The sequence below is a fragment of the Leptothoe spongobia TAU-MAC 1115 genome (assembly GCF_018739885.1).
GTDB classification, from domain to species: domain Bacteria; phylum Cyanobacteriota; class Cyanobacteriia; order Phormidesmidales; family Phormidesmidaceae; genus Leptothoe; species Leptothoe spongobia.
The window spans coordinates 1-57,391 of the sequence record NZ_JADOES010000035.1; the positions used below are offsets into that span (position 1 = coordinate 1).

43 protein-coding genes are annotated in these 57,391 nt (G+C 47.9%); 23 read left to right on the forward strand and 20 right to left on the reverse strand.

Annotation, left to right across the window (positions count from 1 at the left end; genetic code table 11):
* Positions 1-229: hypothetical protein (locus IXB50_RS15820; protein WP_215609958.1), on the reverse strand; the 229-nt coding region annotated here is incomplete at its 3' end.
* Between the two features lie 241 nt (positions 230-470).
* Between IXB50_RS15820 and IXB50_RS15825 the strand changes: the two genes are divergently transcribed.
* Complete coding sequence (locus tag IXB50_RS15825; RefSeq protein WP_215609959.1) at positions 471-908, forward strand: hypothetical protein; 438 nt, start codon at positions 471-473, stop codon at positions 906-908.
* Positions 909-967: 59 nt separating this feature from the next.
* The gene (locus IXB50_RS15830) at positions 968-1,294 is read left to right on the forward strand and encodes a hypothetical protein (RefSeq protein WP_215609960.1); all 327 of its coding nucleotides are present in this window, start codon (positions 968-970) and stop codon (positions 1,292-1,294) included.
* A 193-nt stretch (positions 1,295-1,487) separates the two neighbouring features.
* Here IXB50_RS15830 and lanM read toward each other — a convergent pair whose 3' ends face one another.
* The 7 genes from lanM to IXB50_RS15865 all read right to left on the reverse strand — a co-directional run bounded on the left by lanM (position 1,488) and on the right by IXB50_RS15865 (position 7,626).
* Positions 1,488-3,521 (reverse strand): type 2 lanthipeptide synthetase LanM, encoded by a 2,034-nt coding sequence (gene lanM / locus IXB50_RS15835; RefSeq protein WP_215609961.1) that lies wholly within the window; start codon positions 3,519-3,521, stop codon positions 1,488-1,490.
* A 112-nt stretch (positions 3,522-3,633) separates the two neighbouring features.
* Complete coding sequence (locus IXB50_RS15840; RefSeq protein WP_215609962.1) at positions 3,634-4,770, reverse strand: 2OG-Fe(II) oxygenase; 1,137 nt, start codon at positions 4,768-4,770, stop codon at positions 3,634-3,636.
* 45 nt (positions 4,771-4,815) lie between these two features.
* On the reverse strand, positions 4,816-5,409 hold the full coding sequence (locus IXB50_RS15845; protein WP_215609963.1) for a hypothetical protein: 594 nt from the start codon (positions 5,407-5,409) through the stop codon (positions 4,816-4,818).
* A 109-nt stretch (positions 5,410-5,518) separates the two neighbouring features.
* Positions 5,519-5,701 (reverse strand): hypothetical protein, encoded by a 183-nt coding sequence (locus IXB50_RS15850; protein WP_215609964.1) that lies wholly within the window; start codon positions 5,699-5,701, stop codon positions 5,519-5,521.
* 81 nt (positions 5,702-5,782) lie between these two features.
* Positions 5,783-5,968 (reverse strand): hypothetical protein, encoded by a 186-nt coding sequence (locus IXB50_RS15855; protein ID WP_215609965.1) that lies wholly within the window; start codon positions 5,966-5,968, stop codon positions 5,783-5,785.
* A gap of 38 nt (positions 5,969-6,006) precedes the next feature.
* A complete protein-coding gene (locus tag IXB50_RS15860; RefSeq protein WP_215609966.1) occupies positions 6,007-6,195 on the reverse strand; it encodes a hypothetical protein in 189 nt (62 codons plus the stop codon).
* Between the two features lie 168 nt (positions 6,196-6,363).
* A complete protein-coding gene (locus IXB50_RS15865; RefSeq protein ID WP_215609967.1) occupies positions 6,364-7,626 on the reverse strand; it encodes a hypothetical protein in 1,263 nt (420 codons plus the stop codon).
* Positions 7,627-8,252: 626 nt separating this feature from the next.
* Here IXB50_RS15865 and IXB50_RS15870 point away from each other — a divergent pair.
* From IXB50_RS15870 to IXB50_RS15885, 4 genes are all read left to right on the forward strand, one after another.
* Positions 8,253-9,197 (forward strand): hypothetical protein, encoded by a 945-nt coding sequence (locus tag IXB50_RS15870; RefSeq protein ID WP_215609968.1) that lies wholly within the window; start codon positions 8,253-8,255, stop codon positions 9,195-9,197.
* Between the two features lie 72 nt (positions 9,198-9,269).
* Complete coding sequence (locus IXB50_RS15875; protein WP_246564576.1) at positions 9,270-10,613, forward strand: AAA-like domain-containing protein; 1,344 nt, start codon at positions 9,270-9,272, stop codon at positions 10,611-10,613.
* Complete coding sequence (locus IXB50_RS15880; protein ID WP_215609969.1) at positions 10,613-12,988, forward strand: CHASE2 domain-containing protein; 2,376 nt, start codon at positions 10,613-10,615, stop codon at positions 12,986-12,988. The genes IXB50_RS15875 and IXB50_RS15880 overlap by 1 nt, the downstream gene beginning before the upstream one ends.
* A 94-nt stretch (positions 12,989-13,082) precedes the next feature.
* Positions 13,083-13,895 (forward strand): DUF928 domain-containing protein, encoded by an 813-nt coding sequence (locus IXB50_RS15885; protein ID WP_215609970.1) that lies wholly within the window; start codon positions 13,083-13,085, stop codon positions 13,893-13,895.
* A gap of 128 nt (positions 13,896-14,023) precedes the next feature.
* Here the strand turns inward: IXB50_RS15885 and IXB50_RS15890 are convergent, their stop codons facing one another.
* Positions 14,024-15,841, reverse strand: coding sequence for a pentapeptide repeat-containing protein (locus tag IXB50_RS15890; RefSeq protein ID WP_215609971.1), 1,818 nt, complete (start codon positions 15,839-15,841; stop codon positions 14,024-14,026).
* Positions 15,842-16,112: 271 nt separating this feature from the next.
* On the opposite strand from IXB50_RS15890, the gene IXB50_RS15895 reads away from it, so the two are divergent.
* From IXB50_RS15895 to IXB50_RS15915, 5 genes are all read left to right on the forward strand, one after another.
* On the forward strand, positions 16,113-18,548 hold the full coding sequence (locus IXB50_RS15895) for a CHASE2 domain-containing protein (RefSeq protein WP_215609972.1): 2,436 nt from the start codon (positions 16,113-16,115) through the stop codon (positions 18,546-18,548).
* A gap of 180 nt (positions 18,549-18,728) precedes the next feature.
* Complete coding sequence (locus IXB50_RS15900) at positions 18,729-19,631, forward strand: DUF928 domain-containing protein (RefSeq protein ID WP_215609973.1); 903 nt, start codon at positions 18,729-18,731, stop codon at positions 19,629-19,631.
* A gap of 99 nt (positions 19,632-19,730) precedes the next feature.
* Complete coding sequence (locus IXB50_RS15905; RefSeq protein WP_215609974.1) at positions 19,731-24,509, forward strand: CHAT domain-containing protein; 4,779 nt, start codon at positions 19,731-19,733, stop codon at positions 24,507-24,509.
* A gap of 328 nt (positions 24,510-24,837) precedes the next feature.
* A complete protein-coding gene (locus IXB50_RS15910; RefSeq protein ID WP_215609975.1) occupies positions 24,838-26,415 on the forward strand; it encodes a S8 family serine peptidase in 1,578 nt (525 codons plus the stop codon).
* A gap of 262 nt (positions 26,416-26,677) precedes the next feature.
* Positions 26,678-27,142: a hypothetical protein gene (locus tag IXB50_RS15915; RefSeq protein ID WP_215609976.1), complete on the forward strand. Its 465-nt coding sequence runs from the start codon at positions 26,678-26,680 to the stop codon at positions 27,140-27,142.
* A gap of 31 nt (positions 27,143-27,173) precedes the next feature.
* On the opposite strand, the gene IXB50_RS15920 is transcribed toward IXB50_RS15915, so the two are convergent.
* Positions 27,174-28,157: a methylenetetrahydrofolate reductase gene (locus IXB50_RS15920; RefSeq protein WP_215609977.1), complete on the reverse strand. Its 984-nt coding sequence runs from the start codon at positions 28,155-28,157 to the stop codon at positions 27,174-27,176.
* 133 nt (positions 28,158-28,290) lie between these two features.
* Entirely contained in the window at positions 28,291-29,301 is a 1,011-nt protein-coding gene (gene trpS, locus IXB50_RS15925; protein ID WP_215610000.1) for a tryptophan--tRNA ligase, read from the reverse strand.
* A 210-nt stretch (positions 29,302-29,511) separates the two neighbouring features.
* On the opposite strand from trpS, the gene IXB50_RS15930 reads away from it, so the two are divergent.
* The 7 genes from IXB50_RS15930 (at position 29,512) to IXB50_RS15960 (ending at position 34,421) form a co-directional block, all read left to right on the forward strand.
* Positions 29,512-29,904, forward strand: coding sequence for a 6-pyruvoyl trahydropterin synthase family protein (locus IXB50_RS15930; protein WP_215609978.1), 393 nt, complete (start codon positions 29,512-29,514; stop codon positions 29,902-29,904).
* Complete coding sequence (locus tag IXB50_RS15935) at positions 29,901-30,569, forward strand: 7-carboxy-7-deazaguanine synthase QueE (protein ID WP_215609979.1); 669 nt, start codon at positions 29,901-29,903, stop codon at positions 30,567-30,569. Before IXB50_RS15930 ends, IXB50_RS15935 begins: the two co-directional genes overlap by 4 nt.
* Positions 30,570-30,576: 7 nt before the next feature.
* Positions 30,577-31,245, forward strand: a complete 669-nt coding sequence (gene queC, locus IXB50_RS15940; RefSeq protein ID WP_215609980.1) for a 7-cyano-7-deazaguanine synthase QueC — start codon at positions 30,577-30,579, stop codon at positions 31,243-31,245.
* Positions 31,246-31,326: 81 nt separating this feature from the next.
* Positions 31,327-31,566 carry a putative dsRNA-binding protein gene (locus IXB50_RS15945; protein ID WP_215609981.1) on the forward strand — a complete coding sequence of 80 codons (240 nt, stop codon included), beginning with the start codon at positions 31,327-31,329 and terminating at the stop codon, positions 31,564-31,566.
* A gap of 27 nt (positions 31,567-31,593) precedes the next feature.
* A complete protein-coding gene (locus tag IXB50_RS15950; protein WP_215609982.1) occupies positions 31,594-31,989 on the forward strand; it encodes a hypothetical protein in 396 nt (131 codons plus the stop codon).
* Between the two features lie 81 nt (positions 31,990-32,070).
* Positions 32,071-33,465 carry an FADH(2)-oxidizing methylenetetrahydrofolate--tRNA-(uracil(54)-C(5))-methyltransferase TrmFO gene (gene trmFO, locus IXB50_RS15955; RefSeq protein WP_215609983.1) on the forward strand — a complete coding sequence of 465 codons (1,395 nt, stop codon included), beginning with the start codon at positions 32,071-32,073 and terminating at the stop codon, positions 33,463-33,465.
* A gap of 26 nt (positions 33,466-33,491) precedes the next feature.
* Positions 33,492-34,421, forward strand: a complete 930-nt coding sequence (locus IXB50_RS15960; protein WP_215609984.1) for an alkaline phosphatase family protein — start codon at positions 33,492-33,494, stop codon at positions 34,419-34,421.
* On the opposite strand, the gene IXB50_RS15965 is transcribed toward IXB50_RS15960, so the two are convergent.
* The 5 genes from IXB50_RS15965 to IXB50_RS15985 form a co-directional block, all read right to left on the reverse strand.
* Positions 34,402-36,966: a DAHL domain-containing protein gene (locus IXB50_RS15965; protein WP_215609985.1), complete on the reverse strand. Its 2,565-nt coding sequence runs from the start codon at positions 36,964-36,966 to the stop codon at positions 34,402-34,404. The genes IXB50_RS15960 and IXB50_RS15965 overlap by 20 nt on opposite strands.
* A gap of 494 nt (positions 36,967-37,460) precedes the next feature.
* The gene (locus IXB50_RS15970) at positions 37,461-39,290 is read right to left on the reverse strand and encodes a hypothetical protein (RefSeq protein WP_215609986.1); all 1,830 of its coding nucleotides are present in this window, start codon (positions 39,288-39,290) and stop codon (positions 37,461-37,463) included.
* A gap of 11 nt (positions 39,291-39,301) precedes the next feature.
* The gene (locus IXB50_RS15975) at positions 39,302-39,913 is read right to left on the reverse strand and encodes an SCO family protein (protein ID WP_215609987.1); all 612 of its coding nucleotides are present in this window, start codon (positions 39,911-39,913) and stop codon (positions 39,302-39,304) included.
* Positions 39,914-40,007: 94 nt separating this feature from the next.
* Positions 40,008-41,909 carry a multicopper oxidase family protein gene (locus IXB50_RS15980; protein WP_215609988.1) on the reverse strand — a complete coding sequence of 634 codons (1,902 nt, stop codon included), beginning with the start codon at positions 41,907-41,909 and terminating at the stop codon, positions 40,008-40,010.
* 533 nt (positions 41,910-42,442) lie between these two features.
* Positions 42,443-43,291 carry an alpha/beta fold hydrolase gene (locus IXB50_RS15985; protein ID WP_215609989.1) on the reverse strand — a complete coding sequence of 283 codons (849 nt, stop codon included), beginning with the start codon at positions 43,289-43,291 and terminating at the stop codon, positions 42,443-42,445.
* A 487-nt stretch (positions 43,292-43,778) separates the two neighbouring features.
* Here IXB50_RS15985 and IXB50_RS15990 point away from each other — a divergent pair, with 487 nt between their 5' ends.
* Positions 43,779-47,270 carry a GAF domain-containing protein gene (locus IXB50_RS15990; protein ID WP_215609990.1) on the forward strand — a complete coding sequence of 1,164 codons (3,492 nt, stop codon included), beginning with the start codon at positions 43,779-43,781 and terminating at the stop codon, positions 47,268-47,270.
* 8 nt (positions 47,271-47,278) lie between these two features.
* On the opposite strand, the gene IXB50_RS15995 is transcribed toward IXB50_RS15990, so the two are convergent.
* The 3 genes from IXB50_RS15995 to IXB50_RS16005 all read right to left on the reverse strand — a co-directional run bounded on the left by IXB50_RS15995 (position 47,279) and on the right by IXB50_RS16005 (position 51,844).
* Positions 47,279-49,936: a cation-translocating P-type ATPase gene (locus IXB50_RS15995; protein ID WP_215609991.1), complete on the reverse strand. Its 2,658-nt coding sequence runs from the start codon at positions 49,934-49,936 to the stop codon at positions 47,279-47,281.
* Between the two features lie 268 nt (positions 49,937-50,204).
* A complete protein-coding gene (locus tag IXB50_RS16000) occupies positions 50,205-50,774 on the reverse strand; it encodes a hypothetical protein (RefSeq protein WP_215609992.1) in 570 nt (189 codons plus the stop codon).
* A 413-nt stretch (positions 50,775-51,187) separates the two neighbouring features.
* Complete coding sequence (locus IXB50_RS16005; RefSeq protein WP_215609993.1) at positions 51,188-51,844, reverse strand: rhomboid family intramembrane serine protease; 657 nt, start codon at positions 51,842-51,844, stop codon at positions 51,188-51,190.
* Between the two features lie 564 nt (positions 51,845-52,408).
* Here IXB50_RS16005 and IXB50_RS16010 point away from each other — a divergent pair.
* The 3 genes from IXB50_RS16010 (at position 52,409) to alaS (ending at position 56,478) form a co-directional block, all read left to right on the forward strand.
* On the forward strand, positions 52,409-52,978 hold the full coding sequence (locus IXB50_RS16010; RefSeq protein WP_215609994.1) for a pentapeptide repeat-containing protein: 570 nt from the start codon (positions 52,409-52,411) through the stop codon (positions 52,976-52,978).
* Between the two features lie 29 nt (positions 52,979-53,007).
* Positions 53,008-53,700: an ATP-dependent Zn protease gene (locus tag IXB50_RS16015; protein WP_215609995.1), complete on the forward strand. Its 693-nt coding sequence runs from the start codon at positions 53,008-53,010 to the stop codon at positions 53,698-53,700.
* 138 nt (positions 53,701-53,838) lie between these two features.
* Positions 53,839-56,478 (forward strand): alanine--tRNA ligase, encoded by a 2,640-nt coding sequence (gene alaS / locus IXB50_RS16020; RefSeq protein WP_215609996.1) that lies wholly within the window; start codon positions 53,839-53,841, stop codon positions 56,476-56,478.
* Between the two features lie 77 nt (positions 56,479-56,555).
* Here the strand turns inward: alaS and IXB50_RS16025 are convergent, their stop codons facing one another.
* A complete protein-coding gene (locus IXB50_RS16025) occupies positions 56,556-56,756 on the reverse strand; it encodes a hypothetical protein (RefSeq protein ID WP_215609997.1) in 201 nt (66 codons plus the stop codon).
* Between the two features lie 18 nt (positions 56,757-56,774).
* Between IXB50_RS16025 and IXB50_RS16030 the strand changes: the two genes are divergently transcribed.
* A complete protein-coding gene (locus IXB50_RS16030) occupies positions 56,775-57,257 on the forward strand; it encodes a hypothetical protein (RefSeq protein WP_215609998.1) in 483 nt (160 codons plus the stop codon).
* The last annotated feature ends 134 nt before the right edge of the window (positions 57,258-57,391 follow it).

Genomic DNA, 57,391 nt, shown 5'->3' on the forward strand with positions numbered 1-57,391 from the left:
CTCTATTATCCCTAACGGGGAAGAATCTGAACTCTACACTAAATGTAGGGGGCTCCACGGGAATTCCGGAAGAGCCGGTAATTTTTTGGGAGACGTCATCCCAAAAACCTTCGATGGGCTGTGAAAAGACTGTTCCAGTCAATACACCTTTGGCATCAACAGATTTAATATTTAATGTGCCTTCAAATCCATTGCCATTAATAGTCCATTTTCCAATTGGTAAAGACATAATATTTTGTTCCTTTTGTTGTTGTGCAAATGAGAGTGTGTTCATTAGCCACTTTATTCAGCGAGAGAGAAGTTGTCGTTACAGAAAATGTCTGGTGTTATGACAGGGCTAAAAACAGACATTTTCTGTAACGACAACCATAAACTCTCTTGGCTACATTGAGAACTATCAAACAAGGATAAACGTTTGATGCTACATAACCACAACACACACACTTGAACCTACAAGGAGGATAGTTGACATGGACGAAGAACACGGTAATGATCCTGAAGCATTATTTCTAGGTGATGATCACACTGGCAAACCTTTAATGCCTAACGAGAATGATAATCCTAATTCCGGTATTGACATGGACGAAGAACAAGGTACTGATCCTGATTCACTGTTTCCAGTTGATGATCTCACTGGAAACCTTTTAATGTCTGAAAAAAATGCTAATCCTAATGCTGACTTAACTCCAAGTGATCTTGAGTTGAGCAAGGGTAGCCTTGCTGACAATGCCCTAAATGGTAGTGTTTCCAACTATGACTACTTGGAACTTATGCCCAGTTTGGGGGCTAGTTACTTGGGGGATACACCCTCTAGTTTCGATGTCTTACCTGGACTAGATAGCGTAGCCAACAATGGCTGGGTAGCTACAACACACTTTGCCGTGGCTGCACCAAATTTCACTGTTTAAATCTGACAGTAACTTGTTTTTATGGCAGTCGTAAATATTACTTAAGGAGGATGATTAAAATGGAAGAAGAACACGGTAGTGATCCCGAAGCATTATTTCTAGGTGATGATCCCACTGGCAAACCTTTATTGCCTGATGAGATCATTAATCCTAATGCTGGTATAGATTCAGGTAATCTTGAGCTAGGTGAGGCTGTCCTCGCTGACAATACCCTAAATGGTAACCTCTTTAACTATGATTACTTTGATCCTAAGCTGAGTTTAGGAGCTAGCCGAGGAGATACATCCTCTAGTTTCCAAGTCCTACCTGGACTAGACAACGTGGCTAACAGTTCCTGGGTGGCAACAACAGATTTTGCCATAGCTGCATCAAATTCCAATAGTTGATCTGACGGTCACTCGTTTCTATCGCAAAAGCTAAAAGCCAGGAGGACTTAGCATCCCCCTGGCTTCCTGTAGAGTTGATTCTTTAACCAAAGGCGCGGCCCACAGCCCCACTGCTGCTAGCCAAGGGTAATCCTAAGGAAGCTGGTTAAGCTTGTCGTTACAGCAAATGTCAGGCATTTTGGTAAACTTGTTGTTAGATAATCTCTGGTTCTGTGCTGTCATTTTGTAGTGCTGCTCGGATTAACTGACATTGCTTATTTAAGTCAGCTTTAGTGAGGTTTTGTAGACGATTTTGAACACAGCTAAAGCCTGATTGACTGAAAAAATCTTTGATAATATGTCCCTGACTTGTCCTTAAATCTCGCGAGTGGAGATCGGTGGTAAAAATAGGAATATCATTCCGTAACAGATCATCTCGTTCTGCCGCTAACACCTGTGCCAAAATAGGTGCTTTAGCTATCCCTACGGCAAGGTTATCCAACCAGAGATCGCGATCAAGGGCATCTTCTAACAGGTCAGGATGGAAACTTTCCCACCATAGCCGGGCGTAGAGTTGTGTTGGACGTAAAATAATGCGAGTTTCAGCTGATCTCAGTTGATGTAATGGGCTATCGTTACCCAGTAACGTTTCCTGATGGTTTAACAATCGTTGATAGACATGGGTAAATCCAGATTTAATTGCTTCAATATAGTCCTCCACGTTTACCGATTGGCCTGCCAGGGTAGGTCTGTTTTGATCCCCATCCAGGGTGACGTACTCACGTACTAATCGCATTGTATCTGTACCCTGGTCATGCCATTGGGGCATTGGCCGTGCACTTTTCTGGCCCGCACATCCAACGAGGCCACTATTCTCTACTAGAGAAGCGATTGTTTTATCTGTTTGGTGTTGAGGAAGCAGCCCAATAGAGAGTATTGATTCGCTATTCATTTGCTCTGTTAGGGCCGATGTTGGCATTGCAGATGCTTCTAATGTTGGTTGAAAGAGGGTTTCTGCATCGATCAGCATCGGATGTTCTCCTGCTGCAATCAGGTTGCCGGCATGAAAATCTGCTCCCTTAAGTACATAGAGTAATGCGAGATAGCTGCCCTGGCGTTGGTAAAAACGATGCACTTCTGCTTCCGTAGTGCAGGGTGTGGCAGGAATATACTCAGCCCAGCCATAGTGGTTGCGATCGCACACCTTAAATGTCCGAAACGATGGGTTTACTCCATGCTCATTAAGCCAACACAACCAGGTTTGGAGATGGGCTTCTAAGGCTAAAGATCGAGGTTTATAAACTAATTGAAAACCGTTGCTAAAGGTTGCGATACAGACTGATTGACCATTACGGTGGTAATCACCCATACCACTTTCCAATCGCACTAATTGTCCTGGTGCTTTTCCAGGACTTAGCTCTGTGCAAATTAGTGACCAGTCGGCGCAAAGACGCTGTAAAAAAAGAAGAGAGTTGTCCACCCATTGATCCAGAGTCTGTATAATCTGTCGGGACAGGACAGGATATTTCTTTAAAGTATTCCACGCAATATCAGGCTGTTTCAGCTGTTGGATAAAGCTACGGAAACGGGCCTCAGGTGTTTCTCCTGCTAAATTCCCTTGCCGCCGAGCCAGGTGCAGTTCCAGCACCATTGTTCGATTGAGCATCTCCATTAATCGTACGGGTAAGCCTGTCAACAAAACTGGCTCAATGGATGCTGGATCAAAGGGTAAATGGGTAGATGTTTTGGAGGCTGTTACAGCTAAGATCTGAATCTTTTGGTGTAAACGTGCCAGGTATTTAGCAAGAATTGGAGCAATCCCATACAGAAAGCTTGCTAGTTCGTCTCTCTCAAGGTTCAGTGTTTGAATTACGCTGGCAGGAAGTGTTTCCCGATTTGAAAAGGCTTGTATGAGTTCAATCAACCAGTCTGGCGAAGAATGGCAATTTTCCTGTACGGCTATAATAGATTTTCCCAATACTCGGTTTCGCTCTGATGGGCTGATACCCTCATGGGCTAGACGTGCTGAGAAGGGCTCATCTGCTTTAAAGAAAGGGCGCGTTCTCAACTTGCTTAAACGGACCTTGGCCTGTTTTTGTTCAGTTTTACTCACATTTTCTCGTATAGGTGAGAGTATCTGCAGGCGTTCTGTAAAGCTGAGTGCCTGGTACCATTGGGCATCAGGAGTCGCTTGCTTGCCAACGACGGCAATATCTAAGATTGAACATGGTGTAGTTGAGCTACGCATTGTAGAACTCTCCTATGAAGCCTGAGATCAACTGTTGGTGTAGAAAAAAAACTGGACGTATTTATGCGGCGTTCGCATTTATGCGGCGATTGCATTTATGCGGCGTTCGCATTTATGCGGCGATTGCTGACCGTAATGGTTTGTTGTTTTGTTTCGTGGAGTTCACCCACACTTTGTCGCGCAGCCAAAGCGTGGCAATCGTTTTTGTCCCTTCAAGTACTGGTAAACCGGCATGTATAGAATCTGGATCAATTTGCCCCTCAGCATCAACATTGTGAAAGACGACGGCCCGACCTATTTGGGGCTCAACCTGTACATCTAGTTTAGGAAAATGGGTCTGACCACCTACAAAATGATCATTCAAATATAATAAGATCGTTGAGACCCGCTGACCATAACTTTCAATCTCGTTCTGGGAGTTCTCATCCAGTGCATCGTAGTGATGTCGAAACTCTTGATTAGTCTGATACGTGGCACACTGTAGTGTTTCAAAGTACTCTGGCTGAGTGTTAAGCAATGTCGCACCGCGCTGATAAAGGCTGCTGACAAACCCATTATCTCTCAACAAATCGGCAGAAAAACTAGTGCGTTTATTGCTGAGGTGTGTTTCTCCCTTTCGCATAACGAGACTCCGTTTGTATAGAGGCTCAGCCATTGCCATCAACCGCTGGCATTCTTCGGGGGTGAGGAAATTATCATGGATCGTCACCTTAGTCTGAACGGGTCTATTTTTCTGATATAAAATTTCAGCCTGTCGCTTTTGCTCATAATCTGGTTCAATGCTGTTGGCTCCTGGTTTTACCAACAGTGTTTTTCCACTCCATGTATCCAAAAAACTAGTGATAGGCACTACTTGCCAGCCTTGGCCTGGATGCAAATAGTATATTTGTTTAGCTTGGCAGCCAACTAATAAAACAAATTGACCATCATTATCATCCTCAGCATCATCTTCATAAATAAATGTCAGGGCTGGATATGTTAGATCCATCAGTTGTTCTGGTGTTAGCTTGAGGCCTAACGTTGTAAAATCCCATGATTCAAGAAAACGCTTGATGGCTCCAAGAGAAGGATATCCCACCATTTTAGGAAGCTGAGTCTCGATGGTGGTGTCGGTGATTTTTATATGATGCACACGAAATAGGTTTTTAACCACAGCCAGTGGGTTATCTCCCGTATATGATTGAGGAATCCACTGCAGTGACTCTGACGTGCAATCTGATATAACATCTAATAAGCTATCTTCTAGCATAGGGAAAGCTCCATGATGGAAATAATTTATGTAGGCCAATAATAATCAAACAGTCTGGGCTATTGTGTTATGTATCAAAGGGGTCCCCAGTTTATCTCTGCTGTCATATCTCAGGTGGGCGTTAGGCCCCTGTTGGTCTACGTAATGAAGAAAAGCCTGAACTTGACGCTGGCCCTGATAGGCTTCTCGCCAATGGGGCAAGAGAGTGCCCCGAAAGATCAGATAGTCTCCAAGGGCCAGATGAATCCCTTTTGGAGTCCCAGTTTTTGTCTGTAAATAGATGGGCCACGGCGATTGTTCATCTAGTTTTAGGGGAACCGTTACACTAACTTCGCAAGCAGCTCGGTCAGTATGTTTTGGCAAGACTGCCCCTTTTAGATAAATACGAGAATAGGAATAGGTTGGATAGAGGGCGAGACCAGTATATGTCTCAATGTCTGGCAACATTAACTCCAGCAAAGATTCTGTAAATATATTGCCATAGGAATAAAGGGCTTCCTGGCATTGACTATCACCCTGAGGTAAACGTGATGCTAGAGCATTATAAAAAGGTTCGGCACAAGGAACAATGTCAGACCGTAATCGATTACGAATGACAACAAAACCTTGGTTGTTAAATTTTGAGGCTAAGCAATTCATGGGGCATTTCTTTAATGAAGTAGCCCCTAAGCATAATCATAGGGGCTAAAATAAAAAGCTGAAAGAGACTTCTTCCTCTTATCGTTAGGATAACCTTAGTATGTCAAGATTATCTTGGTATGTCAGGACAACCTTGATCGGATGTGCCTGCCACTTGCTCTAACTCCTTCTCAGATAGCTCGATATAGCCGACGGGATGGGGAATCAATAGAGGTTTATTTGAGGATTCTAGATTTTCGTGATTCTGTTTTTCTTTCAACGTGTGGTTAGTCTGTTTTTGAGATATTGACATGTTTTCTCCTTTGAGAATTGGATGTTTTTAACTTCGTCCTATGAAGCCCTCTGCAAGTCAAAGAAACTAGAGGCGGTTTTGTCAGCTTCGATTCGGATGTGGACAATCTTGATCTGAAGTCCCTGCTACCTGATCCAACTCATCCTCAGACAGTTCGATATAACCGGCAGGATGGGGGATCAATAAAGGTTTATTCAAGGATTCAAGATTTTCGTGATTTTGTTTTTCTGTCAAAATTTGGTTAGTCTGTTCTTGAGATACTGACACAATTTTCTCCTTAGTCAATAAGATTCTCTGGACTGCATTTAATTATTGTTGCTCTTTGGTGGACAGTCACGATTTGACATGCCTGCTACCTGATCTAACTCCTCCTCAGATAGTTCGATGTAACCGACGGGATGGGGAATCAATAGAGGTTTATCTGAAGATTCAAGATTTTCGTGAGTATGAGTTTCTTTCAACGTGTGGTTGGCTTGTTCTTGAGATTTTGACATGGATTACTCCTTTGAGAGTTTGATGTTTTCAACTTCATCCTATAAAGTCTTTTATAAGTTGTCGTTACAGAAAATGTCTGAAGTTGTCTGGTGCAGTCGTCTTTATCTGGCAAAGAATCGTCTGAAAATGTCAGCAGCCCAAAGTCTAAACTGCTTGGACTGCCGTGGCTATCGGTAAAAACTGTGATATATAACCTGAAAAATTACTCGGGCCTGATGCCCCTCATCTTGACCTTGCACCACGATGTCGGTACCTTCCTGATAAACATTGAGATCAGGGCTGGTTACCTGACCAGTCATAGCGTTGTAAAACAGGTTTAAATCTTTTACGCCTTGGCGTGGGTTAATATCTGCCTGGTCATCGTTACCCTCATCAGCATCGTAAATACTTAGGGTGATGGGTATTTGTGTTTTATTGAGGTCAACCTTTTCTGAGACCTTGTAATAGGTAGCAACATTATCCGTATTGAGAACAGTCTCTTGCTCGTAGCTCACACCATCAATGGTTACCCGTGGATAGAAGTCTGCCTGGCTTTGATCGGCACTGTCAAAATCATCCATTGCATGAATGTGCTTGACCATCACCATCAGCTCAGCCTGGGTCACCGGGTCCGCAGAGAGGTCTATCCTGTAGTTAGGTTCATAGCTATCGCTGATTTTGCCACGGGTTTGGGTGACTTTGATATAGTAAGTGCCCGGTGCTAGACAGTCACTGTACATAAATTGAGCATCATCCTGGGGTTGTGCTTGCAACAACATCTCGCCCTCAGACGAGAGCAGTGACAACTCTACCTCACAGTTAAAATCTCTGGATGATGCCGTAAAGTAGCTAGTATTTTTTAGTTGAAATCGAACAAAATGTATCGGTTGCTCAGCATCGTTTCCATAAAAATCACCCTGTAGCGCGCGATAGCCATTGAGCCATACACGGCCATCATTATCGAGTTGATTAGCCGTTATCAGGGAGTTGGCTCCAATGTAAAAAAACTTTTCACCCTGTGCAACCCCTATTTTGAACTCATAGTTGGTTTGCCCTGGTTCAACCTGCTCAATACGTAGCAGATAGTTACCACGACCTAGCCCAGGCAGTTCTAAATAATGGGCTTTGCCGAAATTTCCTAAATCAGCCAGCTGTGATTCTGCAATCATGTCAGCCTCAGTTACGACACCATTACGGCTACTGTTTCTGAATAAGGTGAATTTTACGCGGTTGTCAGTATTTTTTAGACTGGGACGTTCTCTCAATGAAATGAGCAACCCTCCTCTTTTGTGAGTGGAAAATGAATATTGGTTAACTTCAGTCACCAAATCTTCACCTAAATATTCGTCATGGATAACCCCTAAATCAACAGTACTGATGGTTTGAGGTGTACTGAGAGGTTGTACGTTAGTTTGAGGAGATGTTTCAATACCACTGCTGGTTACAATCATGATCAAGTTTCCTAAAGAGCGAAGTGTTTTATGAAGCCTGTTAGCATTTGCCTCAGATCTCTCATTAAATCTAGGCGATAAATCTGTTGTTGTCGTTACAGGAAATGTCTGAAGAGTTCAAAAACATGTCAGGGGAGATATAAAAAAGAAGAGCTTTTACAAGAAAAAGGCATGACCAGTAGCCATGCCTTGTCAGGAGCCATATTTGATATACGATCTTAACGAGTCAGCCACTTACAAATTAGACGATTGTTTTCCATGACCCAAGTTGCGACAAGCAGAGGTTCAGGTTGAGCTGTAAACATAGATCGTTGAGAAAGAGAAGTAATAGTCTCAGTAGGTGACTCTTGAACAGTTGACAACATGATGTATTTCTCCTTATAAGTAATAGGATTTCATAGAAAACTGTTTTGAATGTGTTTTCTGTTTACGCTTACAATGTTATGCAGTCCGTTAGAACTTGTCGTTACAGAAAATGTCTGGGCTGATCAAGTTATGTTGGCTGTTTCTACAGGTTCTGTTGTTCAATGTCAGGTTCAATTCCAGACATTTCCTGTAATGTCAGAGGCCTCAACCTGACCTAAGCTATAGCCAACTAAACCCTGCTGCTGATTTCGAACAGAACGATGGCGATAGCAACCTATACTTACGAGTCCACCTGGCGAGAGTCTCGAAAAGTTAATTGGTGTGTGGATGATCTGATCGGTCCTGATAAATCCATGGACTTTAGTCGTCTATTTTTACCAGATAGCCTTGTCCGCGCAGCGGATAGCGGTTATCTCGATCTAGAGCAACAGCTCATTCTGAATCATATTCGGGCGAATAGCTATTTACATCTATTTATTTTGGTGGAGGCGTTTATCATCCCCATGGTGGTGGATCAGGTCAAGCAGATGGGCTATGGCAATATATTTGCCACCCAGGCGTTACTCGGGTTTGCGGAGGAGGAGGGTAAGCATATTTACCTGTTTCAGCAGTTTATGGCTGCCCTTGAACGGGGATTTCACCACCACTGCCACTGTGTAGGGCCGGTGGAAGACATCGCTCGGGAAATAGGGGCCTATCCACCGCTCAGTGTATTGTTGCTCACCCTCCAGTTTGAGTGGACTACCCAAATTCACTATTTAGAAAGCATTCGCCATCGTCAGGATCATCTCGATCCGTGTTTTTGTGACTTGCTAAAGTATCACTGGCTCGAAGAAGCGCAGCATACTAAGCTCGATACCCTGATGGCCTATGGATTGGTGGAGCGAATGTCAGCTGATGATGTCGATGCGGGCCTTGAGGGCTATTTTGAGCTCGTTCATAAGCTAGAACAAACCCTGATGGCCCAGGCTAAGTTAGATGTCCTTACTTTGACTGAAGTGCTGGCGAGTGCATCGACCCCAGCATCCTGCCAAATCTTGAGTAAAGATCAGCAGCAACGCCTCTATGCATCCCAGGCTCAGGCCTATCGCTGGGCCTTTCTATGTACAGGTGTGGGGCATCCCAACTTTCTGCAAGTGCTGGAGCATATTAGTCCTAATGCTAAGGAGCGGGCTATAGGGCTAACTAAGGCACTGTCATATTAAAGTTAGAAAACTTCTGCTAAGGTCAGTTCACCGAGCAGATGCCCGACGGTATAGTTAGGTTTTCAAGTCAACATGATGGATATGGAACGTGCGATCGCAGCTGCTAATCACGCCATGGTTCGTCACCTCGGACGCCACCTGAGCGACGTCGAAACCGAAATTCTTAAAGGGTCTTGGCAGGGACAAACCTATGACCAAATCGCGTCAGCATCGGGCTATTCTGACAGCTATTTGCGGCGGGATGTGGGCACTAAATTTTGGAAAGCCCTGGGCCTGGCCCTGGAGGAAACGGTCAGTAAAAACAACTTTAAAGAAGCCCTGCGTCGCTATGCAAACCAGGTGCTGCCGCCAGAGCCTGCCATTCCAGTTCCTGCCATGAGCTCTGATGCAGAAGACCTATCTGTTGCCGGTACAGTTGCCAACGATTCATACATTGAGCGGACGCCCCTAGAAACCCTCTGCCATAACACCCTTTGCCAGCCCGGTTCCCTTGTGCGGGTCAAAGCCCCCTCCTTGATGGGTAAAACTCTGCTGATGGATCGGGTCCTGACTCAGCTAGAAGCTAGGGGATTACGCACCGTGCGTCTGAGTCTAGAGCTAGCTGATCGCCAGGTACATTTTTCCAGCCTCAATCGGTTTTTGCGATGGTTGTGTATCAACATTACCCGTTCCCTCGCTCTGCCCAACGAGCTAGATGACTACTGGGATGAAGAAGGTATGGGTAGTAAGGTGAGCTGTTCTACCTATGTAGAAGAGTATTTACTCGCTAGCGGTGATGCGCCGCTGGTGCTTTGCTTAGACGATATTGATCTGTTGTTTCCTTACCCTAAAATTTACGAAGACTTTTTTAGTCTGCTACGGTCGTGGTACGAAATGGCCCGCACCCGCAGTCGTCCCCTCTGGAAACAACTACGTCTTGCCATTGTTCATTCCACAGATGTATATATCCAGCTCAATATTAATCAATCACCGTTTAATGTAGGGGTGCCCATTGAGCTTACGGAGTTTACCCCAGAGCAAACCCGGCGTTTTGCCCAACTCCATGGACTCTCTCCCTCGTTGGAACTGGCACCGCTGATGGCCATGGTGGGTGGGCATCCCTATCTGCTAGAACAGGCATTTGACTATCTTAACGCCCACCCCCATTGCTCCCTGGATGCGCTGTTGGCTGAAGCCCCGACCGAAACGGGTATCTATGCCAACCACTTGCGAGAGCATTGGATTAACCTGCGCGACAATCCTGTTCTCACGGACACCCTGCGCCAGGTGGTGAAAACCTCAAAGTCCACAACCTTAGAGTCAGTTCAGGCTCATCAGCTCCATAGTATGGGGGTGATTAGACTCACCGGCAATATTGCTGAACCCCGTTGTCAACTCTATCGGCAATATTTTCAAACCCAATTGGGAGTTGGGTAATGGACTATGGCATGGATGACGGCATGGGTGACGGCTATATTTATCAACCGGGAGGGAGTTTACCACCCAATGCCCCCAGCTATATCCCTCGGCAGGCGGATGATGACCTGTTTAAGGCTCTGTTGGCAGGTACCTATTGCTATGTTTTAACCTCTCGCCAAATGGGGAAATCTTCCCTGCGGGTGCGGACCGTGGAGCGGTTGTATGAGGCGGGGGTACGCTGTGCTGAAGTAGAACTGTTGGGCATTGGTAGCCAGGAGATTACGGCCAACCAGTGGTATGGCGGTATTATTCAAGTGCTGATTTCTAGCCTGGGGCTACGGATCAACCGTCGTCAGTGGTTGCGGGACCATGGCGATCTCTCTCCGGTACAGCGTCTGGGCACGTTTATAGAACAGGTTGTTTTGCCCCAAACCCATCAGCCGCTGGTCCTCTTTTTTGATGAAATTGACAGCGTGTTGGGGCTGAATTTCCCCACCGATGATTTTTTTGGTTTACTGCGCAACTGGCATGAGCAGCGGGCCAATCAGCCTGCCTATGACCGGCTGACGGTGGTGATGCTAGGGGTGGCCACCCCGTCAGATCTGATGCAGAATAGCCATGCCACTCCGTTTAACATCGGTCGGGCCATTGAGCTCCAGGCGTTTAGCTTAGCGGATGCTCAGCCGCTGCTCCAGGGGCTGGCGACGGTGACGGCTAAACCCAACGGGGTTCTACGGGAAATTTTGGACTGGACGGGGGGACAACCGTTTTTGACCCAAAAGGTCTGTCAGCTGTATGTGCAGGAGGCCACCCCCAGAAGTCAGGAGTCGGGGGTCAGGAGCCAGGTATTCCCATCTGTTCGCACCTTGATTCAAACTCGGATCCTTGATAACTGGCAGGTTCAGGACGAGCCCGAACATCTGCGCACGATTCAAAGTCGGCTGTTGCGCAATGTGCGATCGCCCCAGCGGTCGCTGCGTCTTTATCGACAGATTCTCAAGCGGGGGGCGATACCTGCTGATAACTCGTTTGAACAAAGGGAGCTGCGGTTGACGGGGTTAGTGACCCGGCGACAGGGGCAATTGCAGGTCTTTAATCGAATTTATGGCACGGTGTTTGATCGCGCCTGGATTGCCAGGCAACTGGCTGGGCTTGCTCCGCCGGTGTCTAACCCCCCGTGGCAGTTGCCCTGGATGGGACTGGGGGCCACAATACTGGTGCTGCTGGTGCGATCGCTAGGGCTACTGCAGCCGCTGGAGCTGGTGGCATTTGATCAGTTATTGAGATCGCAACCCCCTGAACCCGCAGACGATCGATTTTTAATCATCACCGTCAGCGAGGCCGACATGCAGTATCAAGATCGCCTGGGGATGAAGCGCCAGGGGTCCCTATCGGATGACGCCCTGCTCCAGGTATGGCAAAAAATTAAGCCCCATGATCCACGGGTGTTTGGTTTAGACCTGTACCACGATTTTCCCTTCTCTCCCGCCTTAGCCGCCCAGCTACCTCCAGATGATCGATTTATCGGCGTCTGCGAAATTGGTCAAACGGTTGAGGTGGATACCCCCGTCAGTATTCCGTCACCTCCCAACGTATCCGCCGACCAGCTAGGCTTTACCGACTTTGCCATCGATCCTGACTATCGTATTCGGCGTCAGCTATTGGGCGTCAAACGTACGGATGTTTGTGATACCGATATGGCATTTAGTTTGCAACTGACGCTGCGCTACTTAGTTTCAGAGGGGATTACCCTAGATTTTCTCTCCTCCGATTTGATTCAGTTAGGGGATCTTTTGGTCCCTAAAATTTCGCCGACAGCTGGGGGCTATCGGCTGGATCCAGAGGAGCAGGCGGGCTATCAGATCTTGGTGAACTATCGTAGCCAGAGCCCTCGCCAGGTGACCCTTAGGGAGCTACTAGAAGGGCAATTGGATGATCAGTTGGCGGAGTGGAGTCGCGATCGCATTGTTTTAATTGGTCTGGCTGAGCCCAAAGACGCTCAATTTACACCAAAACAATCAAAGCGTATGCTGGGTGTTACTATCCACGCTCAACAGGCTAGCCAGTTAATTAGTGCCACATTAGACGATCGCCCGTTGATATGGTGGTTACCTGAATGGGGGGAGGGGCTGTGGATTTTGGTGTGGACCGTGGGTAGTAATAGTGTGGTTTGGGGCATCTACTATCTATTTCGTAACAGTTCTTTGCGTAGTCGTTTTTTGCGTAATTACTCCCTGGTATGTGTTGTAGTACTAGCGGGTATGACCATGAGCTTGTTAGTTGTATGTTACCTAATGCTATTAATAGGCGGCTGGTTACCTTTAGTGCCACCCCTGTTAGCAACTGCACTTTCCCTCGGTGGCTCTAGCAATCTGACTCGTCCAAAACCTTAGTATTTCGAAGTTTGGTCTACTCTCAAGTCAATAATGCTTATTTCCTTATAGTTTTATTTAAATGTGAACCCTCTTTAAGAAAACAGAACATATCATGAGCCAAAAACTACGAGCCTTTGGATTAGTAGCTTTGCACTGTGGTTGCTTAAGTTTCTTTGCTAGCCCGGTGTCAGCGCAGCTCTTCTCTTCACCAGAGATGACGAAGCAGGCATCCGCTTTGCCTCTAGAATTTAACAACGATAATGCTCCCAGTGGATTTGATGGTCAGGGACGGCCCCGCAGTCGCACATCGGGAGGATCTCGGGGGGGCTGTGGTGATTTGTTAGTGGCCCTGTTGCCTGGCAGTGACGTGGTACAAACTACTGATGCGACAACAGCGTGTAATTTAGCTTCGGCATCAGACTTGGCGGCTACTTTAGAGAGCAATCCTACCTTATGGTTTCATGTTCCAGCTCAGGTCCAGTCAGACGTTGTCGCTGAATTGGTGTTGTTAGACAACAATGAGCAAGTTCTCTCCAGTGATATGGTTGCCTTGCCTATCGCAGGAGGCGTAATTGGCCTACAGCTGAGTCACGACCTAGAAACCAATCAGGTTTATCACTGGATCTTTTCTATTCTCAATCAGCCGAATAGCCCCTCCCAAAACCCAACCGTCGAAGGAAGTTTGCAAAGAACAATAGCTGTCCCCTCTCTGTTAGCGGCGTTGAACACTGCCCAAGGGGCACCCTCTCGGATCCAGGCATTGGCTCAATACGGTATCTGGCACGATGCGCTCCATGGGTTAGCCTTATTATATCAAGCTGAACCCAACAATATTGCGATACAAGACGACTGGGCTAGCCTGCTTAGTTCTGTTGGTCTAGAGGAGATCGCAGAAGAGAAACCGGTAGATTGTTGTTTGAACTAAGGTTGCGCTAAGAGAGTTGTGTTATACCAAACCCGAATTTATCAAACCCAATTAAAAATGGACAATCCTGTAGGGGCACTCCCTTGTGGATGCCCTTCAATACCGGGTGCTATTAGCAGGATTTCATATTAGTGGGCAACCAGGGTTGACGGTTGCCGTGGCTGAAAAATTTGGCCAGCGCTAATGGATATGAGCACACAGACGATGCGTTCAAGCTCTATTCTTTCCAGGGTTTTACTAAAATCTGTGGGAAATTTTTCGAGTAACCAGTTGAGGGTCACCAGGCGATGGTTGGGAGCCACCTGTTGATTCGTTATCAGGACTGCTGCTGCATCGGTCACTTTAATCATCAGGGTCAATAGCTTCTGACAATAGGCATCCCAGAAAGTGACGCGAAACGCTGGCTGTCTTTTTTGGCGAAATATCTGTTTGGGATCAACCATCAGAGCAGCGCCGATTTCCTTGGGCGTCATGCCAAATAAAAGCAGATGAATAATCTCACTTTGGCGGACGGATACATTGGGTGTGCCTTGATCGTCGAGGAGGATGGAAAATTGCTTGATCCAGCAATGCACTAACCATAGGCGATATTTTGGCGTTAACTCTGTATCGTTAGCCCAACTAATGAGGGTGGTGATAGATAGTCTGATTAGGTCCAACAGTTTGTTAAAGAATGTGCGCCAATAGATGGTGCGAAAACTGGACTGATGTTGATATTGATTGATCAACCCTGGTTCAATGTGCATGAGTCTGGTAATTGTTGAAGATGGGATACCAGAGAGCAACATGTCAATGATTTTGGTCTGAATGGGGTCTACATTTTTGTCCGTGACTCTTTTTGAGTTGCGGTGATGAATGGCATTGCCCAACTCGTGAGAGTTCTCTGTTTTGAATAACGCTTGGCCGGATGTGGGTATTCGATATCTGGGTCCTTGTTGCCCCTGGGCCATAGTGGTTAAGATGCCCATTAGGGTAGCTTTGTCTCGTCGTTCTCGGTCAATGTGAAGTTGGGCAATTTCAAAGGAATGCCCTTGCGATCGCAACTGTCGTTTATATTGTGTATTTAATGCTTGCAGCTTAATGGCATAGAGTTCTTTTACCTGTCGTTTAATCTCAGTAGTATCCGCATCGGGAGACATTTCCATGCGCACAACAAAAGCCCCACCCCGTCTTTTTTCAATTGCCTCGATGGCGAGAAAGAGATCTGCACATTGTTGCCGCAGTGTTTGGAACGTTTGCAGGAGAGCTTGCCAGTCAATGCTGTCTTTAAAGTTAAGGTTGACTATCCCCATAGTCTGCTGAAAGATTCTGGCAAATTCACCAGACTTGAATGTGCCAGTTTTGGGGCGACGGTCTTTTTGAAAGCCTTTGAGATAGACATACTCACAAATGATCCCAGTCAAGATCGTGGCGTTGCTGGGGTGCCATCCCTTGATACAAGCGCCAGTAAACATGGCCTTTGAAAAGATGGTGCCAATCACTTGGGTGTTAACCAGCCAGCTATCACTCAAATTAGCTCCAGTCAGGTTGGCATCATTTAAGTTAGCCCCACTGAGGTTAGCTTCACTTAAATTGGCCCCACTGAGGTTAGCTTCACTGAGTTCTGAGTCGGGCAAGTTGGCTCTGCTCAAGTTAGCTCCACTGAGTTCGGTCCGTCTGAGTCGGATACCGCGCAGCCTGGCTTTACGTAGGTTTACCCCGCTGAGGTCAGCATCAGGTAAGTGGGCTCCACTAAGATCCGCTTTATACAAATTGGCCCCCCGCAGATCTGCTTTGTCCAATCTGACTTTACGTAACTTAGCCCCACTTAAATTCACACCACTCAGCTGGGCCGCAAAAAGTGCGGCTCCATTTAACTCGGGTCTGATCTTAGGATGCCTTAATCTCCATTGGTTCCAGCTCTGTACACCCTGCTGTAGCCGCTTTAAATGCTCTACATTAGCCACGACGTTGCCCCCAACTTTTAAAGAACTCCGTAAGCTTATTGTCCTTACCAGAGGGGGGCTCTTGCAATATAACTGTTATTAAGAGTAATAAGCCTGCAATCTGTTTAAGGGAATGTCTTTAGACTTGAACGTTTGGTTTTGAACAGATAGAGCTATGTCAAAGCTAAGGGATTTAGTTTGCAGATTTCTTTAGACGCTCAGCAGGTCACCGAACAGTTTAAGGTTTAAACCCACTTAGGGGTTACCCCCACCCCTGCTTTGAGGATTGCTTATGGAACCACTTGTTATTTTGAATCTAGGCCAGGGAGACTGTCGTGCCGGTTTACCCAACATTACGGCTCAATTGTGGTTAACCGGTACGACGGGGGCGATTAAATGTGTTGGATGGCTGCCTCCAGCGCCCACCTTGCCTGACATATATCAACGCTGGCAACGGCTCTATCAAGCTCTGCACCATCGCCTATCATGGCAAAATAGTTCATCGACACGGGCCTTACAATTTGATCTGACCACTCCTATCCATGTATCATCCGTCGACTTTGACCAGCTCTGTCAACAACTGCAATCAACTCTGAATCAGTGGCTCAATTCTGAAGGATTTCAAAGCATTGATCGACAGTTGCGCACCAAATTATCCACTGCGGAACCGGTTCGAATCATTGTGGAAACCGATGATCCGTTCCTGCAGAGCCTACCGTGGCATCTTTGGTCATTTTGTGACGACTATCCAGCCACTGAGGTGGCCATTGGCACCCAAGAATATAACTATGCTACTGGTCCTCAGTCCGCCTCGGCGCAAAAATCCATGGCATCTGTTAGAGTGCTTGCTGTCCTGGGCCATGGGGAGGGCATTGATGTCCAGAGAGATATCGCCATTTTGCAACAACTCCCAGGAGCAACAATACAGCTTTTGTCGGAGCCTAGTCGTCCAGAACTTGATCAGTGGCTGTGGGATACCGACAGTTGGGATATTCTCTTTTTTGCTGGTCACAGCACCAGTAAGTCAGCAGACCAGCAAGGTCGATTGTTTATCAATCCCACAGAATCTGTATCCATTGCCCATTTGTGCAATGCCCTAAAAACAGCAATTTCTCGTAGATTAAAATTAGCTATCTTTAATTCTTGTGATGGTATGTCCCTGGGACGTGCCTTGGTGGCTCTTAACATTCCTCAGCTGATTGTAATGAGGGAACCTGTTCCAGATCGGGTGGCCCATCTATTTGTAAAAAATTTCTTGCAAATTTTGGCAGAGGGTACCCCCCTCTACTCATCGGTACGTATCGCTAGAGAACAGCTGCAAGGGCTAGAGGGACAATTTCCCTGCGCCAGCTGGCTACCGGTCATTTTTCAAAACCCTGCTGAAACGCCATTTCAATGGCCTCGGCCTAAAAATGTGCTCACCTCTGATGCCCCTGGACCCTTATGGGTAAGACTGTTCAAGGGAGCACAGCCGCCACCCTCTAGAGCCGTAAACTGGCAGCGGGTAATGGCTACTAGCCTTTTAATCACATCCCTGATTATGGGGCTCAGGTTGGTAGGACGATTAGAAACTATAGAACTGCGTGCCTATGATCAATTAATGCGATCGCGCCCGCCACAGCCACCAGACGATCGGCTTCTCCTGGTGACCATTGATGAGACAGATATTAGACAGCAATCTCCCGACGAACGGCGCGGAGCTTCCATTACCGACGCTAAACTAGACGAGTTGCTGACAACATTAGCCGCCCATGAACCTCGGGTAATTGCCCTGGATCTGTTTCGAGACTTTGCTGCCGATGCCAAGTATCCCAATCTCGTCAACAGCTTACGCACCAATGACCGCTTAATCACTATCTGCAGTTTTGGTGAAACCAGTGTAGGGGCAGGCATTGCCCCTCCTCCTGAACTACCCCAGGCAACCATAAAGCAGCGTGTTGGTTTCAGCAGCAGTATTCCGGATCGCGATGACACAATTCGGCGAGCTGTCCTGATGGAAACATCACCAGCAGATTCTAGCTGTCCTGCAGGGTTGTCCCTGGGGTTTTTAGCTGTTTTACGATACTTAAAGGATGACAATATTTATCTTAGCTGGACTGATGAGAACCGACCAAAACTGCAGATTAACCAGGTGATCCTAACGCCGCTAGACAATCATACCGGCGGATACCACACCATAGATGACTATGGTCACCAAATTATGATCAATTTTCGCCCACAGGCCCAGTCCGCCAAAGGGATCCAGGTGGCCCAACAGATTTCACTCGAAGAATTACTCAACAACCCCGTTGATCCCCGATTGATCAAAGACCGAATAGTTATTATTGGTAACATTGATGCCAGCTTTAAAGATTTTCACCGAACTCCCTACACCCAAAGTCATCGTGAAAAAACGTCCGGTGTAGAAATTCATGCCCATATAGCTAGTCATATCCTCAGCGCTGTTTTAGATAACCAGCCCTTGGTATGGACCTGGTCCCAATGGGGGGATGGGCTGTGGGTGTTAGGCTGGGCATTTGGTGGTGGTGTGCTTGTGGGACAGTTGAGGTTTTGGTTTCGAGGGGTATTGGTCACAGGTAGCCTGGTTATACTGTTATATGGTTCATGCTACATCGTGCTACTTCTAGGGGGATGGCTTCCCTGGATCCCGGCTTTAATGGCCCTAATGGGTACTGTCGCTGTGGGTGAGTTGCCGCTAAAATTGACAACTGCACATGTTAAAGAATGATGTCTTTTTTTATACTAACTATCCGGATTCGTTGATTAGAACTAAGGAAACTGTCTGTATGTATTGCTATATCCTAATCGCGATCAATTAGAAAAATGTTTAGCTGAATGCTTGGAACCTTCAATTTGTCCTAGTACCTTCAGGGTCTTGAAAATGTTATGCAACAACTAGGGGGAAGTCATGTTCAAACAGTTTTTGTCTAGCGGTAATCACCCCCCACGGATTAGAGCGAAAGGGATCATTGGTTTATGGATTGCAGTCTTTATCAGCTGTGGTATTGCTCCCGTCGAGGCCCAGGTTTATGGGCGAGATAACCTGGCTAATCAGGTCATTTCTTTTAAGCATGATCCCATTCAGTTTATTCCCCAAACACCCTCTGGAGGGGAACGCGGTAGTACCGGTCGGAAAGTTGATTTGGGTACCCGTGGTCCATGCTTATCTGCCCTCAGCCCTGAGCATGGTTACCTGACCGCATTGATTCCTAAGGGCGAGGTGGATTTTACAGTTTCAGAAAAACCAACGGTTTGGGTGTATGTTCCTGATACTGCCGAGGATATTAGTCGGATGGTATTAACCCTTAAAAATAGACGCACCTGGCAGGTACATAGTTTTGACCTGGAGGTGAGTTCGTTCTCTCCAGGAGTGATTCATATCCCCTGGCCAAGCACCATGGTACCTCTTGCGGTTGGAGATACCTATGATTGGGCGTTAAGCATTTTCGACGGTTGTGAAAGTGTCAATGGTCCATTAGAACGATTTGTCGAGGGGAGGATTCAACGTCAGTCCCTCAGTCCAGCCCTGGAGCAACAGCTGAGTCAGGCCTTGTCCCAGCGGGATCAGGCAGTAGCCTATGCCCAGCATGGCATTTGGTATGACGCCCTTAAGCATTTGGGAGAAGCGTATCGGGCAGATGCTCACAACTCTCAGCTGGCATTGGATTGGCAGAGTTTACTCACAGCCTTAGATCTGGATTTAACTGATTACGGTATTCCCGTTGATGCCTTTAACTCTACAGTGTTAGGGGTTCAACCTTTACTGGATTGCTGTCGAGAGAGCCCTGCTCTGATTAATTCAGAGCCCTAACGGCCAACTGTCTTACGCCAAAATTATTTCTAATACCTACTCTTCCATGTCAAGTGTTCAATACTCAACGCCTACTATGCAGCTCCCAATGGTTCGATCATGCTTGCAGCTACTATTGCCCTACTGGATGCCTCCGTGGCAGCCTTACCCAACTCTATTGTTACCCCCCCTGTTTTAACTGACCAGCTGGAGGTAGAAAGTTTAGAGGATGTCTCTTATCTTATAGAAAAAACAACATTAGGCCCGACGGATCCTGCTGCTCCGCTCTTCTCATCGAGGCAAGCCGAGTCTTTTATGGTGGCTCAGGCGATTACCCCTGCTCTGGATGGGACGGGTACTCAGGTTAACCAGCAGGGTAATCAAATTGATATCACTGCAGGGACAGCGGTTGATCAGAATCTTTTCCATAGTTTTGATCAATTTGAACTGGATGCAGGGCAATGGGCCACGTTTTTTTCAAGTGCTGATATTCAAAATATTTTGGCTCGGGTCGTCGGTGGCGATCTTGCTGTCATTAATGGCGCACTTGGGATAACGGGTAGCGAAGCCAATCTTTATTTAATCAATCCCGCAGGAATTATTTTTGGACAAAATGCAATCCTAAACCTGCCAGCGTCTTTGATGGCAACCTCTGCTGATGGGATTGGCTTTGGTGGCAGTTGGTTTAATGCCTTAGCGGACAATGATTATGCATTACTAACGGGTGAACCTGATGCTTTGTTATTTAGTAATGAACAATCTGGACCACTGATCAATACAGCAAACCTGGCCGTTAATCCAGGAGAAACCCTGGCTCTTGTTGGTGGAAGTGTGGTGAGTACGGGCAGTTTATCTGCGGACAATGGTCAGGTTGTTGTTCAGTCTGTAACGGGTGAAAAGATAATTCAGCTGCGGCGAGATGATGGGTTACTCACCTTAGAAGTTGAGCCACTAAGTGAGGGGCCAACAGACAATGCAACTGGAGGTTTAACTCTACTTTCTTTGCCAGAGCTATTGACAGGAGGGAATGATGCTTCTGCGATAGGCATTACCGTTGCTGCAGATGGGGCAGTAAACCTGATCGGTAGCAATCAGCCACTGTTGAATGGAGATATTGTCGCTGATAGGGTAGAAGCCGGTACGACAACGCTGACGTCTGCAAACAATGCCTATATTGGTGATGTCACTACCCAAACATCTGCGGGGGGTGGCCCCATTATTATTGAGGCGATTAACGATATTCAGGTGGGTGGGTGGGATGGCCCGTCAACCAGCTCAGTGCTCTCCAATGGAGGTGAGATTTTTGTCAATAGCCAGCAAGGAAACATTAACACTCAAAATAGTTTGCTAAATTCAAGTGCTAGTGACGGTCAACGTGGCGGTGATATTACATTACAGGCCCTTGGTGATATTACGGCAGGTGACATTGTTGCCGCTGGCGGCGATATCAATATCTATGGCATTGGTTCAGTCAGTTGTTCATTCTTTACGGTAGAAGCATGTTCCATAGAGCGTGACAGTAACATTGATCTTAAAGGCACTCTGGACTCCACATTGGCAGGACAACAAGGCGGAAATATTTTAATTCAAGGAATCGGTTCTATTGCCGTCAACGATATCTTTTCTGGAGGAGGGGATATTTTTATCCGAAGTGTTTATAACTTCGAAGGAATGACCCCGGAAGGCATCAATGCAGCTGATTACTGTCAATTTGGGCTTTGCTTAACCTACGGTGGTGATATTGATACTCGCGATGGTCATATAGACAGTACTAATTCTGGCAGTAGGGGCGGCGATATTGCTTTACATGCCATGACTGACATTTCGACCGCTGATATTAAGTCAGGTGGAGGGGGCATTAGTGTCTTTAGCCAAACAGGTACCATTGATACCCATTTAGGCATCCTTGACTCCCATCGGTCTGACCATGAAGGGGGAAATATTGATATTAATGGAGGCGATATCGTATCTAGCTCAATTCGCTCAGGGGGTGGGGATATTTCTCTAAATGCGTTTGGCCTCAGTGATGCTCCTCAGCAGGGGAATATCGATACTCAACAAGGTAGGCTTGATTCAAGCTCAACGACCTCAAGTGAGGGGGGAGATATTTTATTCACGTCAGAATTACCGATTACCACCGGGGATGTTGTTTCCGGCGGTGGCGATATTACGCTTCAAGTTAACAGGACTGCCCTCTTCGGAGAGCCTGGAATTTATCGAGAAGGGACAATCGACGCTAGATTCTCTGAGGCTAATCGTGAGGCGGATGGACATGTTTCCCTCAATGCACCTAATCTCGGTGATTTAAGCAGTAACAATCCCCCTGATGATATTGTTGTAGAACCAGACAAGTTTGAAGTTGTTGAGCGTTTTGGCGATGGCCCCAGTCCAGGCGATCCCCCTGTAATTCCGCCAATACCTTCCAGTTTCGCGGCTCCAAAACCACTTCTTCCAGGCCCTCCTCTTCCTCCTGTTCTACCACTACCACCAGATCCACCACCACTAGATCCACCACCAACTCCAGGGTTTCCCCCTGTTCCTACTCCAAATATTGATGTACAACGCTCTTCCGCTCGTGATGATGAAATTGAACTTCAGGCTGACAACAAGGTACTCAATATCAATAAGACTAATGAACGTTTAATTGCTAGCCGTTCAGAAACACACAATGCTGCTGAAACTGATTCAGCTGAGGATTCACCTAACCAGAAACAGACGTCTGAGGGATGTGGTACTGGTGAGCAAGCTATTGGCTGTTTGGCACAACAGCTCACGATTGCCCGCTCTAATCAGGACTTAGACCAGGAGCGATGGCTCTTGGGGCAGTTGGGTAACCAGTTCTATCTCCAAGGTGACTACAATCAAGCAATCCAACACTATGAGCAACGCATTGCTTTAGTTGATTCTCAAACCGATCCCCTGGAAACAATTCTGGCGATGGCCGATCTGGCTGCGACCTATAGCGTAGTTGGGGCCTATCTTAAAGCTGAAGATTATTATCAGCAGGGTCTGACTATGGCCCAATTGCTGCCCGATTCTGCTCCAGAGAGCTATCTTCTCAATAGTTTAGGCATGGTTTACTATGCCCAACGGGACTATGATCGGGCAATTGAGACACAGCACTACAGCCTCAAAATAGCTCAGGCCGATGAGCATACTGAGCAGATTGGCAAGACCTTAAATCAGCTGGGGCTGGCTTACTATGCCAAAACAAACTATGCCAAAGCCATTGAATTACAGCAACAGAGCCTGGAAATTGCCCAATCTTTAGAGGATCCTCAGGAAACAGGACAGGTACTGGAAAATTTAGGGTTAGCTTACTATGGGCTGCAAGACTTTAACCAGGCCATCGTTTATCATCAAAAAAGTCTGGCAATCGCTCAGGAGTTAGGCGATCGCCACGGTGAGGCACGGGCGCTCACAAATTTGGGGGATGCCCTGTACCAAGCTGAGGATAATCAAGCTGCAGCAGCCCATCTGGTGGCCGCAATTGAAATTTGGGAATCGTTTCGACAGGGTTTAGGAAACCACGATCTCAATCGTATTTCTATTTTTGAAACGCAGGAGACTACCTATAGTACGCTACAGCAGGTGTTGGTCGAAGCTGGACAATACGACCAGGCCCTGGAATTTACTGAAAGGGGACGAGCTCGGGCATTTGTGGAACTGCTCAACCGGGGGGGACTGCATCAAGGGGAACAGACTGTTAGCCCTCTAGAGAGAGTATCTGATACCCAGGCTCCAGATTTACGAACAATTCAAGCCATTGCCAGGGCGCAAAACGCTACCTTAGTTTCTTATACCGTGATCAAAGATGTTGATGAGCGGCAGGGAACTCGAACCCTTAAAGATAATGAAATTTATATTTGGGTGGTGCAGCCCAATGGAACAGTCGATTGGCGTCATTCTGATTTAGACTCACTCCTGGGCCAGGACTCCTCGCTGTCGGAACTTATTCAGGCGTCCCGTTGCTTTACGCCTAGCTGCTGGGGTAATCAACGGCCGATTGAAGGCAGCCGTCGATCTTTAAATTATCCTTTGCTGCAGCTCCATCAGTTACTGATTGACCCCATCGCTGACTTGCTGCCCCCTGATCCAAATGCCAATGTTGTCTTTATCCCCCATGATGATTTGTTCTTAGTACCTTTTGCTGCTTTGCAAAATGAAAAGGGTGAATATCTGATTGAGCATCATACGTTACGCACCGCCCCCTCTATTCAGGTATTGGAGTTCACACGACGGCATCGATTAGCTGCGAATTTTGCAGATAATGGGCCTGTTACTCCATTAGTTGTGGGTAATCCAATCATGCCTGCATTTTCTGGCAAAGGGGATGACTTACCCTGGCAGCTATCCCCTTTACCAGGGGCTGAGGTGGAGGCTAAGGCTATTGCTAAGTTATTCCAAACGGATGCAATTATCGGTAGTCAGGCTACGGAAGAAAACGTTGTTGAGGCCATGGAGCAGGCATCAACGATCCATCTAGCAACCCATGGGCTATTGGATTATGTTGAGACCGCTAGTATGCCAGGCGCGATCGCATTGACCCCAGGTGAGCATCACGATGGGTTATTAACTACCCAAGAAATTATGAAACTTGATCTAAACGCGGCTTTAGTTGTTCTCAGTGCGTGCAATACAGGGCGTGGCAGGATTAATAGTGATGGGGTAGTCGGCCTTTCCCGTGCCTTAATCTCAACCGGCGTGCCTAGGGTGGTCGTATCCCTCTGGCAAGTCCCCGACGTCGCGACTCAAGACTTAATGTTGGACTTCTATCAGCAACTACAGCAAACATCAGATACAGCTCAAGCGCTGCGGCAGGCGATGATTATGGCCATAGATAAGCATCCTAACCCAGTTAACTGGGCTGCATTTACGTTAGTGGGTGAAGGTGGATAAGTCTCATGACTCAGGATCCATGGCTTGAAAAATTACCCTTGAGGGGTATACCCATTTAGATCCGTAAAGGCTACAGTTGAGAGAGTTGTCGTGGTAAGAAAATATACAACTATTTCAAGTATTTCTAGGGCATCAGGAGGCAACGGCTTAGTTGTCAAAGCATCTAATATGTTATGGCTCTATACAGCGTTTTCCGATTGAGATGAATACATTCTGGCGATGTTAGTGAGTAGTAAGTGGATTGTGTTTAACGTGTGTGAGAAATGCTGTATTTGCCTGAGTTAGATTTTTGAGATATTGATTTGCTCACTTGTGGGAGGCTATTAAGATGATGGAAGACGCAAAGACGCATCATCCAACGAACTGTAATCCTGATATAGAGGTTAATGTACCTGAAAATTCAGACGATATTAAGGAGAGATTCAGCGGCTTTCTCATCATTGGTTTAGATGGCAGGATTGATGATTGTGATGGAGACGATCTACGAGGGGTAGCCAGAGCATTAGATCTGAGTGGGTTAGAGAAAGTTTTAGCAGAGTTTCCAGACGTACCCAACCGTCGTCAAATCACGAGCGTCTCCCCTAAATGTATTCGAGAGCTTGAAAGCAAGGCTCAAAATTTACCAATCTCCTGCCCGAGTCTCACAAAATATTGGCGGCTCGATTTGCGAAAGCAATCAAGGGATGAGCAACAAACAATCTTAAAATTATTTACAGCTCTAGACGAGGTGGCTTCAGCCTATCTTGAATTTTCTGCCAACATATTTGTCGGAGATCCCCAGACATCTCCTGTACCCCAGGTGTCTGAACCATTAAATCTGGCAGCACCAGCTGCGTTGGTGCCGCCAGATTTACGCGCGACGCAGTTCTATCTTGAGAATGCAGCGCGTGGCATCGGAGCACGTAACTGGGCACATCTCCAGCCTGGAGGTAAAGGCGACGGGGTTAAATTGTCTGTTGTTGACCAGGGATGGCAACACACGCATCCAGAGCTAAGTGCTAAAGTGACAAGTTCTCCCATCAGTGGTGTCAATAATCCAAATGCGGACGCCCAAAAACATGGCACATCTGCGCTTGGGGTTATTGTTGCTGCAGATGATGGCCTAGGAGTGGTTGGCATTGCTCCCAACAGTGAGCCAGTTGAGGTAGCCTCAACCTACAATTCAACAGATTCATCCATTACGATAGCTGATGCCATTATCGCCGTCCTCAATCGATCAGCTCCTGGGGATGTTCTATTAATCGAGGTTCAACTAGCCAATGGCACACTTCCTGTTGAGGTGGATGAGTCTGTTTTATGTGCCATATTGCTGGCCAGCGAATGTGGCGTAATTGTCATTGAACCGGCTGGAAATGGTAGCCGCAACCTCGATGATTGGCCGACTCCACAGGACAAAATGTTTAGCGGTAGCGCTACCCTACGGAGTTTGAGACGAGGCGATGTTGCTGGTGGTTTTGTTGATTCAAAGGCCATCATGGTGGCGGCTGCTACATTTGCTATGCCCTATAACCGCCTTCCATCTACTAACTATGGCAGTAGAATCGATTGCTTTGCCCTAGGTCAGCGGGTTACTACAACCAGTAATGCACCATTGTCATCACCCTTATTGCTATATAGACTTGATTTTGCCGACACAAGTGCTGCCAGTGCAATTATTGCGGGAGCTGCACTTGTTGTGCAAAGTCTCTATGCCACCTCCATAACAACGTCATCGCCAGCGCGGTTATTGCCAAATACCATGCGTCAGTACCTTTCCGATCCAACCCCTGGCGTGAATACCGAGGCACCAGGTGCCCAGATCGGTGTGATGCCCAATTTGTGTAATATTGCCAGGCGTCAATGTTTGGTCCCTGATATAAGGGTTAGGAGAGAAGCTGATGACTGTAATCAACTAACAACAAGGTAGAAATAAACCTTGTCCACGTCCAGGACGGTCGTTTTACCGTGGGAGAAACGACAGGTTGCAACTTGGACGTGGTTTAGAGCTAGCATTGCCATGCTCTGCCCGTTACCAAAGTCCAGTTCACATTAGGAGATAGTGGGTATTAATTTAAGCCGGTAAATCCTAACTGGGTGGGGAGTCAGGAGCCAGGAGCCAGTAAGTTACTGATTCCTGACTTCTGAATACTATCCTTGGGAAAACGTTTCGCTTTGAGGTGGTACCCCAAATGCAGTTTAAAACAGTTGTAGGGACGGTTGTGCGTGGCCATGGTGTGGCCTCTGGTCAAAATAGAAATCCCCGTTTTCCTGGGGGGACTATTCAGATGCAAAAGCCTGTCTTTGCTGAGCGAGGACTGTGTCTGGATGCCTATTTCCCTGGGACGATTAATGTCTCCACTCATCCCCATCGTTATATCGTCAAGCAGGCCAAACATACCTTTAGACAGGTAAAGTGGGCAGTTGATGCCCCACCTGAAGATTTTTCATTCTTTGATTGTCGGGTGGTGCTCAGGACTGGCCAACGGGTAAATGGGCTGATTTATTATCCCCATCCTGAGACCAAGCCTGAGCATTTCCAAGATTCAGCTACGCTGGAGGTATTGACTGAGTTTATTGATGATTTGAGCCATAGCATGACCCTTGGGTTGGAACTCAACCCAAGTCAGTTGCTGATTATGTCGAATCCGGATTGACTACCCTCCCTGGATTCCCTGTTTCGTCCCTTTAGACCATGGCCAAATCCTGATGGCTAGGAACCATTTTGTTAGCACCATTGTTAGCAACCTGTTTGCCATAAACAGGAGCGATGCCTGCTCGGTCTAAGATTTCTGGAATCAAATCTTCTCGGCGAATGGCCATGATGTGAACGCCTTGACAGAGGGTTTGGGCCAGTTTGATTTGCTCGGCGGCAATGGCAATACCTTCTTGCAAGGGACTCTCAGCCTTGGCTAGACGGTTGATAATGTCGTCTGGAATGTGGACACCAGGTACATTGCGGTTTAGGAAGGCCGCATTTTTGGCGGATTTGAGTAAAAAGATACCTGCCAGAATCGGCTTTTGAGCCGGGGTCGCAACCTCGGTCATGAATTTTTCTAGGCAGTCAAAGTCGGAAATGAGCTGGCTTTGGAAAAATTGGGCTCCAGCCTCTACCTTGCGTTCAAACCGCTTGGTCAAACCTGACCAGCTTTTGCACTGGGGGTCGATGGCGGCTCCGGCAAAAATATCAAGAGGACCGTCGGGGAGGGGTTTGTCGTTGAGGTCGATACCCTGGTTGAGGACGCCAATGGTACGTAGCAGTCGCACAGATTCTAGGTCAAAGACGCTGCGGGCTTTGGGATGATCGCCTGCTTTAACGGGGTCACCGGTCAAGGCCAACACATTATGAATGCCCAGGGCATTGGCTCCCATCAGATCTGCCTGGAGGGCAATGCGGTTGCGATCGCGACAGGTCATCTGGCAGATCGGTTCAATGCCCGCCTGCTTGAGCAGCACTGCTGAGGCCAGGGATGACATGCGCAGTACTGCCCGACTACCGTCGGTGATATTGACACCATGGACCCGTCCTTGCAGCGTCTTCGCCATGTCGATCATGTGGCTGGGGTTACCGCCTTTAGGGGGCATTACCTCCGCTGTGATGACAAATTGATTAGTTGCGATCGCAGATCGCAGCAGTGAAGATGCCGTGTAGGAACCGTTAGAAAGCGTCATAGAAAAATAGTTTGTTTAAGGCAGACTCATAAGAAAGGGAATACTCTCTACTTTGAGATGGTAGATCAAATATTCGTAATCCTTTCTTAATGGTAAGAGACTGTGAGCCCTGCGCATCCTATAGTCGCTTGCTTTACAAGGATTTTGCATATCCTAGGGCATTTTTTACCTTAATCAAGGTTTTGTTGGCAATGACGCTAGCTTTCTCATTACCTTGCTTCAATACAGACTCTAGATAGCTGCGATCATCCATCAGGGCCTGGTACTTTTCTTGGATTGGCTGTAGGGCTGCGATCGCAGTGTCCGTCAGCAAAGGCTTAAACTGTCCCCACCCCATCTCCGCACATTCGGCTGCCACCGCCTCTTTTTCCTGGCCAGACAGCAGCATATAAAGCGTTAGCAGGTTATTGCACTCAGGCCGTTCAGGATTGCCAAACTCCAAACCCCGCATAGGGTCAGTCTTACACTTTTTGATCTTCTTTTTGATCAGGTCAGGGGTATCCCCAATCTCAATGCGGCTCAGTTCAGACGGATCTGACTTCGACATTTTCTTGGTGCCATCGGTGAGGCTCATCACCCTGGCCCCGTCGGGACGAATCAACGCATCTGGCACCTTCAGCACCGGCTCCTTTTTCTTACCAAACTGATGATTCAGACGGACCGCAATATCACGCGTCAGCTCAATATGCTGCTTTTGGTCTTCGCCCACCGGCACCAGGTCAGGCTCATAGAGCAAAATGTCCGCCGACTGCAGTACCGGATAATCTAGCAGCCCCACGCTGACATTTTCCCCCTGTTTCACCGCTTTCTCTTTAAACTGAATCATCCGCTCTAACCAGTTCAACGGCGTGATGCAGTTAAACAACCAGGCCAGTTCGCTGTGGGCGCTAATGTGGGATTGAACAAAGACCGTTGAGCGTTCCGGGTCAATGCCACAGGCCAAATAAGCCGCTGCTACCTTATAAGTATTCTCCGCCAGTAGCTTGGGATCGTGGGGCACCGTAATGGCATGTAAATCTGCCAAAAACAAGAAGCAATCATACTCATCCTGCATCCCTACCCAGTTACGAATCGCGCCGAGATAGTTGCCCAAATGCAAATTGCCAGTGGTTTGAATGCCTGAAAGAATACGCTTTTTAGTCATGGATGGTGGGGAGGAATGGGCAATGGGAAACGCATAGCCCCCGTAGGGGCCTCCCCTTGTAGGTGCCCTGGGAAATCCCATGGGTACCTGGGGACGACGTCTTCTGACAGATCTTATAAGACCACCGCAGGTTTCTGAGCTAGAAATTCAGTTTTGCTCCCTAAGCCAGTAGCCTATGATGGAAAACCGCTAAATCGTTTTTATGTACCCATGGCTAAGTGGACTCTCAAAACAGAATTTACCTTTGACGCCGCCCACTTTATTAAGGACTATGCCGGTCCCTGTGGCCGAGTCCATGGTCATACCTATCGGGTACGGATGGAGGCAGCGGCTCCTAAACTTCACAGTTCTGAATATTGTCCCCATGAGGTGATGGTGGCGGACTTTCGCACTTTGCGCTGGGCTAAGCGGGATGTGGAAAAAGGCGGTCTAGACCACTGTTTGCTCAATGACGTCATGCCCGAGGGCTATGAAACTACGGCAGAAATGATTGCCAAGTTTATCTACGACAAAACCTGTCAAGACTTGCCCGACGGCGTCACCCTAAAAGTCTGTGTGTCTGAAACGCCAGATTCCTGGGTCGAATACGAGGAGGACGCATGAATTTAGTCGAATCCCGTAGGGGAGGCACCGCCCGCCATCACCAGGGCAATAGCTACCCACCCGTTACCAGAAAGACATATCCCATTGTCGAAACCTTTCATTCCGTTCAGGGGGAAGGCCTCTGGACCGGCGTCAGCGCATTTTTTATCCGCCTGGCCGGGTGCGACGTGGGCTGTCCCTGGTGCGACACGAAAATATCCTGGAGTACAAAGCCCCATGGGCAGGTCGCCGTTGCTGATTTAGTGCAGCAGGCTCAAGCAGCCCAGCCTTTTATGGTGGTGATTACCGGTGGTGAGCCGTTGATGCATGACCTGGCCCCCCTCACCCAATCCCTAAAACAAGCTGGTTTACGGCTGCATCTAGAAACATCAGGTGCCCATCCTTTGAGCGGTCAGTTTGACTGGATATCCCTATCGCCCAAACGGTTTAAGCCCCCTCAGCCAGAGATCTATGCCCATGCCCATGAGCTTAAGGTCGTGATCGCTAATGCTGAGGATCTGGCTTGGGCTGAGGAACAAGCGGCCCAGGTACCTGCCACTACGGTGAAGCTGCTCCAGCCAGAATGGACCAGCGAGCATAGCCAGCAGCTGGTTTTTGACTATGTAAAACAGCATTCAGGCTGGCGGATTAGCTTGCAAACTCACAAGTTCTTAGGGGTTAGATAGGGGGGAAATGAAAAGAGCCGTTGTTTTACTGTCCGGTGGTTTAGATTCGGCTACGGCTGCGGCCCAGGCTATGGCCGATGGTTATGACTTAATTGCCCTGTCGTTTCGCTACGGTCAACGCCATGAGCGGGAACTCATTGCAGCCAAAGTGATTGCTGGCCATTTGGGCATTACTCAGCACTTCATTATTGATGTGAATTTGTCCCAGTGGGGTGGGTCATCGCTGACCGATGTGCAGCAAACTCTACCCCAGGATGGTGTGGAGTCGGGGGAGATTCCCTCCACCTATGTGCCGGGGCGCAATACGGTGTTTATTTCCCTGGCCCTATCGCTGGCGGAAGCTCAGGATGCCGAAGCGATTTATCTGGGCATCAATGCGGTGGATTATTCAGGCTATCCAGACTGTCGGCCAGAGTATTTAGAGGCGTTTCAGAAGTTGGCTAGTCTATCGTCGAAGGTGGGGGTGGAGGGCAAACCGATTATGCTAAAAGCACCGCTGGTGATGGATTCGAAGGTGGATATTGTCAAGCGGGCGGTGGCGTTGAATGTGCCGATTCCCCAAACCTGGTCTTGCTATGCGGGTGGGGATACGCCTTGCGGTAAGTGTGATTCCTGCCGAATTCGCGATCAGGCATTGATCGAGGCAGGATATCCGGAGTGGGTCAGTCACCCGTAGGTTGCGGTTAAACTGAAGCAACTCAACCAATTTTGTTCCAATGTGTCATGGATGATTCACCAATGCATTTTAGAGACACCCATGACTAAAAATGCCAAAAATCAGCTTCACGAATTTCTCCAAGCGCTTGGCTATGAAACGACACAGGCCACTTTTCAAACGGAAAATCTTGCTAGTGGCTGGGAATCCACGGTGACAGTGAGATTTTTTTGCAATCGTGTGGTTCAGGGAACAGGACAAGGGCAGCGAAAGACTGAGGCTGAAATTGCAGCCTCACAGAATGTTATCCATCGCATTTATAGCGGTTCTCATTCGCACTGAATACACTCGGTTTTGAGGTTTCAGTGGTTGGCACTATCAAGGTGTGTTCAAAACAAGCCGGAACCGCTATATAACGATCACCCCGAACTTGCAAAGCTTGTCTCTAATTGGGAGGAGATTCAAGTTGAAGCTCAGCAGGGCGATGTGTTGATTAAATTAGCTATGTATCTAACCCCAGCTTTCAAAACAGCAAATGATAAAACAAAAAAGTTACAGGATATAGAGAAAAATTCTGACCTTGCTGAAGTGTTCGAACGTTGGAAGGCTCAAGGTAATTCAGATTTAGCTCTCTGGGGTAATCATCTGAATCAGCATAAAAAAGCGACTCTGGTTGAAGCGCTACTGTGGAGACGTTTTGGTAATAAAATTCTGACTGACAATGCGTTTGAATCATTACAGGTTCTATTAGAGACCTTGCAATAGAAATCTTTAGGAAAATTTGGATCTGTTGGGTTTCGCCTGCTCAACCCAGCCTACAATGGTTAACCCTGCAATATTCTGGCTATGACCGACCCATCCACCCATCCACCCATCCACGTTATCGGCGGCGGCCTGGCCGGGACTGAGGCCACCTGGCAAATTGCCCAGGCAGGCGTTCCTGTAGTGCTCCACGAAATGCGACCGGTAAAGCTGAGTCCGGCTCATCATTCGGAGCATGTGGCGGAGTTGGTGTGTAGTAACTCTTTTGGGGCCAAGTCGGCGGATCGAGCGTCGGGATTACTTCATGAAGAACTGCGCCAGCTGGGTTCGGTGGTGATTGCTAAAGCCGATGAACATGCAGTCCCTGCGGGGGGTGCCCTGGCGGTGGATCGGGCTGTATTTAGCCGTGACCTGACAGCAACGTTGGAGCAGCATCCGCTGATCGAACTGCGTCGCGATGAGGTGACGTCAATTCCAACAGACAGCACTGTAGTACTGACCACAGGTCCGTTGACCAGTGATGCGCTCGCGGCTGATCTGCGCCAGTTTACAGGCCAGGACTATATGAGCTTTTTTGATGCGGCCAGCCCCATTGTGGTGGGGGAGTCCATTAATCGCGATGTGGCCTTTATGGCCTCTCGCTATGACCGGGGGGAAGCGGCCTACCTCAACTGTCCTATGGACAAAGAACAGTATCTGGCTTTTTGGCAGGCCCTGTGTGCGGCAGAACAGGCGGAGCTAAAGGATTTTGAGCAAGAGACTGCGAAGTTCTTTGAAGGCTGTTTGCCCATTGAGGAAATGGGCCGCCGTGGGGAGGACACTATGCGCTATGGTCCCCTAAAGCCGGTGGGCCTATTTGATACGGATCGCTATGGGGCCTTTGATGCGCCGGAAAATAAGGGTAAGCGTCCCTATGCGGTGGTGCAGCTGCGTCAGGAGGATAAGGGCGGTCAGCTGTGGAACATGGTGGGTTTTCAGACTAACCTGCGCTGGGGTGAGCAGAAGCGAGTATTTCGCATGATTCCTGGTCTGGAGAATGCGGAGTTTGTGCGCATGGGGGTGATGCACCGCAATACGTTTATTAATTCGCCGGAGTTGTTGAGCAGTGCACTGCAGTTTCATCAGCGGGCCAATCTGTTTGCCGCTGGTCAGTTGGTGGGCACGGAAGGATATACGGCAGCTTGCGCCGGTGGCTGGCTGTCGGGGACAAATGCAGCCCGGTCGGTGTTGGGATTGCCGTTAGTGTCGCTACCGGTAACCACCATGATGGGAGCATTGTTTGGCTTTATTAGCTCAGCAGAACCAAAGCATTTTCAGCCGATGCCACCGAATTTTGGGATTTTTCCCGCGTTGCCGGAGCGGATTCGGAATAAGCGAGAGCGGTATGGTAAGTATCGCGATCGCAGCTTCTCCGATCTCCACACCTGGGCCAATACCCATCAAATCACTATAAAACAACCAGCATTAGCAACCGCATAGGAGGGTGGGTACAGCCCACCGGGCCAATGGATAAAAGCCGCTTTATTCTGTTGTTTTTAGACGGTCTGGGGTTGGGCACCGCCGGTCCCCACAATCCCCTGAGCAATCCAGCGACCATGCCCCTGGTGCAGGCTTTGTGCGAGGTACCCTGGTTAGCTGGAGCCCATGTCCACCGCCCAAATTTTCTCCTCAAGCCCATTGATGCCACCCTCGGTGTTCCCGGTTTGCCCCAAAGTGCTACCGGACAAACCACCATTTACACAGGGCATAATGCTGCCAAATTTCGAGGTCAGCACCAGACCGGATTTGCCAATGGCTCATTACGACAGTTGATCGAACCCTACGGACTCTTTAAGCAGGTACTCACCCTGGGCGGTACCGCCACCCTGGCCAATCTGTATTCTCCGGCCTATTTTGAAGCCATTGCCCAGCGACGATGGCGCTATTCAGTCTGTACTCTGCTAAATATGACCGCAGGTCTTCCCTTTCGCATGCAATATGAATATGAACAGGGAGAGGCTGTCTTTTGGGACATTACCGGTGAGATTGCCAGATCCCGTGGCATTGCCACCCCACCCATTACTCCCGAACTCGCGGGCAAAAGTCTAGCTTCCTTGGGCAGTAGCCACAGCGTTACTCTATTTGAATGCTATCTCAGTGACTATGCAGGCCATGCTCAAGTGTATGAACGTGCCGTAGCTGTGTTGCAGCGGATCGATCGGTTTTTAACGGCGGTGATTGAGTCCCTTGGGCCAGATACTACACTCATTGTGGTGAGTGATCATGGGAATGTTGAAAACCTGTCAACCAAACGTCATACCTTAAATCCGGTCCCTTTGTGGGTGGTGGGTCCCGCCGCTGCTAAATTTTCAGCCGTCCAAGATCTCACGGGTATTACACCCACTATCCTGGCCCAACTGAGCAATGGTTACAAGGTCACACCGAAGTCTCTATGACGATTTCTTCTGAGGGGATGCCGGTTTCTGGTGGATTGGTGTTGCGATCGCGGGAGTCGGAATTTTCTAACTGTTCTGGGTTGTATTGATTGAGTATTTCGACGAGTTTTTGAAGATTGTCCTGCGTAGCGGAATGGTCCGCTTTCCCTAAAGAATAGCTGAGTCTTTTGTCAGGTAGCTTCGTTTGGACAATGACTGGGATCTTGGCAAGGGTTGAATTGGTTTCAAGGGCCTCGTAGATATCATAATCCTCTTTACTTAACATGATCGAATCCAGGAGAATGATGTCAGGTAGAAGCTGATCAACCATTTTTAAACCCTTATGACTGTTGTGGGTCAAAACAACAAAATAACCATGGCTGGCAAGGGCCTTCCAGATAAATTCGCAGTTTTCTTCATCATCATCAATGACTAATACGCATTCTGAAGAGGGTGCTGTTATTAAAGAAGTGATAGATTCATCGGAGATCGATTCAATCTGTTGCAGCCCACTGTTCTCATGGGAGTTAGTCGTTGCATTGTCTACTACTGTGGATGGTTCTGTCGGCTCAAAAAGTAAATCATTTTTATTTTTAACAATTTGTGGGATTTGCACAGTAAATGTAGTCCCTGTACCCACCTCACTTTCCACATTTACGACCCCGCCCATCATCTGGACAAATCTCTTTGTAATAGTCAGGCCTAGCCCAGTTCCACCATATTTTCGGGTGGTTGAGGAATCTGCCTGGGCAAAGGCATTGAAAATCTTCTGTAGTTGTTCAGGCATCATGCCAATGCCTGTATCCTGGATTTGAAAGTTTATCCACTTATCGTTGTTCTTGTCTTCAGCTTTGACACCAATGGTTATAGTCCCATTTTGAGTGAACTTACTCGCATTGCTTAGCAGGTTAAAGAGACTTTGCCGGACCTTGACCTGATCGGCATGCATGTTACCAATATTGGCAGCACATTGGATTTTTAGAATATTGTTGTGTTTGGTGATGACGGGCTGCATCGTTGAGGCCACATCTTGTACCAAGGACATGATTGGAAACGTCTCTAAATACATTTCCATGTGGCCAGCTTCCACTTTAGACAGATCAAGTACATCATTGATCAGACCTAATAAATGTTTGCCAGCTCCTTGAATTTTCTGTAGTTCAGGGATGAAGTCTTCTTGTCCACAATCTTCTGCGTCTTCCTCAAGCATCTCGCTATAACCAATAATGGCATTAAGTGGAGTCCGCAATTCGTGACTCATATTGGCTAGAAACTCACTCTTGGTTCGGTTAGCTTTCTCTGCTTTGCGTCGTTCAATCTCTGCTTTTTTACGGGCGTCATCTGCTTTCTTGAGAGCCTCATCATTGGCTTCAATACTCAAGGCGAGTTGAAACTCGGCTTTTTTGTGAGTACTGATATCTTGCCAGAAGACAGAAATTCCAGTCGCATTGGGCCTAAGACGAAGTTCTAACCAGCGAGATTTGGTAGTATATTTAGTTTCAAATGTGATTATAGATTGTTGATTGCGGGCTTGTTGATAATAATGTTGTTTCGCTTGACCTAGCTCCTGAGGAAATGCAGTCCAAAAAAGCTTACCTACCAGTTCTTCCCGCTGTTTGCCTAAGTCTTCACAGGCCTGGGCATTTACATGGGTGATGATCCACTCATTATTAACATCGATAAACGCATCGTCAATCGTTTCAAACAGACTGTTTGTAATTTGTTCGATTTTGTGAGTCTGTTTTGCCAGTGAGGTAAAATACGTGCCCGCTCCTAATATACTTACCAACCAGATAGTGGCAGCGATTTGAAATAGTTTGGCTCGTCGATGTGCTATTTGATAAGCATCTTTATAGATTTTAGAAAACTCTTGGAGTTGTTGTGTTGTTGGTAAATTTAGTAGGGATTGAGTGATTTGATCCGTTTGCTGTTTACTTTCTAGAATGGTTCTAGCGTAGGTCAGAGTAGTATCTATATCACGGTTACTAATCTTGCCGCTGTCAATCAGTGCTTGAACCTGTTCAATGTTGAGTTGAATCTCAGCAGTCAGTGCTTCATCAGAGGAAAGGGTATAAAGTAAGACCTGTTCGAAGAGTTCTGTGAGAACTTGGTTGACCTTATTCTGTGAGGATAGGTTATTATCCTGTTGAAGCGTATTGATTAAACCCGGTAAGTTGAGGAGCGATTCTTTTAGGCGTGAATCTTGGGTTTGGAGCTGCTGTGCCAGTCGTGCTTTTTGTTCTAAAGCCTCAGTATGAGTTTTTAGAGCTGCTTCGAGTTGCTTAGCGTTTCGTTTGCCGATAAATGTAGGAACTTCGTTAAGTTTATTGTGAAGTACCTGTACTTGCAGTAGTTCCTCGTTTAGCGGTTCATAGGATGTTTGAAGGGTCTGCTGAGCTTCCAGAACAGTGTGATTAACCGCCAAATCATACTGAATCTGCTCTGAGATGTGCTCTTGATAACGTAAGTGATCCTCAATGGAGACTGAACGGCCTTTGGTAATCAGGCCGAACTCAATCAGCAGCCCACCCATAGCAGCTGAAAGTATGATTGCTTTATGGTTCATACTCCATTTCCTGCGAGATTAGCAGCCAGCATACATAAACTAAAGGACCTAATTAGGGTTCTATTGTTTCAGGCCATAGCTAAGGTGCGTCCTAGTGATGGCCTTGACTGCTCTATCAGATACTTTTTATAAAAATATTGTGAAAGCTAGCGTAAACGGGAACCACGCTGTGTAGTGATGACCTGATAAACACAACTATAGATACAGATAGTGAGCACAATAATCTGGAAAAAACGGACAATGTCCAGATGTGAAAGTGGCCTTGTTGCTTAAATTACAGGTACTACTGAGGACGGTTGATGTACGCAGATTTACTGCATTTTTACTGCATTAAGGTCATTAAAAAAATCAAGATTTTTTCAATAGCAGGAAACTCTTTGGAGCCGTTATTTCAGCCTGAAAAAAGTTCTTTTTCCCAGATAATGGCTACTGGATAAAATCGGTATATATCCTGAATCAGGACGTTATAGTAACGTCTAATGTATACCGATTCATTAATGTACTGAATAGATGGCAACGTCATGGTGCCATGGGTCAAATTGATAGAATCTTAAGCGGGTAGACGGTTCATAGTTATAGGTGATATTAACCTTGTGCATGCCGGGAGTATTGGGGGCAATAACTGGGTTGGCGGCAGGTACCCTAACGGGACTGGTGAGATTTTTCCACCAGTAGGCACGGCCAAAGGTAAACCAGCAGCCTGACCCCCCTACTCGGGTAGAGGACTTGAACTGGTTTTCCCAGCCTCGGGCACCGCCAAAGTCTACATTTTGGTACCCATGGTCAAAGTAGTCTCCGTTCAGCAGGGTCACTTTTAATTTAGCTCCCCGAGTTTTCCAGTCAGGCCAACGTACCCATCCTCCCTGGGTGAGCTGACCATAGGTGGTGTTGTTGATATACATCAGGGTGAGATCTGACTCTGGATCAACGTTGACCCCATCTATACAGGTGCCTTTGGCATCAAACTCGAAGCAGGGTAACTGAGTGCGGGTTTGCCATTCTTGAAAAGCCCTCTTTCCCTTCTCTAGTTGGGCTATGAGCTGTTCCGGATCGTTGCTAGGATAGGCTGCTAAGATGTCCCGGAACGTAGTCCACATGCGTTTTGCCGGAGATAGGTCACCGATTTGTGCGATCGCAGCTAATTTGGCTTCCTCACTCTCCGTCGGATTCTCTCCAAAAACAGAGGTTTCCCATTCCACTAAGGTCTTTTTCTCCCCCGTTATTGGATCGCGAAAGGACTTAAGGGCATTATCCATTACCTGAATGCGAGGGGGATGCATGCGCCAACCCCAGGTATACACCAGGTTATAGTACTTACTGGGGGCCATTTTGATGGTAAAGACCGTGCGGGTACCATCCTCCATGGGGAAAAAGGACTGATCCATGCCCACCAAAGCCTTTCGTTTCTTGCCTGGTAGATGTTGTTGCCAATCTGGGTCGGTTACCGCTGGATCATCGGTATACATTACAAAAGGAGAAAAATCATCATGTCCCCGGTTCAGAATATCCACCGTATAGGTAATAGTCCAGGGAATCTCCAAAACCTGGCTTGGATCGATTAACCCGGTATCCGACTCAATGTGGTCGTTGTACCAAAGCTGGTGAACATTCACATTGCCACCCACCACATGGCCATCGGCATCTTTAATTAACTCGACGGTTTTGACCTTATTCGGTCCCGTATAGTGCAGCAAAGGAAACCCACTGTAAGTACGGTCGGCAATGGGACTACCTTCTAAAATATCCAGGCCAAACTGGAGTACCTTTTCAAGAGAATCATTCAGATTATGCTCCACCAGATAGTCCATAAAGGCAGCCTGGTTTTCGGTCTCAATTTTGGCTAGTTCGGCATTGGTGTCACAGATATCGCGTACATGGCTAGAGGCCCCTGCTGCTTGACACAGTTGATTGGCTACATAGATAAAAAGGCTATTGAGATCGTTTGTAGGAGACGTGGGGTTGATTTTAGACGTGCTCGGTTCTCCATCATGGAGATTATAGAAATTGCGGGGGGTGGAGGGCAGGGTGTTAGGAATCTGATTGCCTGAGCTATCAAAGACATCAGTATAGATGGTGGGAAGAAAATTAGAGCCCGGTGGATTGTCAAAGGGATCAACTTCTTCAAATAGGCTGTCGCCAGTCTTGATATAGGTGGTGTCCCCGGCTGTAATTTGTTTAGACTTCTGGATCAGTGGCTGGGGATGGGGATGTAAATAGGGATACCCTGGATCATCTGACGAGTCTGCAATCACAGGGGACATTGCTGTTACCCACAGTACCAGAACCAACAAAATTGAGGTTGCCAATCGAAGAAAAAGGTTCATGGGAAATCTCCCTAAGCGTTGACCCGATGTCCAAAGTTTTCTGAGGTGAGAGGTAAAGGACCACTGCGACGAGGGGCACCCTCCGGTTGAGCGCGTGGAGTAATCCAGGCAACCCGCTGTACAATTTGTTCGGGTTTAGCCAGGGTGGCTACCGAGCCCCACAACCCCACAGATTCATTGCCATAGCGAATCATTCCCATAGAACAATCGCTCTCTGGATTTGTGCCGGGGGCATGACCACCACTGTGGGCAAAAAGGCGATCGCGCAGCGTGGTCATCACCTCTGAGGTCCCTGTCAGAAATTGCCAACCAGGTTTGACCCCATGATGGTCTGCAAAAGCTCGTAACACTGTAGGCGTATCTCGTTCAGGATCGATGGTTAACGAATACATAAAGACATCCCGCCCCAGACGATGGCCCAACAGATTCTGGACCTGTAGTAGATTTTGAGTGACCGGACGGACCGCATCATCTTGTACCGACATGCAGTTGATTAGGACCATTCTGTCCAACAACAAGTCGTCATAAAATCGAGCTTTTTGATGCTCATGGTCGTAGACAATAACATTGGGAAAATAGTCTGCATAGGGACCACGGCGGGGTGGGGTGCAGGATTCTGTCATGGTTGATTAGTCTCCTTTTGGCCATGGGTAAGTGGAGGGAGAGAGGGGAAAACTTTGAACTTTGAATTTTGAATTTTGAACTTTGAACTTTGAACTAAGTTTGTCCTTCTTGGGAGGTTGAGGTACCTGGCCGGGCCTCCAGATGAGGTTGGGCCGGAGGTCGTGGATCGGGGAATTGTTTTGTATTCTCTTTGTAGTATGTGCTAGCCCGTTCAGGATTAGGCACCCCTTCTCCAGCGGGGACAACATCCCAGCGAATCATCATGGCATGGTCTTCATGCACCACATTATGGCAGTGCATCACGTACTTGCCTAAGAAATCACTAAAGCGGATGTAAACCTTAATCTCATCCCCTGGTAGTAATGAGACGACATCGCGTCGGGGACCTCCCATAAAGACATCGACATGGTCACGTTGACTTTCAATATCCTCAACAAATGATCGTCTGAGGGTATGACCTCCGGTTTGAATTTGTTTTGGATAAACGGCTTTGCCATTCACCTCTAGAATGATGAACTCAGTGAAGTGGTTATGAATGGGATGAGCCCAGTCATTGCCAGAGTTGCGGAAGGTCCAAATTTCAGCGCTCCCCCGTTCGATCACGGCCTCAATCCGTTGGGGGTCCATGATCTGGCCATTGATGGTCCAAAGACCACCGTCATAGTCAAAAGTCCAGTTGCGATCGCGTCTAACATCAGCCAAATCCACCGACTGTAGCTTTCGGAAGTAATCGGGAATCCGGCTAGGGTCAGGAGCTTGAGCTTCTACCACATCAAACCGCATCAGCGCATCTTTGGGATTTGGGTCCAGCATCCGACCTGAAGGGCCTTTGCCATTGGTTTGTTCCAACAGGTTCAACAGATAAACATGATCGTCCACCTCATACTGTGAGAAATCTATAATCACATCCACCCGCTGGGCCACACTCAAATAGATGCTATCCGCTTCAATCGGTTCTTCCAGGAAGTTACCATCGCCGGTAATCACCACAAATGGTCGACATTTGTCCATAGCCTTACCATCGTATAAGAATACCTGGTAGAACCGAGACGGACCGCCATTGAGAATACGGAATCGATACTTGCGGCGTTCAACCTTGAGATGGGGCTGAATAATGCGATTCACTGTAAACCTATCCCCCAGAACACCATCTGTGTTGAACAGGTTAAACACCATTTGCCCCTGCTGATCAAACTGGAGATCTTGTAGCAATAGGGGAATATCGTATTTACCGCTGGGTAGTCTCCAAGCTTGGGGATCGGGATCGTTTTCGTTGCCAGTGTCATACTCATCGAAGAGCAGATAGGCTCCCCACAAACCTGCGTAGACATTAGCTGCTGTAAAGTCCATGCGGTGGTCGTGGTACCACAGAGTCGTTAGTTTCTGCAGTGGGTCATTGCCAGAGGGAAAGTTACCATAGTGGTGGTCCCAAAATTCACCTGGGTCAATCCAATCGTTGGGGTCACCATCACTCTCAGAGGCCGTGTGGGCATTGTGCAGGTGTGTGGTGGTGGACGGCAACCCAAAGTGAACATGGCGATCGGGATGACCAATGGGGGGTAAATTATTAACTCGACGGACTAAGATCGGCTCTCCATATTTTGCAATGTAGGTGGGGCCAGGAGAACTCCCGTCAAACCCCCAGCACCAGGTACCCTGGTTGTAAGGCGGATCGGGATGAAAACACCAGAGAAATTCTTGCTCGTAGGTCAGGTAAAATTTCTTGGGCGAATAGCGATCGTAAAGTTGGTGAGAAAGTGGATCGGGCAATGGCGACAGCTGACTGACCGGTTTTTTAGCCTGGGGGATGAACAGAGGCATCTTAAAGGGCGTTACCGGTGGACTGGGGACAGATAAGTCGGGAGGAAAGGTATTGGGTGGGCAGAGATACTGCAGCCATTCTTCATGATTTTGTGCTGCTGCTGATTGTCCCCCCAAGAGACTAAACCCACCTGTAGCAAGACCTATTTTGAGGAAATCCCTTCTTCTGTGCATCGTCGTTTCCCGAATAAACGATTAAAAAATGGTTCTCAATAAGACTCACTTTAGAGGAGTTTTCTTAGGCTTCGCAGTTTAACTCCCTATGTCCTAGAGTACTCACAACTGGCTGCAGAAGATCACAGATAGCAGACTAATTGAAGTTAATATTTATTTAGTAATATTGTGTAGTTTATTCGGCTTAGACGTGCAGAACTGAGAGAAGCTACTGAAGTCAGGGAAATTCGACGATACTGGAAGTATTATGTAATGTACTATCTGTAGGGTCATGTAGCGTCATCTCACCCTGCACTCAAAGTGACAGGGCTCATTGGAGCAAAACCCACTATAGGTGCAAGACTTCTCGCAGAGTAGGGGTTAAGAAATCGGAAAAAGCTAGATACATAGAGCTTTATAGCCAATTTTGTCGCTTTAGCGACAGCCCTCAATTAGCGCCCGGTTTTGAACCGGACGTGGGTTGGAAGCTCGCCACCGACATTGGTGCAAGATCTCAGCTAGCCAAATTATGCTGTTCTTACTAACTGATGAGGTCAACCTACTGGTGATTCAATTGTTTGGAGGAAGTGAGAGAGAACTTGCTCAAAGGCTTCTGGTTTAACCAGGAAAGCCCAATGATTTCCTGGAACTGTTTGAATCGTTAGGTTTCTCAAATACTTCTGATAGGGTTTTAGCTGCCAGTCAAATCTGTTGACACCATCTTGGGGCTGTATAAATAGGCTAGGTACCTGAATCTCTTTTGTCAGCCCTGGTACCCGTAATACTGCATCAAAAATCCCATCCCGTGCTGCAGTCGTAAACTTACTGCCCACATTGCCATCAGGCATTGTCTCCAGACTCTCGCGAAAAACAGATTCCTGGAGCTCATTCCAGCCTCGGTACTGTTTCATCCGTTTTCCCTGCTGTATCGCTGTGTCCCAATCTTCAAACGGTCCCATCCCTTTTAAAAAAGGCAGCGTCCCATAAAACAAGGGAAACGTTAGCCGAAAAATACCCGGCATCCCATAGATAAAAATTGGATCCACCAGCACCATACTCAGGAACCTTTCTGGCTGACGCGTCGCCCAGTAGGCTGCCATTTTTCCTGACCAGGAATGCCCTACGATATGTGCAGCTGCCCAACCCAGATGATCCATCAGCTGTACCAGGTCGTTCATTACCGTATCAAAATCATAGCCGTTGTCCGGTTTACTGCTTTCTCCATGACCGCGCATGTCCACCGCAATTGGATGGTAGTTGCTTGCCAGTTGGTTACCTACAGCTGACCAAACTAGAGCATGATCGGCTAATCCGTGGAGTAGTAGGATGGGTTGGCCATTGCTTTGCCAGTCCAGATAGGAAAGGTCAATCTGCTTAAGGGGAATAGTTTTGCGGGTCGCCATTAGCTTTGCTCTGTACCAGCAAACTTGTAGTTGCATCATGAATGCATTGTTTCACATGTCAAGACTTTCTTCGTAATCTGTATACTGAGCAGATAGGGCTGGGCGGGCATTGCTAATTTACCCTCTTGGGGAACTATGACAATTTCAACCCAGTCGGGTATAAATAAGTAATTGCTAATGGGTTAGCTTCTACCTTCCACATCGGGTCGGTTTACAAATAGACTCAGTTTTTAAAGTGCAGCTGGTATGACTGTTCGAATATCGACTGTACCAGGGCGTCAGGTTGTGTACTCTGCAAGATTTTCAGGAAATTTAAATTGCACCGTTGCTGATTTAGGGGATTAACCGATCGGTTAGACCTGTTATATGACAGCGTCTTTCAGATGAAATTATCCCAAGGTTCAGCAATGCCAAATTAAGAATTACTTGCAAGGCTAAACTGCCTGATTTGTGAAAATCATGTGCAGGCTACCAAGCGATTACCACCGTGACGTCCCAAAAGTTTAAAACCCTCGCTGATAGGATCAACATTATTCAGCGTCCATTAGCCCTTAATGCTATTTTTGACAATACGACGGTAGCGATTAGACAGCTGCTGAATGTGGACCGGGTCGCTATTTTCAAGTTTGACCCAGGCACCAATTTGTCAGGCGAATTTATTGTCGAAAATGTCGCTATGGGTGTTTCGTCTGTGCTCACCAAGCGGATCTATGACCATTGTTCTGGTGAGACGTTTACCGCTTCCTACCATCCAGACCAGGTCCAGGCGATAGCTGATATCTATACTGCTGATCTGAGTCCTTCCTATGTAAATATTTTAGATCAGTTGCAGGTGCGGGCCAATTTGGTAGTTCCTGTATTACAGGGGCAATTTCTATGGGGATTGCTTTGTGTCCATCATTGTCAGCATCCCCGGCCATGGCACCCAGAAGAAATTACGTTTGTCCAACAAATTGCTAAGCATTGTGGTGTGGCTGTACAACAGGCAGAATATCTTGCTAAATCCAATACTCAAGCTGAAGCTTTTGCCTATAGAGGTGTCTGTAAGCAAGCCTTGGCCGAAACGATTAGCAAAATTTGTCAATCCCTCGATATAGATGAACTACTTCAGACTGCGGTAACGGAGGTTCGTTCACTTTTAGTGGCGGATCGGGTAGCTATATATCAGTTTGATCCTGTTAAAAACTGGGAGGGTAAATTTGTTGCTGAGGATGTGTCCAGCAGTTGGCAATCTGTATTATCGGAGCAAGTAGACGCTCTCTGCTTTGGAGAATACTTTACGAACCGTTATAAGCCGAGACGAGTTCAAGTTGCAAGTGATATCTATGCGGTTGGGGGGAATGCCGATTACTCCAATATTTTAGAGAACTTTCAGGTTAGAGCGAATTTGGTGGTACCCATTCTACAGAGTGAGAAGCTGTGGGGACTGCTCTGTGTCCACCAATGTGAACGTACTCGACAGTGGAGTGCAGACGATATTAGTTTTCTGCAAAATATTGCTGAGCATTTCAGTGTTACTTTGCAGCAGCTTCAGCTGTTGGACCAGCTACGCTCTCAAACTGGGCAGCAAAAATCGCTGACTGGTGTGATCACACGCATTCGTGAATCTCTCGACTTAGAAACTATTTTTCAAACCACGGCTCAAGAGGTGCGACAACTGTTAAAAGTTGACCGGGTCGGTATTTTCTTCTTCCAGTGTGAAAAGGATTGGGAAGGGAAATTTGTTGCTGAAGACTATGGTGAAGACATTCCCTCAATTCTGGCTGAGAGGGTTGATGATCGTTACTTTGGAAGACATTATGCAACCCTCTATAAAGCAGGGCGGATGTATGTCTCAAACGATATTTATAAAAGTGGCTTCGAGGAAAATTTTATTCACAAGCTAGAGCGCTTTGGGATTAAGGCAAATGTAGTGGCCCCCATTATGAATGGCTCTGAGCTTTGGGGATTACTTTGCATTCATCAATGTCAGTCTCCACGAAATTGGCAGCTATCTGAGATTGAGTTTATTGAGCAAATTGCTCAACATTTGGGTGTGGCGCTTGAGCAATGGAGTCAGGTTGAACAACTGAAACTGCAGGCATCCCAGCTAACCTATATCTCTTCCCGTGAGAGAGCACTAGAACAACAGAAACTGCTCTCTCAAACCATTAATGCGATTCGTGATTCCCTACAAATTGAAGAGATTTTTGATACGACGACAAAAAGTATTCAATCGCTATTTAAGACCGATCGGGTTGTTATTTATCAGTTTAATGCTGATTGGAGTGGCCGCTTTGTTGCTGAATCGGTGGCAGAGGGGTGGCCTAAACTGGTTAATTCGTTGGGAACAATACAAGATACTTACTTAATGAAGACTCAGGGAGGGCGTTACGCCCGACAAGAAACCCTGGCGGTAGACGATATCCATAAAACGGATTATGAAGCATGTCATATTGCTTTGTTAGAAGATTTTCATGCTCGGGCCTATGCGGTTGTGCCAATTATGCAGGGCAACCGACTATGGGGGCTTTTAGGCGTTTATCAAAACTCTGGTCCCCGCCATTGGGAAACGGATGAACTTGACTTTTTGGCTCAGGTCAGTGCTCAGTTAGGGGTGGCTCTTAACCAGGCAGAAACCGTTGCGCAGGTGCGGGAACAGGCGGCAGCCTTACAAAAGGCGACGGAGCGACAAAGAGCCCTGTCTTTAACCGTTGATAAGATCCGTCAATCGCTGGATATTGATGTGATTTTTACCACGACAACACAGGCGGTTCGACAGCTGCTTGAGGTGGATAGAGTGGCAATCTATAGGTTTAATCCTGACTGGAGTGGAGTTTTTGTCGCTGATTCTATTGTGGATGGCTGGCGACCCGCTATGCCTGTTCTACCTATGATTCAAGATGTTTTCTCTAAACCCGATCAGGATGGTCATTTGCCTCGTAATGAGGTATTTGTGCCTATTTCTCAAGGGGAGAAACTATGGGGGTTGTTGATGGCTTATCAAACCTCTAAGCCTCGGTACTGGGATGATGATGATGTGGGGCTATTGGCCCAGGTGGGGACTCAGTTGGGTATAGCTCTGCAGCAAGCAGAGCTCTTAAACCAAACCCAACAACAAACAGCTCAGCTCAATCAAACATTGCAGACATTGAAGAGTACTCAGGCGCGATTGGTCCAGGGTGAGAAAATGGCTGGATTAGGCCATTTAGCAGCAGGAATTGCCCATGAAATTAACAATCCAGTGGGATTTATTTCTAGCAATCTAGAACCGATGCAGGAATATGTAACGGGTCTTTTAGAATTGCTGAAACTTTATCAAAAACAATATCCAGACCCCGATCTACTCATCCAGGAAAAGATAGACGATATCGAATTTGATTTCATTGTAGAGGACTTACCCAAGATCATGGAGTCCATGAAAATAGGAGCTACTCGTATTGTTGATATCGTGAAAAGTATGCAGGTCTTTTCTCGTGTGGATGAGTCGGCAGTTAAAAATGTGGATATTCATCGGGGGATTGATAGTGCATTGTTAATTTTGAAGCATCGTCTAAAGGCATATAAGAGACGTCCTGCGATTAATGTTGTGAAATTCTATGAGGATTTACCGTTGATTCAGTGCTATGCCAGTTACCTTAATCAGGTGTTTATGAATATTTTGGTAAATGCGGTTGATGCGGTTGAGGAACAAAATCTATCCGATGGCAACATACCAGAAATTCAGATTTCTACCCGTTGGCAGGAAAGTCCAAGGTCTTTACTGATAGCGTTTTCTGATAATGGTCCCGGTATTTCTGAGGATGCGTTGGCTAATATTTTTAATCCCTTTTTCACTACTAAGCCAGTGGGTAAGGGAACTGGCTTAGGGCTATCGATTAGCTATCAAATTGTGACAGAAATGCACCAGGGTAAGCTATCCTGTCAGTCTACTGTGGGTCAAGGTACAACATTTTATATTGAGATCCCGGTGGCGCTTTCCCAGCTGAGTGATGCTTAACAAACGGGTTATTTGATTACCACTTTCTTGAGCTCTACTGCCCAAAAGCTAATGGTGCCGAGCAGGAGTGCGATCGCAACCTGGCCCCCACTCAATGCCACCGTCGAGAAAAACACCTGACACACTGGTACATAAACCACCATCAGCTGTAGGCAGAACGTCAGCAATACGGCACCCAACAGCTTTTGATTGGACAGTAGCCCAATCTTAAACAGCGACTCTGACGATGACCGCACCGCCTCCGACAGGGCAATACGGGAAAAGGCCAGTGTGGTAAATACCATTGTCTGCCAGGTTGGATCGTCGTTGCGCCAATAGCCATTGGCCACCAGGATTAAAACACCCCCCAGGAGTAACCCAATCCAGAGAATATCGGTGCCCATACCTCGACTAAAAATACTCTCATTGGGGCGGTAAGGAGGTCGCTCCATCACTTGTCGTTCTGCCGGTTCAAAGCTTAGGGCTAGGGCCAGTAATCCATCTGCAATCAGGTTGATCCATAAAATCTGGATGGGCAATAGCGGGATCGGCATGCCCAAAAATGGAGCTAACAATAGCAGCCATAGCTGACCGACATTACCTGCCAGGGTGTACTTAATAAACTTACGGATATTGTCATAGATCACCCGTCCTTCTCTCACTGCAGCCACAATTGACGCAAAGTTGTCGTCTTGGAGTACGATGTCTGCCGCTTCTTTGGCCACATCAGTGCCGGTGATTCCCATCGCCACACCAATATCCGCTTGCTTCAGGGCTGGAGCGTCATTGACGCCATCTCCCGTCATCGCCACAATGTGACCGCGCCGCTGTAGGGCCTGAACAATTCTGAGTTTGTCTTCTGGTGTGACCCGTGCATATACCCCAGTTTCAGTGACATTGATGTCCAGATTCTCGACCGGCATTTTGCTGAGGGCTTGACCGGTGAGGATAGTGTCACTAATCCCTCTCGTAATCCCCAGGGTTTGGGCAATGTGCTGGGCGGTAAGGGGATGGTCCCCCGTAATCATTACCACTTGGATACCTGCGGTTTGGCAAAGATCAATGGCGTCTTTTACCTCTGAGCGCGCCGGGTCCATCAGGCCCATCAGACCGAGAAACACCAGCTGCTGTTCTAATTGGTCTGTCTCTGGCACGGTTGTCATGGGGCGAAAGGCCAGTCCCAACACCCGTAATCCTTGGTTGGCGAGACGATCGTGGGCGCTATAGATGCGCTGACGGAGGGCATCGGTGAGGACCTGGACCTGATTATTGAGCCACACCCGGTCCGTGGTGGTCATCAGACTGTGTAGTGCGCCTTTGCTAAAGATAACGGCTTGGGTATTCAGCGGCACTACCTGCTGCCAAATCTGCTGTAGAGCATCGGGTAGGGGCTGATCGCAACGATGACAGGTGGTCATTCGTTTACGGTCTGAGTCAAAGGGGATCTCATTGATACGAGGCCAAAGCTGATCGAGCTTGCGTTTGGGTAGACCCACTTGGGCCGCAGCAGTAACTAGGGCGGTTTCAGTGGGGTCACCAATGGCGTGATTGTTATCTAGGGAGGCATCATTACAAAAGGCCCCGCTCAGGAGTAACAACCTGAGAGCCTGGTTTCCGATGGAGCCATTATTGGAGAGATCGATCTGCTGACCGGCTATGTCTAGCACGGTCACGGTCATCCGGTTTTCTGTGAGGGTACCGGTTTTGTCAGAACAAATTGTTGTTACTGACCCTAGGGTTTCCACTGCTGGCAGATGGCGAATCAGGGCATGGCGCTTGAGCATCCGCTCGGCTCCCAGGGCCAGGGCGATGGTGACAACCGCTGGTAGCCCCTCGGGAACGGCCGCGACGGCAACGCTGACGGCTGTAAGCAGCATTTGTCGCAGCGGTTCTCCCTGCACTAGACCCATAGTGGCAATCACCAGGGAAATGGCAATGGCTCCTGCTCCTAGGACTTTACCCAGTTGGGCCAGACGCTTTTGGAGGGGAGTGGGTTCGGTCTCTACCGATTGCAGCATGCGGGCAATGTGGCCAATTTCGGTGCCCATGCCGGTTTCAGTGACGATAAAGGTGCCACGACCACGGGTGATAGTGGTGCTGTGGTAAACCATGTTGCAACGGTCGCCTAGGGATTGTTCTTCTGTAAAGACGGTAGTCGCTTGCTTGTCCACGGGGGCTGATTCCCCCGTTAAGGCGGCTTCTTGCACCTGGAGGTTAACTGTTTTGACCAGACGTCCGTCGGCAGGGACGACGTTGCCGGCTTCTAGGAGTACCAGATCGCCGCGTACCAACGCCTCCATCGAGCATTCTTGGACCTGACCGTCGCGTCGGACGCGGACTTTCGGTACGGCTAGCTTTTTGAGGGCTGCCATGGCTCGTTCTGCTTTACGTTCCTGGCGAAACCCTAGGACTGCGTTGAAAATAACAATGGCGAGAATTGCGATCGCATCCCGCAAATCCCCCACAATTACAGAGATAATTGCCGCCACAATCAGCATCACCACCAAGGGCTCACTGATTTGCTCCCACAGCACCTGCCAAGGAGATTTACCTTTGGTAGCGATTAATTCGTTAGGGCCATCGCGCAACAGCCGCTGGTGGGCCGCTGCAGTCGTTAATCCGTCCTCTAGATGGCTGTTAATCTGCCGTGTTACGACATCGGCTTCAAGTTGATACCAGTGACTCACAGTTGTTGCCCATTGTGCGAGATTGAGCTGCGAACTTCTCTACACCGTAAGGGTACTAGTTTAACGCCCCTATAGATAATGGTGGCGTTGTTTATTCTCGGTATGAATTAATCTGTCAAATACTGAATAAAGGTAGACAAGAGCGTACCCTAAATCAACAATGGCGATCATGGTTTAGTCCTTACATAGAGAATAAAGGGCTTCAGCGGAGGCATACATACCGCTAAAGCCCTTTATTCTCTATTCTGTATTCTGTGATTTGAAGCGATTAGTTTTGATATAGCAAGATGGACTGGTCTGGTTCAATCACCACCACTGTTGGTGCCGTCACATTACCGACAACGACCCCAGCGGCAGCACCTCCCAAAATCTCTAGGAAGTCAGCATCACCCAGCACTTCACCAATAATCAGACCACCAGCCGCACCGATGGCGGCATCTTCGATGATATCGCCTGTGCCGACTTGACGAGGGTCCTTGCGGTCAGTGAGAGTTTCTGACACTGCATTGAGGTCAAAAATGCGATCTCCCACTTCTGCCGAATCAGCCACATAGCGTAGACCACCATCCACCGGCTCAAATTGGCCTCGGATAATGCTGCCCTCAGGCAAGAAGCGATCGCCTACGGCTGTTCTATTTTCTAGACGTAGGTTGTACTCGTGGACATCGTCTTTATTGAGGTAGAGAGGTTCGTCACTGCGGATGACGGTGTTCAAGGTTTGAGTTGTCTGGGCGACAATAACGGGTGCGTTCTGCTCAATGGAGGTTTCCTGAGCCAGCACTGGACTAGCTATAGCCCCGAGAGAAATGAGTGTACTTGCAATTGCAATAGCTTTCATGGTGGATAACCCCCACTGATTCGTTAGCCTAATTCGTTAGCCTGATTCGTTAGCCTGTTCTAATCATCAGTTTCTGCTACAAAGATGAACAAGTTATGAGTTTTGGGTTGTTAATTCGTGAGTTGGTCATAGATGACTGCGGTCAATCATTTGAAACTCGGGCTTCACAACTTATTCAAATTTTAGCGTTGTGGTAGAAAATATGACAGGAAATTGCCTCGTAAAACTGATTGTTTGAACAGATTGATTAAACCAATCCACTGATGAAATAACACAAATAGCTATGCCAGCGTATTAACTGGCATAGCTATTTGTGTCGGTGTTATAACCACATCCTAATGACTGGCTGTTACAGTGCTCAGATATCACGCTGGCCTAGCGTGGGGGTGGATGTGCTAGTTGTTATAGATGTCCTACAGGTTGGCCAATAGCCCACTAATTTGCTCTAAAAATTCGGGACTAGAGGCGGCAAGTATGCCCCCTAGGAAACCAAACATGTGCCCTTCCCACGACAACGTTGTGTCACCTGAATCCGGTAGCATGGTCCAAAACTGGTCGCCATAGAGCAGCATGACAACAAATGCTAACCCGATGGTCATGAGCGTTACCTCCAGGTAGCCCCGTGCAATCAAGTAGCCCAGGTAGCCAAAAATTAGACCGCTGGCTCCCAGGTGAATCGCTGGGCGTCCAAAAACCCATGTCCCTAACCCACTGACGAGTAGGATGGCAAAGCTTAGGGCATAGAAGTTATCAATACCCTGCAGTAATACTAACCATCCCAAAATCGCAAAGGGTAAGGTGTTGGCAATTAAATGGCCCGCATTGCGATGGAGGAAAGGTGAAAACAAAATACCGAGTAGTCCTAGCGGTTCCCGAGGACGGATACCCAATAGCCGATTTAGACCGCCATTCAAATAAGCAAAATTTACAACACCCACCAACCAAGCCATAACAACACAGTCCCGTAGGACTTTGGCTTGGGTTTGCCAGTCGATGGGTACAAACATCGAGATAATGACCGTGCCCAATATCATATAGATAAGGACTAGCTGTTGCTTAACCCCTGTCATACAGAAAGCCTGCCAGAAAACCTGCTGCTACAAATTTTTCTTTGTCGCTGCTGAGCTGATATTTCTCTCATTAAAGATTTCACCAGTCGCCCAGGGTATGAAGCTAATGTCATTCCGAGGCCTAGCAACGGCAATGTTTAACTTGAAAGTAGAGGCACCCTGTAGCAATACCTCAGGGAAATGAGATACATCTACGTAGATTAACTGCTGTTTTTAACTTTACTTACATTTCCGTAAAAAACGCACAAAAAAATTGATGCTTAAACAAAAGTCAATACGACAAGTTGGAACTGCCTTAGGTGTGTCTAGAGGTGGGGCATTGTTTATTTGTTGAGTGAGTCGATTATCACCGGTGTTTGTGCTTGAGGTGTTCTGAGATACCAGAGACCTGAGATGGGGGCTTTTTCTGGTTGCTAAGGGCTGGGGAAATGCTACTGGGCTAAGTCTAGGATTGTAAGTATATTTACTCTGCAGGTTGTCCTAAGGGAAGTTAGGGCGTTTGCTATAGGATGAAATAGGTGGCATTGATGCCCGCAGTCTGAATAATTCACACGTGGAATAGGGATGAACGTAAAATCTTTGGCGACGGGTCTTGGTGCAGTGATGATCGTGCTGCTAGGGATGATAAGTTTTGCAGCTCCCAGCTGGGCATATCTGCAGGACGATGTGGACATGCTGCTAGAGCTAAGGGATTGCCCAGTCTGCATCCTGACTGAAGCCGATCTGTCAGGCGAAGATTTTGCTCGGGTGAATCTCAAAATTGCAGAACTGACGGGGGCAAATTTGAGCCATGCCAATCTGCAAGAGGCAAATCTGATGCTGACTGAGCTAAAAGAGGCGAATCTCAGCGAGGCGAATCTGGTGGAGGCATCTATGAACGGTGCTCGTCTTCAGGGGGCTAACCTTAGCGGTGCCGATCTCACCGGTGCAGTCTTGACCCAGGCCAATATCGATGGGGCTAATCTACAAGGGGCTAATCTACAAAATGCTGAGCTGACAGCAGCGATTATTGGTAATGCTGATTGGCGGAGGGCCAACCTCAAGGGGGCGAATCTGCGGGGGGCAACTTGGTCGGAAGCAATTATCTGTGACACTGTTTTGCCAGATGGTACGGTTGGCGATCGCAACTGTTAAGCCACGTCCACACTCACCTCAGCTAAACCATGAGTCAAATTACCCTAAACATCATCGCCGTCTCAGTTTTTTCGGTGACGATGCTGATCTTGCTAGGTCCATTGCTGTCGATTTCACCGGAAGGACTGGCAACGGTGACAGCGGCTCTGCTAGGGCTCGTCTCTATTGACCAGCTGGGTTGGCAGGGACGGGGAGGGACGTTGCTGGTGGATTGGTTATCCCAGCGCTCACCGGAGTATTGCGATCGCATCGTCCGCCACGAAGCCGGTCATTTCTTGACGGCCTACATATTGGGCATCCCCATCAATTCCTACACCCTGACCGCTTGGGAAACTCTGCAGTCAGGGGTAGATGGCAACGGCGGTGTCATTTTCAAAACCGACGATATTGATCGAGCGGTGGAAATCGGGAAAATCAGCCAGCAAGAGATTGACCGCTACTGCACCGTTTGGATGGCAGGCATCGCCGCCGAAGAAATTACCTACGGTGTGGCCCAGGGAGGGCGAGATGACCGGCTCAAGCTTAATCTACTGTGGCAGCAAATGAATCGCCCCTTAGCCGAGGTGCCTCTAAAGCAGCGCTGGTCCATGCTCCAAGCCAAAACCTTGATCGAAAAAGAGTCAAATGCCTACAGTGCTCTGATCGATGCCATGGCAGAGCGTCGTCCCGTAGACGAATGTTGTGAGCTGATCGAGCAGCACTTACAGTCGGTAGAGGCCTAACCCCTCGTTATACGGAACACCTTCGTTAGATAATGAATACATACAAAACCATTGCTGTTTCGTCACACTTGGTGCAACATCGGTCAGAATGGTAAAGCTTGATATCAACTAAGTCCCGCCAAGCGCGCCTGCTAAAAAATGTCTACGTCAAAGCCTGGGTTAAAAAAATCGGTTACCACTGGCGCTGGAATTCGCCAAGCCTTTCTCAAATTCTACGAAGATAAAGGTCACGCAATCCTGCCTAGTGCGTCACTGGTGCCTGAGGATCCCACGGTTTTGCTTACCATTGCAGGCATGCTGCCGTTCAAGCCGATTTTTCTAGGCCAGCGTAAATCGCCCGTGCCTCGGGCCACCACATCTCAAAAATGTATTCGCACCAACGATATTGAGAATGTGGGCCGCACCGCCCGTCACCATACCTTCTTTGAAATGCTGGGCAATTTCAGCTTTGGCGATTATTTCAAAGAGCAAGCTGTGGCCTGGGCCTGGGAGTTATCTACCAAGGTATTTAAGCTCAATCCCAAAAATCTGATCGTCAGTGTCTTTCGCGAAGATGACGACGCCTTTGCCATCTGGCGTGATCAGGTGGGCGTGCCGGTGAAGCGTATCATCCGCATGGATGAAGCAGACAATTTCTGGACTTCCGGACCTACGGGACCCTGTGGACCCTGCTCCGAAATCTACTACGATTTCCATCCCGAATTGGGGGACGACAACATTGACCTAGAGGACGATACCCGGTTTATCGAGTTCTACAACCTGGTATTTATGCAGTACAACCGGGATGCCGATGGCAACCTGACGCCGCTAGCCGCCCAGAATATCGACACCGGCATGGGCCTGGAGCGCATGGCCCAGATTCTGCAGAAAAAGCCCAATAACTACGAGACGGATCTAATCTTCCCCATTATCCAAACAGCGGCAGAGATTGCTGGAGTGGATTATTTTGCCATTGATGACAGTGCTCAGATTTCCCTCAAGGTGATCGGCGACCATGTGCGGTCCGTGGCCCACATGATTTCTGATGGCATTACTGCATCCAACGTCGGTCGCGGTTATATCCTGCGCCGGTTAATTCGTCGCGTCGTGCGCCATGGTCGACTGCTCGGTATTGAAGGAGCCTTTATCAATAAAGTTGCCGAAAGCGCTATTTCCTTGTGCGAGTCGGCTTACCCCGATTTGCGAGAGCGAGAAAGTGTGATCAAATCTGAGCTAGAGCGGGAAGAAGCTCAATTTCTCAAAACCCTGGAGCGGGGTGAGAAACTGCTGGCAGAGATTCTGGAGCGCAAGCCCAAGCAGATTTCTGGGGATGAAGCCTTTAAGCTCTATGACACCTTCGGTTTTCCGCTGGAGTTAACCCAGGAGATTGCCGAAGAAAATGGTCTCACGGTGGATGTAGACGGCTTCGAAACCGCCATGGCTGCTCAACGTGAGCGAGCTAAGAGCGCCCATGAAACGATTGATCTGCTAGCCCAGGGCAGCCTTAGTCAATTAGGGATTGATTCCACCAATTTTCTGGGCTATACCGACGTCACTAGCCAGAGCACAGTCAAAGCCATTTTGGCCAATGGTGCGACGGTGGATACGGCTGAAGCAGGCACTGAGGTACAGCTAGTCTTAGATAAGACCCCTTTCTACGCTGAATCCGGTGGTCAGATTGGCGACCAGGGCTATCTGGCTGGCGATAACCTGGTGGTGCGCATCGAGGATGTACAGAAGGACAACAATCTATTTATCCACATTGGTCGGGTGGAGCGGGGCAACCTATCCGTTGGCGACAGCGTCAGCGCCCAAATTGATCGGGCCTGTCGTCGTCGTTCCCAGGCAAACCATTCGGCCACCCACCTCTTACAGGCAGCTCTCAAGAAACTGGTGGATGGCACCATTTCCCAGGCAGGTTCCCTGGTCAGCTTTGATCGCTTGCGATTTGACTTTAACTGCCCCCGTGCCCTTACCTCTGACGAAGTACAACAGGTCGAAGCTCAGGTAAATACCTGGATTGCTGAGGCGCATGGTGCCCAGGTGGAGGTGATGCCCATTGCCGATGCCAAGGATAAGGGGGCGACTGCCATGTTTGGTGAAAAGTATGGCGACGAAGTCCGAGTAGTGGATTTTCCTGGGGTGTCCATGGAGCTTTGTGGTGGTACCCATGTGGGCAACACCGCAGAAATCGGTGTCTTCAAGATAATTGCCGAGGCAGGCATTGCCGCTGGGGTAAGACGTATTGAGGCGGTGGCCGGTCCGGCGGTGCTGGAATACTTGAATGTGCGGGACCAGATTGTGAAGGATCTAAGCGACCGGTTTAAAGCTAAGCCTGAGGAGTTGGTGGACCGGATTACCAATCTGCAGGGTGAACTGAAGACCACACAGAAAACAGTGGATGGTCTCAAGTCGGAGCTGGCATTACTGAAGTCAGATCAGTTGCTGGGCAAGGCAGAACCTGTGGGTAACTTCCAGGTGCTGGTAGCCAACATGGGCGAGGTGGATGCTGACTCGCTGAAAACAGCGGCTGAGCGGTTGTTGCAAAAGCTAGGGGATGGTGCCGTGGTGCTGGGCTCGATTCCGGCTGAGGGCAAGGTGAGTCTGGTGGCAGCGTTTAGTAAGCCTGTCATGGATAAGGGGCTAAAAGCAGGCAAATTTATTGGCGGTATCGCAAAGATGACCGGCGGTGGCGGTGGCGGTCGGCCTAACTTTGCCCAGGCGGGCGGGCGTGATGCATCGAAGTTGCCCGAGGCGTTGAATGCGGCAAAGGAGCAGTTACAGTCGGCATTGGAATGATTTTTCCATGGGTAGGGTGGGCATTGCCCACCATCAGCCGGTGAATATTCACTGAAATTATCAGTCGATGGAAACTCTCACAACAAACTAGATACCATCACAACGACCACACATTTCTCCTGCTGTTGAGCAGCCAGCGATTCCAGATCCTCTAGCGAGATGACATAACTCTCAGCTATTGATTCTGCATCAAAACAGGCAATAAATCCCACTGTATTGTCTGTTATCTTTCCACCTAGCCCAATGGCAATATCTCTCGCTTGTAGTAATTCGTCCATTTAATCTCTTTGTGAAAGGTGAAGGATTTACAGCGATATATCTTACAAGATAAACAACCCGTTATCTGTAAAGACGAGGTGACTTGGCGGACGTTTATGAATAACGGCGATAACTTGCTAGTCGCCCAAGATTCGGCAGGCAAGTTTAAGGTAGTCACCGTATTCCTTGGGTTTAACTATGGCAACACTGAGCAGCCAAGTTTTTTTCAAACGACGTGTCTAGGGGTGACGAGCGAAAAGCGCCCCCAGTATGCTGCCTCTTGGGAGAAGGCTATGTTGCGCCATCGAGGCGCGGTCAAGTGCGGTGAAATGCTAACGGAGTTTGAGGCGGAGCGGGCAGCAGGTATTGATCGGTCTTGGGAGTTTATTGATTGTCATGTTACGCCGGGAGAACTGCAATTTATGCTTAAGTCAGAGGCTGAAGCGTTGAGGGTCATGCCTAATGATCAAAAACATTGGAAGCGTCGAGGACGCATGATTATATTTTGTTTCGATATGTAAATTTATCTCTGTACAATTTATTGACTTGATTTTGTAAAATCATTGCCCGGTGGGCGGTGCCTGGGATGTTGGCTAAGCCTCTTTTACAATAGTGAAAGTTCATGCATTATAACTGTAAGCAGTTCGATTCCAAC

Bases quoted from the DNA above. Each gene is read 5' to 3' on its own strand.
- IXB50_RS15825 (WP_215609959.1), top strand. From the start codon at position 471: ATGGACGAAGAACACGGTAATGATCCTGAAGCATTATTTCTAGGTGAT.
- IXB50_RS15830 (WP_215609960.1), top strand. From the start codon at position 968: ATGGAAGAAGAACACGGTAGTGATCCCGAAGCATTATTTCTAGGTGAT.
- lanM (WP_215609961.1), bottom strand. From the start codon at position 3,521: ATGCGTAGCTCAACTACACCATGTTCAATCTTAGATATTGCCGTCGTT.
- IXB50_RS15840 (WP_215609962.1), bottom strand. From the start codon at position 4,770: ATGCTAGAAGATAGCTTATTAGATGTTATATCAGATTGCACGTCAGAG.
- IXB50_RS15845 (WP_215609963.1), bottom strand. From the start codon at position 5,409: ATGAATTGCTTAGCCTCAAAATTTAACAACCAAGGTTTTGTTGTCATT.
- IXB50_RS15850 (WP_215609964.1), bottom strand. From the start codon at position 5,701: ATGTCAATATCTCAAAAACAGACTAACCACACGTTGAAAGAAAAACAG.
- IXB50_RS15860 (WP_215609966.1), bottom strand. From the start codon at position 6,195: ATGTCAAAATCTCAAGAACAAGCCAACCACACGTTGAAAGAAACTCAT.
- IXB50_RS15865 (WP_215609967.1), bottom strand. From the start codon at position 7,626: ATGATTGTAACCAGCAGTGGTATTGAAACATCTCCTCAAACTAACGTA.
- IXB50_RS15870 (WP_215609968.1), top strand. From the start codon at position 8,253: ATGGCGATAGCAACCTATACTTACGAGTCCACCTGGCGAGAGTCTCGA.
- IXB50_RS15875 (WP_246564576.1), top strand. From the start codon at position 9,270: ATGATGGATATGGAACGTGCGATCGCAGCTGCTAATCACGCCATGGTT.
- IXB50_RS15880 (WP_215609969.1), top strand. From the start codon at position 10,613: ATGGACTATGGCATGGATGACGGCATGGGTGACGGCTATATTTATCAA.
- IXB50_RS15885 (WP_215609970.1), top strand. From the start codon at position 13,083: ATGAGCCAAAAACTACGAGCCTTTGGATTAGTAGCTTTGCACTGTGGT.
- IXB50_RS15895 (WP_215609972.1), top strand. From the start codon at position 16,113: ATGGAACCACTTGTTATTTTGAATCTAGGCCAGGGAGACTGTCGTGCC.
- IXB50_RS15900 (WP_215609973.1), top strand. From the start codon at position 18,729: ATGTTCAAACAGTTTTTGTCTAGCGGTAATCACCCCCCACGGATTAGA.
- IXB50_RS15905 (WP_215609974.1), top strand. From the start codon at position 19,731: ATGCTTGCAGCTACTATTGCCCTACTGGATGCCTCCGTGGCAGCCTTA.
- IXB50_RS15910 (WP_215609975.1), top strand. From the start codon at position 24,838: ATGATGGAAGACGCAAAGACGCATCATCCAACGAACTGTAATCCTGAT.
- IXB50_RS15915 (WP_215609976.1), top strand. From the start codon at position 26,678: ATGCAGTTTAAAACAGTTGTAGGGACGGTTGTGCGTGGCCATGGTGTG.
- IXB50_RS15920 (WP_215609977.1), bottom strand. From the start codon at position 28,157: ATGACGCTTTCTAACGGTTCCTACACGGCATCTTCACTGCTGCGATCT.
- trpS (WP_215610000.1), bottom strand. From the start codon at position 29,301: ATGACTAAAAAGCGTATTCTTTCAGGCATTCAAACCACTGGCAATTTG.
- IXB50_RS15930 (WP_215609978.1), top strand. From the start codon at position 29,512: ATGGCTAAGTGGACTCTCAAAACAGAATTTACCTTTGACGCCGCCCAC.
- IXB50_RS15935 (WP_215609979.1), top strand. From the start codon at position 29,901: ATGAATTTAGTCGAATCCCGTAGGGGAGGCACCGCCCGCCATCACCAG.
- queC (WP_215609980.1), top strand. From the start codon at position 30,577: ATGAAAAGAGCCGTTGTTTTACTGTCCGGTGGTTTAGATTCGGCTACG.
- IXB50_RS15945 (WP_215609981.1), top strand. From the start codon at position 31,327: ATGACTAAAAATGCCAAAAATCAGCTTCACGAATTTCTCCAAGCGCTT.
- trmFO (WP_215609983.1), top strand. From the start codon at position 32,071: ATGACCGACCCATCCACCCATCCACCCATCCACGTTATCGGCGGCGGC.
- IXB50_RS15960 (WP_215609984.1), top strand. From the start codon at position 33,492: ATGGATAAAAGCCGCTTTATTCTGTTGTTTTTAGACGGTCTGGGGTTG.
- IXB50_RS15965 (WP_215609985.1), bottom strand. From the start codon at position 36,966: ATGAACCATAAAGCAATCATACTTTCAGCTGCTATGGGTGGGCTGCTG.
- IXB50_RS15970 (WP_215609986.1), bottom strand. From the start codon at position 39,290: ATGAACCTTTTTCTTCGATTGGCAACCTCAATTTTGTTGGTTCTGGTA.
- IXB50_RS15975 (WP_215609987.1), bottom strand. From the start codon at position 39,913: ATGACAGAATCCTGCACCCCACCCCGCCGTGGTCCCTATGCAGACTAT.
- IXB50_RS15980 (WP_215609988.1), bottom strand. From the start codon at position 41,909: ATGCACAGAAGAAGGGATTTCCTCAAAATAGGTCTTGCTACAGGTGGG.
- IXB50_RS15985 (WP_215609989.1), bottom strand. From the start codon at position 43,291: ATGGCGACCCGCAAAACTATTCCCCTTAAGCAGATTGACCTTTCCTAT.
- IXB50_RS16000 (WP_215609992.1), bottom strand. From the start codon at position 50,774: ATGAAAGCTATTGCAATTGCAAGTACACTCATTTCTCTCGGGGCTATA.
- IXB50_RS16005 (WP_215609993.1), bottom strand. From the start codon at position 51,844: ATGACAGGGGTTAAGCAACAGCTAGTCCTTATCTATATGATATTGGGC.
- IXB50_RS16010 (WP_215609994.1), top strand. From the start codon at position 52,409: ATGAACGTAAAATCTTTGGCGACGGGTCTTGGTGCAGTGATGATCGTG.
- IXB50_RS16015 (WP_215609995.1), top strand. From the start codon at position 53,008: ATGAGTCAAATTACCCTAAACATCATCGCCGTCTCAGTTTTTTCGGTG.
- alaS (WP_215609996.1), top strand. From the start codon at position 53,839: ATGTCTACGTCAAAGCCTGGGTTAAAAAAATCGGTTACCACTGGCGCT.
- IXB50_RS16025 (WP_215609997.1), bottom strand. From the start codon at position 56,756: ATGGACGAATTACTACAAGCGAGAGATATTGCCATTGGGCTAGGTGGA.